We start from the raw sequence: 56154 nt of genomic DNA on the forward strand, positions 1-56154 counted from the left end.
TTGAAGGTATGGATATCAAGGACACGGCCTGGCCGCTCGATGGCACGGGCGTCTCGGAGTTCCTCCGGTCGCTTCCCGCCAAGCCCCTGCTGCTCGGCCTGGGCGAGGCCAGGCACTTCGTGGGGGAGCTGGGCGAGTTGCGCAACGAGATCTTCCGGCATTTGGTCGAGCATGAGGGCTACCGGTCGTTCGCCATCGAGAGCGACTGTCTCATGGGCCTCGTGGTCGACGACTACATCACGACGGGCGCGGACACGCTCGATGACGTAATGGAACGCGGCTTCAGCCACGGCTTCGGCGCGTCCCCGGCCAACCGCGAGCTCGTGCGCTGGATGCGCGCGTACAACGAGGAGCATGACGAAAAGCTCCGGTTCTTCGGCTTCGACGGCCCGCTGGAGTATTGGGCCGAGAGCCCGCGCCAGGCGCTCACCGCCCTCTACGCCCTCCTCGACGGCCCGCTCCCCTGCACCATGGAAACCCTCGACGCGCTGCTCGGCCCGGACGACCGGTGGACGAACGAGGCCACGGTCATGGACCCGTCCCAGTCGATCGGCCAGTCCGCCGACGCCCAGCGGCTGCGGCTGCTTGCCGACGACCTGGTGGCGCTGCTCGACACGCAGGCGCCGCGGCTGAGCGCGAAAGGCAGGGAGCGGGCGGCACTGTACGGGCGCACCGCCGTCGGCCTGCTCCGCTACCACTCCTGGATGGCCGACACGTCCCCGGCGCGGATAATGCGGCTGTCGGCCCTGCGGGACGCGATGATGGCCGCCAATCTGCGCGCCGTCGCCGAGCACGGCCCCGCCCTGGTCTTCGCCCACAACCTCCACCTGCAGCGGGACAAGAGCTTCATGCGGCTCGGCGACCTGCCGGTGGAGTGGTGGAGCGCGGGGGCGATCACCGAAGCGCACCTGGGCGACCGGTACGCCTTCCTGGCCTCCGCCTTCGGCACGGTCGGCGACAACACCCCGCCCCCGGACACCGTCGAGGGCATCCTGTCCACGCTCCCGTGGGACCACTCTCTCATCGACGCCCGCCGCCTGGCCGAGGCCGTCAGGAAGCCGGCCCCGCGCATCTCCCACGATTTCGCCTATTTCCCGCTGGACCCGGCCCAGCTCGACAGGATCGACGGCGTCGTCTTCCTCAAGCAGGCTGTCAGGCTAGGTTGACAGGCAAGGTGTGCGGCGGGCGGACGAACGGCGGGCGGCGGATGCATCGGGGAATTCACGGGGAGGCGGGATGCCGGCAGGGGCGGTTTCCCGGACCTGGCGGGCCCGTCTGGGGCCGCTGGTCCTGGCCACGGCGCTGACGGCGGCGACGGGCGCCACCAACGCGATCAGCTTCATCGGGCTCGGCGGGGTCTTCACCAGCGTCATGACGGGCAACCTCGTCCTGCTCGGACTGTCGGCCGGGCGTCCCGACGCCGCGCTCGCGGCCAACGCCGCGGGCGCGATCGCCGGTTTCGCCGCAGGCGTGCTCGCGGGCGGCCGGATCGTCGGGCCGTCGGCGCGCGGCCACCCGGGGTGGACGGTGCGGGTGGCCGCCGTCCTGGGGTGCGAGCTGGTGCTGTTCGGACTGTTCCTCGGGACCTGGGCGGCTGCCGGGGGCCGGCCTGCGGGGGCCGAGCGTCTCGTGCTGGCGGTCGTCGCCGCCTTCGCGATGGGCGTGCAGAGCGCGGCGGTCCGGACGTTCGGCATTCCCGGGCTCTCCACGACCTTCTTCACGGGCACGCTGACCGGGGTGCTGGCGGGCCTGGTGACCGGGGGGCGGGTGTTCTGGGACAGCGTCGTCCTGCTCGCGGCCCTGGTCGCGGGCGCCGCGGGAGGAGGATGGCTGGTCCTCCACGCGCTTCCCGCCGCGCCCGCGTTGCCCATGGCTCTGCTCGCGTTCACGCTCGCCGCCCTGCGCCCGCTCGCCGTATGGCCGGACCGCTCTCATTGAACCGCGAGGCGGCGTGTTACTGGACCTGACTGGTGAGGGTGGTCTGCTGCAGCAGCTCACCAAGCGGGTCCTGGAGTCGGCGCTCGAAGGCGAAACTGGTACTGCAACGTGTTCAAGAGTGAGTAGGCAGCGGCTTCACGTCGAACTCACTATCAGCGGCAGTAGCGGCGTTTGGCTCTAGGTGGTCGAATGTCGTCGCGCATCCTGATCCGCCGCCTGGCGGAGGTTCGGTCAGACAGGCGCGGCGATGGTTGCCAGAGCATCCGTTAGCCGCTGGAGGTGAGGCGGCGGCGGCTCGAGCAGCGGGAGGCGCACCGTCGCGTGGGGGATGATCCCGAGCTCGGCCAGAGCGGCCTTGGCCATTATGGCCCCTTGGGATGTGCGCATGATGGCGTCCACCAGGGGAATCAGCGAACCTTGGATCGCCTTCGCCGAGTCGAGGTCGCCGCTGCGGACCGCTCGTATGAGCTCGGCGTTGCGGTCGGCGACGACATTGCCCACGACGCTGAGCACACCGGTGGCGCCGCACGCGAGGTAGGGCAAGTTGAGTTCAAAATGCCATCGCACCCTGTGGTCAGCAGGTGGTCGACGAGGTTGGCGAGCCCAGGTTCGCTGATCGTGCCGTCGGGGTGCATCGGGGTCACCATGGCGACGAGGTTGGAGCCGAAGAGTAGGTCAGCAGGGTGCTGCGGGGTGGTCATGGTTCGATCCTGCGTCGGCCCGATAAGTGTGGTCCAGCGATGCTTTCTTGCCAATATTGCGTAGTTTGTCTTCATGATTGATGTCGGGGCCTTGCGGGCGTTGCGGTCGATGGCTGCTCTCGGGACGCTGGCGCGGGCGGCCGATGAGCTCGGGTTCACGGCCTCGGCGGTTTCGCAGCAGATCAAGAGGCTGGAACGCCAGGTCGGTGTGCCCGTGCTCGCGCCGGCGGGACGCGGGGTCGTGCTCACTCCGGCCGGGCAGGCCATCATCGACTCAGCGCCCGAAGTGTTCCAGGCGCTGGAGCGCTGCGCCGAAGCGGCCCGGTCAGTCTCGGAGGGCGCGCCGCGCGGCATACTCCGCGTGGTCGCCTTCTCGACTGCTATCCGCGGGCTGCTCGCGCCCACCATTCTGCGACTGTCGACGCGCTGCCCGGACCTACGCGTGCACATCACCGAGCAGGACCCCGACCAAGCCCTCCACAGCGTCGATGCCGGTACAGCCGACCTCGCCCTCGTGCACGACGCCGACGGGCTGCCAGCCCCTCTGCCATCGTCCCTGACCCAGCGCCATATGCACACCGACGTCGGCGACGTGGTCATGAATCGGACGCATCCGCTCGCGCGGCTCGATCCGCCACTCGCCGGCGCCGACCTTGCCTGCTACTCGTGGGTGACCAGCCCGCCTGGCTCGGTGTGCCACCAGTGGTTCCGACGACTGTTCGCAGACGTGCCCGAAGACCCCGACGTGCGCCATCTGGTTGACGATTTCGCCACCCAGCTGTCGCTGGTCGCCTCAGGCGACGTTATCGCCCTGATCCCTCGCCTTGCTCGCCCGCCCTTGGAAGAAGGGCTCGTCTCCCGGCCGCTGCGGCGGCAACCGAAGCGCGAGATACACGCGGCGTGGCGGCGCAGCGCCAATGCCAGCCCAGCGATCCAAGCGGTGCTCGCGGAGCTAGGCTCCGCAATCGCCGGCGGCCCCCCTGAAGTCACAACGCCACATCCAGTGAGTGCACATGAGCACCTCCCGGCCAGGACCGACAGATCCCGTTGAGGACCCAAGGTCAGTCAGCTGCTGGGTCAAACCCTGGCGGGAGGGGCTCATCTACATCATCACTGTCAGCTGCCGGCCTGGTGGGTGCGGGCTGCGGGAGCGATCGCATCTCGGTGGCTGAGGGCGGTGAGCAGTGAGCGGCGTTGCCGGTCGCTGAGGTCGGCGACCTGCTCTTTGGCGCCGACGCCGGTTGCGGTGATGAGGGCCCGCACGGTGTGCGGGGTGGAGCCCGGCAGAGCGCGCAGGATGCGCCGGATCGGGGTGTGCTCGGTGACCGGATCGGTGCGCTGGAAGACCTCGACCAGGCTGAGCCGGCCGGAGCTGACCGCCTGGCTCAGCTCCGCTCGGCTGAGCTGCGGGACCGCCGCGGTTCGGACTGCTGGCCGGTCCGATGGCCGGTCCGCTGTCCGGTCCGGGCGGGGGCCGACGCCCGGCGCGCGCCCGGATGAGGTGGGGTGGGGGCTCGAGGAGGGCCCGGTTGCGATGCGGTCCAGCCGCTGGTGGGGCAGAGACGCGGTCGCCACAGCACCCGGGACGAGCGGCGCCGCCTCCAGCGCCGCATCTAGTACGGCAGGCAGGGCCCCGCCGGCGGCGCCCGCGGCGGCTTTCGGGGGGCTTTCCTCGCCGCCGAGGGTGTGGGCGGTGGCGAGCAGGATGCCGGCGCCGGCCGCTGCGCTCGCGGCGATGGCAATCTGTCGGCGCGACAGCCGTCCGCCTTGCTGCTTGCTCGCGGCGAGTTTCATTCCGACGATCGCGGTCCGGCACAGCACGCCCATGACCATGGCGAGAAGGATCGGGACGAGCCGAACGGGGAGAGGGCTGAGGGTGGCGGTCACCACGCCCACGGTCGGGCTGAGGCAGGCCACGACCAGCCAGGGGGTCAGGCGTTGCTTGGCGATGTCGAGCAGCACGGCCAGGGCCAGGCCCTCGCTGGCCGAGTGGACGATCAGCGCGATGATGACCACGACGGACGCGGTCAGGGCCAGGGCGGCGCCTTCGATGGCGCGGTGCAGGGTGAGCGCGGCGGCGGTGCCCATGCCGCCGAACACCGCAGCGTCCATGCCTTGTTTCAGGCGGCGGTGCAGGCCGGGGGCGTGCAGGGCGGCGCGGGGCGGCTCGTCCTCAGGGCAGGCGCAGCCGCGGCGGGTGAAGTAGGTGATGACCAGGAAGCCGAAACCGGCCGACAGCGCCAGCGCCCAGGGCGGGACGCCGGCCTCGGCCGCCTCGCCCCAGGCGTCGGGCGCCAGGTCGACCAGGGCAGTGACCAGGATCATCGCCGAGGCGATGGCCAGCCACAGGCTCATCCGCTTGGAGTTGCGACGGGCGAGGAAAGCTCCGACGAGGGTCGAGATGCAGACCAGCAGCACCGCGCCCATTGCCTCCTGGCGGGGCGGCTGGATGTCCAGCACCGGCCATGCGGCCAAGACGACAGCCGATGGTGGCATGCGTGAGTACCTCCTATTGATCTGGTGGGAGGGCGGAAGCCGAGAGCCACGCCCACATGGGCCAGGCGCCGAATCCGCTTGCTCAGGAGAACAGACGGGGCCTCCAATACGGCCACGCTGTCCGCAGCCGTCAGCCCGATACGGGATGAGGCGCCTGAGCGGGCTGGCCGACTGGGTCGTGGGAATCCTGGCCGGGGTCCTGAGAGTCGTGGGAGTCGTCGCCGGGGTCGTGGAGTTCGTCGAGCAGGGTGTGGAGCCGGTTGATCTGCCCGTCGAGGGTGTCCTTGAGCCCGCTCCCGAAGGTGGCGATGAAGGAGTGCAGGACCTGAATCCGGCTCTCCAGCTCCTGGTGGGGGATGCCGGCAGCCTCCCGCCGCAGGCCCGCGGCCTTGTCCAGGGCGGCCTGCTCCACCTGCTCGGCCTTGCCGCGTGCCTGCGCCAGCACGACTTGGGCTTCCTGATGAGCCAGGGCGAGTGTCCGCTCCGCGGCCGCTCTGGCGACATCGACGAGCTGAACGGCGCTTTCTCCCTCCACGGCCGGCGACAGCTGCCTGCCGCAGCCGACGCTGTGCTGGGCCGCGGCGGCGCGCGCCCGCAGTTCCTCGTTGTCCCGCAGCAGCCTGATCAAGGCGGCCTCGACCCTGCCGAGAAACCGGTCGACCTCGGCCAGGTCGTAGCCCTCCCGTAGGCGCACCACCGTGAACACCTGATTGCGGATGTCCGCGGGGGACAGCACGCCGCCCGCGCTGGGCGGATCCCGGTGCGCCGGGCCCGTGGACGCCCCATCGAAGTGGCCGGGATGATCGAGATTGTCGAGGTCGTCGAGCACGCCGACGGCGCCATGCCCTTGACTGTTCGCCTGCCCCTGACCGTGCGGATGCCCATGGCCGTCGTCGTGGCCGTGGCTCCCGTGGTCGTGGCCCTCGTGGTGGCCGTTTGTGTGACCGTGTCCGTCGCCCATCGCGTTCCTCGTCCCTTGTCGTCCGGCACCTAGGCGTGGTGGGAGTGGCAGGAACTGTCGCCGTTCGCGTGAACGTGCGCGTGGCCGGGGGAGTGACCGTGCCCGTGGTCGGAGCAACCACAGCGATCGACCTGATCGGGTGCGTGGCCGGCGTGCTGGCCGGCCTGCGGGGCGGTGCTCTCGCTGGGGCAGCAGGCGTCGGCGCGGGACGGCGCGGCGTGGCCGTGATCGGGGCCGGGATCGGATGCCATGGGGAACCTCCGGGACGTGGATCGACGATTCTTACGCTCCGTAGTTATCCAGTTACCCTCAGGCTTACACATGTGAGCAACCGGGCAAGTATTGATTGCCAATCCATGGGCTCACTGGCGGACGAGTGGCGACGAACCTGCCGGGAGTGCCTCACAGAGGCGGAAAGCGAGGTCAAAATCCTTCCACGTATGAACGAATTCTCAGATGTCGCGCCGTGGGCACCGGATGACTGCGCGGTACGGATGGTGGACGCCGAACGGGTAGCCAGTGTCCGTCAGGCACTGCCGGACGAGGACGCGGTGGAGGATCTCGCACGGATCTTCGGATTGCTTGCCGATCCGGGGCGGCTGCGGTTGATCGCGGCACTGCTGGAGGGGGGAGAGATGTGCGTGTGCGACCTGGCGGCGGCGAGCAGGCACAGCATGTCGGCCGCCTCGCACGCGCTACGGCTCCTGCGCACCAATCGGGTGGTGAAGGTACGCCGCAGCGGCCGGATGTCGTACTACCGACTCGCCGACTCTCACGTGCGGATGCTGTTCGACCTGGCCATCGTCCACATCAGGCACGAGCGAGGAGACCGTGATGACTGATCAGCCCGCCGCCCACACCCACACCCACATCCCTGTCCACGAGCACGGCGAGCACGAGCACGAACCTGGACAGGACAAGGCCCACGGACATGGGAATGGTCCAGGTCATGGTCACGGTCATGGGCATGTGATCAGCGCGGAGGCCAACCGTCGCTGCCTCGCCGGTGCGCTGGCGCTGATCGCTGGTTTCATGGCGGCCGAGGTGGTGGTGGGTCTCATCGCCCGCTCTCTGGCACTGATCTCCGATGCCGGACACATGCTGACCGACGCCTGTGCGATCGTGTTCGCCCTGGTGGCGATGCGAATCGCCGCCCGGCCGCCCCAAGGGGGGTTCACCTACGGGCTCAAACGAGCTGAGATCGTCTCCGCCCAGGCCAACGGCCTCACGCTGCTGCTACTGGCCGTCTGCTTCCTCTACGAAGGCGTACATCGCCTCGTCGCGCCCCCGCCCGTGCAGGGCGGATATCTGGTGGCCACCGGGCTGGCCGGAGTCGTGGTCAATCTCGCCGCCAGCTGGCTGCTCAGCCGGGCCAACCGGACAAGCCTCAACGTCGAAGGCGCCTTCCAGCACATCCTCAACGACCTGTACGCCTTCATCGCCACCACCGCGGCCGGTGTGGTCATCGTGCTGACCGGCTGGGTCCGCGCCGACGCCATCGCCGCCCTGGTGGTAGCGGTGTTGATGCTCAAAGCCGGGTGGGGCCTGGTCCGCGAGGCCGGCCGCGTCTTCATGGAAGCCGCCCCCGTGGGGGTCAACCCCGCCGAGCTCGGCCGCAAAGCCGCCGCCCTGGCGGATGTCGCCGAGGTGCACGACCTGCACATCTGGGAGGTCACCTCCGGCTACCCCGCAATGTCCGCCCACGTCCTGGTCACCCCTGGAGCCGACTGCCACGCCGTACGGCAGGCCGTGGAACACCTGGTTCACCACGACTACGGCATCCAGCACACCACCTTGCAGGTCGATCACGCCCCCGCCGAGCTGCTCACCCTCGCGCCAGTAACAGCGACACTCACGACAGCCGCCAGCGGCGCCCACTGCGCCGACCCCCACGGCCCCGCGCATCGTCCCGAACCCCCGCTCCCGCGCCGCCGCCAACCGGCATGACGAGCTACCGAGGGTCCCCGGCGACGCCCTCGGGCCGTCCGTCCCGCCATGGGCCGCCCTGACGACAACGAGGCGACGGACGCACCACGACGAAAGCCCGAGGACAAGAGCCCGAGGACGAGAGCGAGACGCCGTGATGAGCGAGCGACAACCTGCCCTGCACCACACCCCCGCCGACACCCCCAGAACCGACACCCCCAGAACCGGGGCCAAAACTGACGACTGTGCGGACACCTGCTGCGCCGCCGTACCGGCCGCCATTCCCAGGGCGGCCCCGCGGGACACATGGGGGACCTCACCTGGGGCTCCAGCGGAACGCGATGAGGACTGGCTGCGAGCCGCCCGCTGGGCCAGAACCCTGTCCTGGATCAGCCTGGTCTGGATGACCATCGAAGGTGCCGCGGGCATCGCCGCCGGCGTGGCGGCCGCCTCCATCGCCCTGATCGGCTGGGCGCTGTCGTCAGCGGTCGAAGGGTTGGCCAGCGTAATAGTCATCTGGCGTTTCACCGGCTCGCGCACCCTGTCGCACACCGCCGAAGGCCGGGCGCAAAAGGCTGTGGCGGTCTCGTTCTGGCTGCTGGCGCCGTATGTGGCGATCGAGGCCGTGCACAAGCTGGTCACCGGTCAGGAGGCCGCCTCCAGCGTGCTCGGCATCGTGCTGACCGGGCTCAGCCTGGCGCTAATGCCGCTGCTCGGCGTCGCCAAGCGGCGCCTCGGCGCGCGCCTGGGCTCCGGCGCCACCGCTGGGGAAGGCGCCCAGAACCTGCTGTGCGCCTACCTCGCCGGGGCTGTCCTGGCCGGACTGGCCGCCAACGCCGCGATCGGGTGGTGGTGGCTGGATCCGCTGATCGGAATGGCCGTCGCCGCCGTCGCCGTCAAAGAAGGCCGCCAGGCCTGGCTCGGCCAGGAATGCTGCTGACCACACGCCAGACCGCGCCAGACCGCACGGTGCGCAGCTCTAAAGTCCTCGCACTGCCGTCCAGGATGACCATCGGCATCCCCGGCGCAGAGCACGATCAGCGCGGTCAGCGGCCGATGGACGATGAGGCGCAGGCAAGCACTTTCAGGACCCAGCGGCGCGCCCGCTGCAGGTCCCAGGGAATCGAGCTCGTGAACTCTCTTGAAGTCCGGCGTGCTCGGGAGGATCTTCGGTGGACGGATCCGGGCAGGAGGAGACCCATGGGCAAGGTCATTTTCTCGATCTCGATGTCGCTGGACGGTTTCGTCGCGGGGCCAGAGGACCGGCCCGGGCAGGGACTGGGCGTGGGAGGCGAGATCCTGCACTACTGGGTGCATGGCGGCGGCGCGGACGGGTTCGCGGCAACCGGGCCCGACCGCGCGGTGCTCGACGAGCTGTTCGTGGACACCGGAGCGTTCGTGGTGGGCCGGCGGATGTTCGACGTCTCCGAGGCGTGGGGCGGCGACCCCCCGGGCGGGCTCCCGTGTTTCGTGGTCACCCACCACGTCCCGTCCGAGTGGGCGAAGCCCGCGGGGCCGTTCAAGTTCGTGACCGACGGCGTCGAAAGCGCGGTGACACTGGCCCGGAAGGCCGCCGGAGACGGGAACGTCGCCCTCGGCGGCGGCGCGGACATCGGCCGGCAGGCCATCGAGGCCGGGGTCGTCGACGAGATCCAGATCCACCTCGTCCCCGTGTTGCTGGGGGGCGGCGTCCGGCTGTTCGAGCACCTGGAGGTCGCGCCGATCCGGCTGGAGCGGACCCGGGTGATCGAGTCTCCCTATGCCACCCACCTGCGCTTCACCGTGCTGGATCGCCCGTCACGGCCATAGCCGCTTCGGCAGCACCCAAGACGGGGGGCAGACCAAAGTACGAGAGAAAGGGACAGAGTCGTGCTTCGCGCTGGTGCTGGCGTTGAAGTGCTTTCAGAAGATGGCGCGTTTCCCGTCCCCGGACGAGATCCCTGACGTGGTGATCGACCACGTTCGGCGCTGCCTGGAGTTGGCCACCGGCTCAAGAAGCCCGCCCAGCGGGCCACCTGGTCGCGATTCCGCGAGCAGGTGAAATGGCTGGACCAGGTGGACGCGCTCGGCGACACCGACGCCTGGCTGGACGGCATCGCACCGTCGAAGATCGCCGACTTCGCGGGTGAGGCCGACGCCCAGGACGCCGACACCTTGTCGCGCTATTGCTGTAGGCGCTCGTGGTGCAGGCCCACAGCGTGCAGGCGGTGCGGGCGGCGGTGGACCAGGCCGGCGGGTTCGCCGCGCAGCTGGCCGACATCGAGGAGGTGGCCGCCTTCCACGGTGACGCGCACGAGCTGCTGGTGTACCGGTTCTTCAAGGCCGGCTTCGTCGCCCACCTCAAGGACGCCCACTTGAGCGCGGCCGCGCACCTGGACGCCGGCTACCTCGACAACGCCGACCTGGTCATCGACGAAGGCCGTGCGCCCACCCTCAAACGCCGCCGCGGTAAGGGCACGAGCTTTGTCCGCACTGGGCGCGCTTGAGGAGGTGGAGCGCGGTCGCCGCGACACTGTCGTGCTGTCGGATCGCTGACGACCGGCGTCCCGGAAAGTTCTTCAAAGAAGTCCGGGAGGCGGTGTCGGATCGGGGCGGTGGTGTTCGTAGCAGGGGTGAGGCCGCCCGCAAGGGGGCGGCGCCGAGGTAAAGGAATCGCGATCATGAAGCTGACGACCGTGACTCAGGTCACCATCGATGGAGTGATGCAGGGAAACGGCGGTGCGTCGGATGAGGACCGCAGGGACGGATTCGAGCGCGGCGGATGGGCCCGGGGGGCGGGTGACGACGAGACCAGGACGTTCATCACCCAGACCTACCAGCGCGCAGAGGCGTTCCTGTTCGGCCGGCGCACCTACGAGTTGTTCACCTCCTGGGGATCAATCGACCAGATGCGCGCACATCCCATCGGCGTGGCCTTGAACGAGGCCCCCAAGTACGTTGCCTCGACCACGCTCACCGCGCCGCGTTGGGAGGACACGACCGTTCTCCGCGGTGACCTCGCGGCGGCCATCAGTGAGCTGAAGGCCAAGCCCGGGGGTGAGCTGCAGGTGCACGGCAGTGGCATCCTGACCCGGTGGCTGCTGGAGAACGACCTGGTCGACGAGATGATTCTGATCGTGATCCCGGTGATCCTCGGCCAGGGCGCGAGACTGTTCCCGGAGACCGGTCCAGATCTTGCGCTCGACCTGGTCGAGTCGCGGGTCGACTCGAAGGGCGTGACGATCCAGGTCTACCGGCCGGCCGGGCGCCCGCGGTATGCAACGGCCTGAAGTCCCTACCACCGAACCACGCTGTCTTGACACCACAGGAGATGATCTTTAGATGCGGTACCTGGTTTCCGTGATCGATGACAAGAGCAATCCCGGCAGCACGGACAGGCGGCCTGCTATCAGCGCGTTCAACGAACGACTGATCGCCGAGGGCTACTGGGTTTTCTCGGGCGGACTCGCGGACACCGACGCGGCCACGGTCATCGACAACCGGGGCGAGCAGGCGGTGTTCAGCGACGGGCCTTTCGTGGAGTCGAAGGAGTACCTCGCCGGCGTCTGGGTGTGGGAGGCCCCCGATCTGGATGTGGCGCTCAAGCTCGCCGCCGAGGCGTCGAAGGTCTGCGATCGGAAGATCGAGGTGCGGCCGTTCCTGTGAGCGATGTCGAGGAGGCGATCACCCGGGCCCACCACGACGAGTGGGCGCGGGTGGTGGCCGCCCTGACCAGGCGTTTCGGTGACCTCGACATCGCCGAGGAGGCGGCTGCCGAGGCGTTCGCGACCGCCGTGGAGCGGTGGCCGGCCGACGGCGTACCGCCCAATCCCGGCGCCTGGCTGACTACCACCGCCAACCGCAAGGCCATCGACCGGATCCGGCGTGAGAACAAGCGCGACGACAAGCACAGGGAGGCTCAGATGACGTACGACGACCCGCCCGAGCCTGTTGGCGCGATCGATGACGACCGGCTCCGGCTGATCTTCACCTGCTGTCACCCGGCGCTGGCGGTGGAAGCGCGCGTGGCGCTGACGCTGCGCATGGTCGGCGGTCTGACCGTGCCCGAGATCGCCCGTGCCTTCCTGGTGCAGGGGACCACCATGGAGCGGCGCATCACCCGCGCGAAGGCCAAGATCAAGGCGGCTCGCATCCCCTATCGGATGCCGTCCGCCGAGGATCTGCCGGCTCGTGTCTCCGGCGTCCTGGCCGTCCTGTTCCTCGTCTTCAACGAGGGCTACCTGGCCAGCGGCCCCGACACCGATCCCGTACGACACGACCTGACCACCGAGGCGATCCGGCTCACCCGCCTGATCCGCGCGCTCCTGCCGCAGGACGGAGAAGTGGCTGGGCTGCTGGCGCTGATGCTGCTCACCGAGGCCCGCCGCCCCGCCCGGATCTCGGCGAACGGCGAACTGGTCGCGCTCGACGAGCAGGACCGTGGGGCCTGGGACGTGGAACTGATCGCCGAAGGTCATCGGCTGGTGCGTGAGCGCCTGGCCGCTGCCGGGGTGGCTCCGGGTCGCTATCAGATCCTCGCCGCGATCAACGCCGTGCACACCTCCGCCCGCGACATCCGCGACACCGACTGGTCGCAGGTCCTGGCCCTCTACGACCAGCTCGTCCGCCTCGACCCCTCGCCGATCATCGCCCTCAACCGGGCCATCGCCGTGGCCGAGCTCGACGGGCCGGAGGTGGCACTGGCCATCGTTGACCGCCTCGCCGAGGCGTTGGCCGGCTATCACGCCTACCACGCCACCCGCGCCGACCTGCTGCGCCGGCTGGGCCACAGTCAGCAGTCACGCGCGGCCTACGATCGGGCCATCGAGCTGGCCGGCAACACCGGCGAGACCGCCTACCTCACCCGCCGCCGCGACCAACTGCAGTAGCGCCCGCGTTTGAAGAGCGCACTTGATACAGCGATGAAAGGCGACGCGGAACGCTGCACTATTGACATGTTCAGACGCCAACCCTTCTCGCCGAGCAACGGCGCAGGATTCGGGGGCGCCGGGTTGCGGCGGCCGTAGAGATGCGGCCTGTTGTCGACCGGCCGCGACTCGCGCGGTACCTCCGCCGCCTGGTTCCCGACCAGCACGGCGTGTCCTCACCGACCATGACCGCGTTCCAGGTGCGGGCCGGGTTCTTCATGGCGTCGCACCCCCTCGTGAACCGCGGTCAGAATGTGGCGATCGGGTTGACCGGGCTGCCGGACGTACCGGCGAAGCGGACCGGCGCGACTGCGAGGTGGAAGTCCCACTGGCCGAGCTCGGCAGCCGTCGTCGCGCACGCCTCCAGGTCGCAGTTGTCGAGCATCCACAGACCCATTGCGACGAGGCTCACGGCGTGAACCGGCATCAACACGTCTTCGTACCCCGATGGCTGAACGTCCTGGGGGGTGTCAGCGCCGATCAGCGCGACCTCCCGTTCATGCAGCCACGGCAGGCAGGACGCGTGCCAGCCGGCCTGCGTGAAACCGCTGGCCTCACCGGCCTCGTGCCGGACGCGACCATAGCCGGTCCGCAGGAGTACCGCATCGCCGGGTCGCACCCGCACACCCTGGCGACGCTCGGCCTCCTCGAGATCGTCGGGAAACACACCCTGCCCTGGTTCCAACCACGGCACATCGCGGACCCTCGCAATGTCCAGCAGGACACCACGCGTGATGATCCCGTTCGCCGCCGCCGTGACGGCCGCCCACGCCGATCCCGTTGCGGCGTCGACCAACGAGTGCGACCGCCCGTTGTACATCGTGCCGTCCCAGAAGATGTGGCACGGCGAGTCGACGTGGGTGAGGGTGTTGCCGTGGAACGTGACGCCGAGTCGCTCAGACGAAAAGCCCCAGCGCCGGTCGTCGCGGAATCCGGGCACCGGCATGTCCTCGGCACCCGGCATGTCGGCGGCGCACGGGCACGTCGTCGTCGACCGCTCCATGTCTTCCGGTACGGCAACCTCCCACGCGCACGACACGCTCCTGCCGTGGCGCACGGCCCGCGCCGCCGCCAGCCGGACGTCGTCGGTGATGTGGTTCAGAGTGCCGAGCTCGTCGTCGTCGCCCCACCGTCCCCAGTTCGACAGCGTGTTGAAGTACCCGAGCACGTCGTCCTGTGTGGGCATCGGTCGCCCTGCCGTCATCCCAGCATCGGCTCCTCCGGTCACGCGGTTCGAGGCACCGAAGGCAGGGTATCCCGCCCTCTCCTTTGACATGCCAAGGTCCGCTGAGCTGGCAGGGTACTAGATCAGCGGGCCGGTTGCGTCCACGGAGGTGGTGCATGAGTTGAGCGACGTGGATGTAAAGAGCATCGCGCGGTACGCCTCACGAGTCTCGCCTCCTGGGTAGAGGCGAGGCTCGCCCGGGCCGGCCTGGGTGACGTCCCGGTTCGCCCGGGGGCCGGCGTCGATCGAACGGCTTTCCTAGCCGCTAGTCCCGCAGCCCGGCGAACAGGTCGTCCTCGTGGTCGGGCGCGGCGACCCGGGAGAAGTGGCGCACGAACGCCTCGAACGAGAAGGCCCGCTGCTGGATGTCGTCGGGCATGCGCAGCAGGAAGATGTTCTCGCCCTGGCTCTCGTGCGCCTTGAGGGCCTTGATCTTGCGCTCGACGTACGGCGAGACGTCCACGACGCTGGTGATGAGCTCGTCGGGGGTGCCGAAGTCCTCAGGTAGGTCCACGCCCACGTCCATCCCGGACGAGCGCATCAGCTCGAACATCTCCCTGATGGCGGCCCGGGGAACGGCGGTGTAGTACAGCTTGTCCGGGATGCCGGTCGCCTCGGTCGCCGCCACGGCGATCCGATGCGCCTGGATGTGGTCCGGGTGGCCGTATCCGCCGTTCTCGTCGTAGGTCACCACCACCTGGGGCCGGTAGCGTTCGATCAGCTCGCCCAGCCGGGCGGCGGCCTTCTCCACGGGAACGTTGGCGAAGGCGTCGGGGTGGCCGTTGCCGTCCCAGCCGTCCATGCCGGAGTCGCGGTATCCGAGCAGTTCCAGATGGGCCACCCCCAGATGGTCCGCGGACTCACGCAGCTCGGCGAGCCTCCGCTCGGCCACCGCGCTGTCGTCATGCCCCGGCTCGCCCGGCTTCACCCCGCCAGGGCCGTCGCCCTGCTCGCCGTTCGTGCAGGTGACGAGGACGGTACGGATGCCCTCCTCCACGTAGCGGGCCAGGATGCCGCCGGTGCCGAGCACTTCGTCGTCAGGGTGGGCGTGCACGGCCATCACAGTGAGTTCTCGATTCATGGGATCACGCTATCTCGCGATATGAGGGCACGAGTGGCGACAGCCGTGGCGGATCAGCCATGTCCGGCCGGATCGTGCTGGGCCTTCGGGCGCAGCTAACCAAACTTGATAGGCAAGTCGAGACTTGCCTATGGTGGGGGTTATGGCGGAGGATGTCTTCAAGGCCCTGGCTGACCCCACCCGCCGGCGCATCCTCGATGAGCTGGTGGAACGGGACGGCCAGACCCTGTTCGAGATTTGCACACGGCTGGTGACCAAGCACGGTCTGGGACTGTCCCGCCAGGCGATCAGTCAGCATTTGGCTGTACTGGAATCCGCAGGTCTGGTCCGTTCGCGGCGCCAGGGCCGCTACAAGTTTCACGATCTGAACACCGAACCCCTTGAGCGCATCCTCACCAGGTGGCTCAAGCCCGATACACCGGAGGCACCCCCATGAAGATCCACCTGTCCAGCGTCTTCGTCGATGACCAGGACAAGGCCCTGCGCTTCTATACCGACGTGCTCGGCTTCGTGAAGAAGACCGAGGTCCCGCTGGGCGAGCACCGTTGGCTCACAGTTGTCTCGCCGGAAGACCCCGACGGGACCGAACTGCTGCTGGAGCCCGACGGCCATCCCGCCGTGAAGCCGTACAAGGAGGCGCTGGTCCAGGACGGCATCCCGGCCGCCTCTTTCGCCGTGCAGGACGTAGCTGCGGAGTTCAACCGGCTGCGCGAGCTCGGGGTCCGCTTCACCCAAGAGCCGCTGGAGATGGGCCCGGTCACCACAGCGGTCCTGGACGACACCTGCGGCAACCTGATCCAAATCGTGCACAGCAAGTAAGGACCCCTGCGCCGATGCCAGCCACGACCGCGCCACAATGGTCACCGCGGGCGGGGCCGCGCGGGGTCACGAAGGGAAAATAGGCTGGTAGTGAGTGGCCCCGGGTGCAGGGGCGTGGACTTGGGTGCGGGAAAGCTCCCTTGGAGTAGCCGGGGTGCACCGAGGAGTAGTGGGTGCTGTTCAGCCGTCGGATGAGACGACGGAGGTTCGGATGGTTGGAAGCGGTGGACGGCCGGTATGAAGGCCGTCGTCTTCGCCGGCACCCGCTCGGTCGCGGTCGAGGACGTCCCGGACGCGGTGCTGGAGGCGCCGGAAGACGTCGTCGTCCGGATCAGCTCGAGCGCGATCTGCGGGACCGACCTGCACATGTACGACGGGCGTACGGGAGCCACGCCGGGGCTGGTCCTGGGGCACGAGCCTCTGGGCGTCGTCGAGCAGGCCGGGCCCGCGGTCGAGATGGTCAAGCCCGGGGATCGGGTGGTGATCCCGACCCATGTGTATTGCGGGGTGTGCGTCAATTGCGCGCGGGGCCTGTCGGCGGCCTGTCTGCGGGTGCGCCCGGGGGGCTTCGGAGCCGCGTACGGCTACGCGGGCATGGGGCCTTACCGCGGCGCGCAGGCCGAACTGCTGAGAGTGCCCTTCGCCGACGCCAACTGCGTCGCCGTACCCGGAGAACCCGGCGACGATCGTGAAGACGATCTGGTGTTGCTGGCTGACGCGTTCGTGACCGGCTGGCACGCGACCGTGCTGGGGGAGGTGACCGCGGGCGCGACCGTCGCGGTCTTCGGCGCGGGAACCATCGGCCTGCTGGCGGCCTACAGCTCGCTGCTGAAGGGGGCGGCCGAAGTCTACGTCGTCGACGCGGTACCCGAACGACTGGACAAGGCCGGCGAAATCGGTGCCGTGCCCGTCGACTACCGGAAGGGGGATCCGGTCGACCAGATCCGCGAGCTGCGCCGGGCACTCGGCCTGGCGCCCGGAGAGGCGGCGATCAGCGGGGTCCAGGTGGGCATCGACGCGGTGGGGTTCCAGGCTCACGACCGCCTGGTGCCCGGGCTGGAGAACCCGACGCAGGTCGTCAGCGATCTCGCCCGGCTGGTAAACCCGACGGGGCATCTGGGCATCATCGGCGTATACGCCGAAAAGGACCTGCATCCGGCCCCCGAGGGGCGCGCCGACGGCCGTCTCACGGTGCCGTGGGCGATGTTCTTCTCCAAGGGTGTCTCAGTGAGGTTCGGCCGTACGCACGACCGGCGCTACACGGTGTTGCTGCGTGACCTCGTGCTGTCCGGCCGGGCCCGTCCCAGCGTGGTGGTCACCCATCATGGCCGGCTCGATGACGCGCCCGGGTTTTACCAGGCGTTCGACAAGCGCGCCGACGGAGTGATCACGGCCGTCCTGCGGCCCGGCTGACCGCCGCGCTTCCCATCCAGGTCCTGTCCGACGGTCGCTACGTCCTGGTGTTCCGGCAGTCGGTCGCCACCGGCGAGCCGGCTCGGTGTACGCGACGACCGGCGGCGGCCTGTCGGGCGAGCCGGCCGCAGGAACTACGTCCTGACCGGCGGGGCCAAGGTCGCCCAGGTCGACGGCTCGCTGCTGTGCGACCGGTTCGTGCTCAAAGGGTGGGGTGGAGCGCAGGTCATAGGCACCGTTCCTTCGGGCGCGCTGGAGCGGCCCCTTCATTCCTTTGCCGGGGATTTGGGGCAGTTGTGAGGTGTGGCTCAGTGTCCATACCCCCGGCCGGGGCAGCCTCTGTGAGGGGCTGTTTCGCCCTGACCGGGCGCCGGGTGCTGGGCGGGGTGCTCGAAAGGGGGATGACCACGATGTCACCGGGGAAGAGGAAGCCGGATCTGGTGAGCTTCACGTTCGCCGAGCAGCCGGACGGGAGTTACGTGACGTCCCTGCATGGCCAGGCGGTGCTGCACGAGCCGCTGCTGAACAAGGGCACGGCGTTCTCGCCGCAGGAACGGGCCGAGTTGGGCCTGGACGGGCTGCTGCCGCCGGCGGTCGAGTCACTGGATGAGCAGGCGAGGCGGATGTACGTGCAGTACCGGGCGCAGCCGACCGACCTGCTCAAGAACGTCTACCTGGAGGCGCTGCGGGACCGCAACGAGGTGCTCTACTACCGGCTGCTGAGTGATCATCTGCGCGAGATGCTGCCGATCGTGTACGACCCGACCATCGGCGAGGCGATCAAGACCTACAGCCATGAGTACCGGCGTCCCAGGGGGGTGTACCTGTCCATCGACGATCCGGGCGGGATCGAGCAGGCGTTCAAGAACGTCGGGCTGGGCCCGGACGACGTCGACCTCATCGTAGCCTCCGACGCCGAGGAGATCCTGGGTATCGGCGACTGGGGGGTGGGCGGCGGCGTCGGCATCGCGACCGGCAAGCTGGCCGTCTACACGGCCGCCGCGGGTATCGACCCTGGCCGGGTCATCCCGGTCGCTCTGGACGTGGGCACCGACAACGAGGCGCTGCTGAACGACCCGGCCTACGTCGGCAACCGGCACGCAAGGGTACGGGGGCAGCGGTACGACGACTTCATCGACGCCTACGTGACCACGGCCACCCGGATGTTCCCCGGTGCCCTGCTGCACTGGGAGGACTTCGGACCGTCCAACGCCCAGCGGATCCTGGAGAAGTACACCGGCCAGATCTGCACCTTCAATGACGACATGCAGGGCACCGGGGCGATCGTGCTGGCCGCCATGCTCGGCGCCGTCAAAGTGTCCGCGACCCCGATGCGTGAGCAGCGGATCGTCATCTTCGGCGCGGGTACCGCCGGCATCGGCATCGCCGACCAACTGCGCGATGCGATGATCCGCGACGGCCTGGACCACGACAGCGCGACCCGGCGGATCTGGCCGATCGACAAGCAGGGCCTGCTCACCGACGACATGACGGACCTGCGGGACTTCCAGCAGCCATATGCCCGCCCGCGGGACGAGGTCGCCGACTGGCCGCGAGACGAGCACGGCATCTCGCTGGCCGAGGTCGTCGAGCGGGTCAAGCCGACCATGCTGCTGGGCACCTCCACCGCGCACGGCGCGTTCACCGAGAAGATCGTGCGCACGATGGCGGCGGGCGTGGACCGTCCGATCATCTTCCCGATCTCCAACCCGACCGAGCGGATCGAGGCGATGCCCCCCGACCTGATCCGCTGGAGCGACGGCAGGGCCCTGATCGCCACCGGAATCCCGATCGAGCCGATCACGTACAGCGGCGTCACCTACGCCATCGCCCAGGCCAACAACGCCCTGCTCTACCCCGGCCTCGGGCTAGGCGTGGTGGTTGCGCGAGCCCGCCGGGTAAGTCCCGGCATGTTCCAGGCCGCTGCCGAGGCCGTGGGCGGCATGGTCGACGTCTCCGCCCCGGGTGCATCCCTGCTGCCCCAGGTGGAAAACCTGCGAGAGGTCTCCGCCACGGTCGCCGTCGCCGTCGCCAACCAGGCCGCCGAGGAGCACTTGGCCCGTACCACGCTGCACAACACCGTCCAGCAGGTGCAGGAGACCATGTGGCAGCCCGCGTACCGCCCGATCCACGGGAACGGGCAATGAGCGCGCCCCACGTCCGCGACGTGCCGATCGGGCTGCAGGCCACCGGCACCCGGACCGAAAGCGACTCGCTCGGCGAGGTGGAGGTGCCCGCCGAGCACTACTGGGGTGCGCAGACCCAGCGGTCACTGATCCACTTCGACATCGGCGACGACCTTATGCCCAAGGCCGTCTACCACGCCTACGGCTACATCAAGAAGGCCGCCGCGATCGTCAACGCCCGCGCCGGACGGCTGCCCCAATGGCAGGCCGATCTGATCAGCCGGGTCGCCGACGAGGTCATCCGCGGGGAGTTGGACAGCGAGTTCCCGCTGTACGTCTGGCAGACCGGCTCCGGCACCCAGTCCAACATGAACGTCAACGAGGTGATCTCCAACCGGGCGATCCAACTCGTCGGCGGACGGCTGGGCAGCAAGGACCCCATCCACCCGAACGACCACGTGAACATGGGCCAGTCGTCCAACGACACCTTCATCACCGCCATGCACATCGCCACCGTAGAGGCCATCGACGACCATGTGCTGCCCGCCGCCTCCCGGCTGCGCGAGGCCGCCGAGGCCAAAAGCCGGGAGTGGGAGCACGTCGTCAAGATCGGGCGTACGCACCTGGAGGACGCGACCCCGCTGACCGTCGGCCAGGAGTGGTCCGGCTACGCCGCCCAGCTCGGCGACGCCATCGATCACCTCCAGCGCGTCCGTACCGGGCTGTACCGGCTCGCCATCGGGGGCACCGCGGTCGGCACCGGGCTGAACGCGCCGCCGGGGTTCGGCGAGGAGATGGCCAAGCAGATCGCCGAGCTCACCGGGCGGCCCTTCATCAGCGCGCCTAACAAGTTCGCCGCCCAGGCATCCTGTGACCACCTGGTGCGGGCCTCGGCGGCGCTGCGCGCCCTCGCCGTGCCGCTGTTCAAGTTCGCCAACGACCTGCGCTGGCTCGGCTCCGGGCCGCGCATCGGGCTGCACGAGCTGATCCTCCCGGCCAACGAGCCGGGCTCGTCCATCATGCCGGGCAAGGTCAACCCGACCCAGGCTGAGGCCATGCTGATGGTCGCCATCCAGGTGGTCGGCAACGACACCGCCGTCTCGATGGCCGGCGCCGAAGGCAACTTCGAGCTGAACGCCTTCCGCCCGGTCATCATAAAAAACGCGCTGCATTCAGCGCGGATCCTGTCCGACATGATGGACCACTTCCGCAGGTTCCTCGTCGAAGGGGCCAAGCTCAACGCCGAAAGGCTGCGCTACAACATCGAGCATTCGATCATGATGGTGACCGCGCTCAGCCCCGTCGTCGGCTACGACGAGGCCGCCCGCATCGCCCACCACGCCCTGGACAAGGGCCTTGCGCTCAAGGACGCCGCACTCCAGTGCGGCGTCGAAGAGGGCACCTACGACAGGATCGTCAAGCCGGAAAGCCTTACCAAGCCCGGGGTGCCCAGCCCGGATGGCGGCACCCGCGCTGAGTGGTAAGGATTGATCTTAGGTGCGCTTTGCCACCGCGGCGGGCGGCCCGCATAGTGGCCGTGGAGATGGTCAAAAGTGACCGATCAGCTGGTCTCCTCCCACTACGTGCACGCGGCGGCATCGCGCGAGACGCTGTTCCGCCGGCTGGCGGAATCGGTCGCGCCGGGCGGCACCCTGCTCATCGTCGGCCATCACCCATCGGATCTGGGGACCACTATCTCGCACGCCTCAGCGCCAGAGGTGTACTTCACGGCCGAGGAGGTCGCGGCCGGCCTCGACCCCGGGGTTGAGTATCCGCGCTACAGCGGTTAACGATGAGAATGATCATGGTGCTCTGTGAGGGGAGTCGGCCGAGATGCGCAGCTCGGCGCCGAGGGTCACCAGGTGCAGTACGGAGCGGGAGAGCCGGTCGAGCCGGGTGACCTTCAACGTGTCGCCCTCGCGCATCAGCTGCATGACGAGATCGAGCTTGGGGCGGGAGGCTTTCGCGCCGCTGGCGACGTCGACGTGGATGTTGTCGCGGTCGACGCCGTTGCGGAGAAGCGCGTCGATCTGGTGGTCGGGGTTCTGGTCGGCCGTCGAAGTGCGGCAGTAGCCAAGAAGCATTGTCGGAACTACCCCGACGACCGTTCACCGACGTTGATTTCCGACGCGCGTTGTCGACAGTTCCCACCTGCGGGTTCGTGGTCACGCGCGTGAGTGTCGGCAGACGGTCGTTTGCCGACACTTTCGGGCCCGGCCTCGACTGCTGATCCGGGGCGTCCCATATCGCGTTTCCGTCGGACCCGTGCATCCGGCAGCGGCAGACGTCCAGCGCTGAGCAGTCAGCGCCAGCCCACCAAGATCATCGCTTGGCGGACTGGCGCATCTGCGCCGTGCCCCCGCTTCAGATGCAGATCACGATCTTTCCGCGTGTGCGTCCGCGCTCGGCGTGCGCGTGGGCGTCGGCGATCCGCTCCAGGGGGTAGGTCTGTTCGATACGGGGTGTGTAGCGGCCTTGCCGGCCCAGTTCCGCGGCCGCGGACAGGAGGGTGGAGTCGTTCTCCGCGTTGACCACATGCGTGCCCAGGCGCTGCCCGCCTGCGTGGTCGGCGACCGTCGCGACGCGTATCGGGTCGCCCGTGATCGCGACGAGGTCGTCCAGGGATCCGGAGGCCGCGGTGTCGAGCGCGATGTCGACGCCGTGCGGAGCAAGAGCGGAGAGGCGCCCCGCGAGGCCGGGGCCGTAGGTGGTGGGAACGGCGCCGAGAGAGGTGAGGAACTCGTGGTTGCGTTCGCTGGCTGTCCCGATCACGGTGGCACCTTGTGCCACAGCTATCTCGACTGCCGCGCCGCCCACGCCTCCGGCGGCGCCCTCGACGAGAAGGGTGCGCCCCGCCAGGGAGCCGAGCGCGTTCAGGCCACGCATCGCGGTCACGGATGCGAGGCCGGCGCCCGCGGCCTGCTCATCGTTCCACGTGTCGGGGGCGTGGGCCCAGGCTGAGAGGATGACCAGCTCTGCGGTTGCGCCGGTGACACCGCCCAGCCCGAAGACGCGGTCGCCGATGCTCACCCCCTGCACTCCGTCACCGATTTCGTCGACCACGCCGGCGGCGTCGCGCCCGGGGATGGCGGGTAGCTCCAGGGGAATCAGCTGGTGCAGGGTGCCGGCGCGCAGCTTCCAGTCGATGGGATTGACGCTGGCCGCCGCGACGCGGACACGGATCTCACCAAGTCCGGGGTGGGGGTCGGGGGCCTGCTCGATCACCAGGCTCTCCGCTCCGCCGTATTCATGGAAGCGGGCTGCACGCATAATGCCCTTCCTTACCTTTATAGGTCGAAATGACGGTGTTCATTCGACGCCCGTTACTGCAAATCTGACGTTGACTTGAGGTGCGGCAAGCCGACTGCCTCCCGGCCAGAGGAGGACGGGTGCGGATCGGTGAGGTTGTCGAGCAGTCGGGCAGCCACCCGCCCCGACAACCACGATCCTGCCCATCGTCGGAATACCTCCCGTTGAGTCGATGCTCCAGAAGATATCCAGAAGGTCGGTCACCAGCTGGATACCAAGACCTGAGACGGGAGACCCTCAATGACGCAACGGCCACCGCTGCCACCCGACTTGTTCGACGAGCTGTGCCCGTCCTCGCTGATGCCTTTCCGCTTCGGTGACAAATGGGCATCCATGGTCCTCCGCTGCCTGGACGACGGCCCGCGCAGATACTCCGAACTCCGCGTACCACTGAGTCGCGTCACCCCGAAGGCGCTCACCCAGTCGCTCCGCGGCTTGGAGCGGAACGGGTTCGTGTCACGCACCGTGCACGCCGACCCGAAACTGCGGGTGGAGTACGCGCTGACACCGCTAGGCCGCAGCACGCTGGAGCCGCTGGCCGCCGCGTGCCAATGGGCGGCCGAGCACTGGGACGAGCTACTCGACGCCCGCGAGGGCGGCATCTCCTCCATCGGCTGACTCGAATCTGCGTTGACGCGTGCCGCACCGGACGAGCCGCACCTCTGTGTTGACTCGGGGAATCGCCGACAGCGGTGTCCGCGGCACCGGGGAGCTGCTGTCCACCGTGAAGTTCATGGTGCAGACCCTCGCCGCCGCCGGGGAGCTCCAGCGTGACCTCCAGCGCGAGCTGACTTACGCCGGGCTGAGGGCGGCCGAGGCCAAGGGCAACAAGGGCGGCCGCCGCCCGGCCGTAGTGGCGGGGAAGGTGGACGCCGTGCGCACCGCGTATCTGGAAGGCCGCTCCATCGCCGCCCTCGCCCGCGACCACGACGTCAGCCGCGGCGCCATCCGAACCGCCGTCGCCGACCTCCTGCCCAGTACACGGCCGCTGCTCCGGACGCCCCGGCCCCGGAGTTGCCGGTCGCCCTCGACATGCCCGGCAAGGTCGCCGACTTCCTCCGCGCGGCCGACCCGCAGCCCGCCGAGCGTGCCACGCTCGACCAGGGCGTCACCGCCGTGCCCGCGATCCACTGCCGGCTCCTCGACGGCAGCCCAGGAACCTCGGCGGTCCCGGCACAGCGCAAGGCCCGCCGCGAGTACGAGAACCGCGTCAGCACCCTCGCGGTCGACACCCCGTAGCGGGCCATCCGGGCTCCAAGATCATCCCGTGGCGGGTTTCTGGCGTATCTGGGTCACACCCCCTTGACGCGCTGCCGCCCGGCGCGCCGGCCCCGGACCTGCTGGGCATCTATCGCGCCGCCGGCTGGACCGCCGTCGTCATCGGCGGGCTCCATGTCCCACAGCGGACGGCCAAACCAGGCGCGGACCTGCTCCAGATGCATCACATCCGAGCTGATCGTCGCGTCCGAGAGTCCGGCGGCGGCTCGGGCGAGCACGAACCCGGCCAGCGCGTCGGTCTCGAACGCCTTCAACTCCTCGCACGTCACCGGCGCCCGCGCCACCCGCAGGTCCTTGACGACCGCCAGTCCCAACTCGGTCCTCCTCGCCTTCACCGATCCAGCAAGACGAACAGCAAGGACGATAGGTCTTCAGAATCTCTGAGGGTTCGTCATCGGCCAGACTTCCTGGGATGCCAGTAAGAACGCCCAGGTCCTGGGGTTGGGCAGGCCGAAGGAGGCTCCGGGAACTGAAGGGTTATTTCTTAGTCAGTGCGGATCAGCAAGGTCCAGGCCGCGATCGGCGCTCTGCCCGCCCACGCGTGGACACCCGCCTACGACGCCGGGGGGGCAGGTACGCACCGGCGCCTGGGTCGCCGAACTGACCGGCCTGGTGAAGCTGGACGGATGGCCCAAGGGCATGCGCCTATCGTGCGCAAGGAACGCCCGCACCCGGGCGCACAACTGCGCTTCACCGACATCGACGGGCACCGCTTCACCTGCTTCGTCACCAACACCCGCCGCGGTCAGCTCGCCGACCTGGAGCTACGCCACCGCCGCCGCGCCCGCTGCGAGGACCGCATCCGCGCCGCCAAGGACACCGGGTTGCGCAACCTGCCCTGCACGACTTCGCCCAAAACCAGATCTGGATGGAGATCGTCGCCCTGGCCTGCGAGCTCATCGCCTGGATGCAGATGCGCGCCCTGGACGGGCCCGCCCGCCGGTATGAGCCTAAACGGCTGCGGCTGCGCCTGTTCGCCGTCGCCGCCCGCCTGGTCCGCGGCGGACGGCGCCTCCGCCTGCGCATCGCCGCATCCTGGCCCTGGGCTGGCCAACTGGTCACCGACATCACCCGGCTCCAAGCGCTCCCGGCCCCGACCTGACCAGCATCAACCCGCCCCGACGACTCAGAAAGGACCCCCGCGGGCCCGTGGAACCCCGCCCACTCGGCGCGACAGCCGGGCCACCAGGCTGACCACGGCCGCGATTTCACACTCCAGCCGAACCGCTCAGCCAGCCACCGGATGGGCGCGAAAGATCGAGGTTAGGCGTAGATGTTCCAGCGCTGGTTCCAGCCTCCGTTGCACTGGTAGACGACAAGCGGCCGGCCGTTGGTGTAGCTGGCGCCCGAGACATCGAGGCAGAGCCCGCTCCGAAGATTGACGAGCTGGACCCAGCTGCTCCCCAAATCGGCCGGTGCCGGCACGGCTGTCCAGCGCTGATTGCTGGCGCCGCTGCAATCCCATTGCTGTACGCGGGTGTTGTTGCCGATCGGCCCATCGGTCGCCATGTCGAGGCACTTTTGGGAGAGCTGGTTCTTCAACTCGTAGACGACGTGGTTGCTCGAATCGATGTCTTTCCAAGTGATGATCCACCGCTGATTCCTGACTTCGACGCCCGGGCTGGCGGTGCGCAGCTGCCACAGCTGAGCCGGGGCACCGTTCGCCATCCCATTCGCCGTGGATGAGTCCATTTTTGTGTCGAGCACCATCTTGGTGCTGCTTTGCGGAAGCACGCTGATGTATGTGGTGATCGAGGCGTTCGCGGGGGCTTGACTGATGAACACGGTTACTAACGCGATGAGTGCGGCAGCCGCAGCCGCGAAGAACTTCCTTGTGCGACGCGTCATGATCGCCTTTCTTCCGTATCGGTCTTCATCTGTTCATCCTTGATGCTTGTGGTATTGGCGTGCGAGCATGCGCCGCGACCTCTCGTTGCTGGAGGCCCTCGCGGGCCAGTTCCACCACCTCGTGCTTGCGGGCGGCACTCGGCCAGCACTTGGGGGGCCTCGGCGACCTTCTGCCGCCGGTAGGTCAGTACCAAGGCGACCAGACCTCCCACCCCGGCCACCACCGCGAACGGGATCTTCAACAGCTCGAACAGAGTGCCCGCGCTCACCTGCGCCTCGGGCTTCAGGCCCTGCACGCCGAACAGCGCCAGTCCCCCGACGATCATCACGCCGAGAAGCGCCACCGCGCCGGTCGACACCAGCACCAGCGCCCGGCCGATCCGCATCAACCGCAACCCTGGCAACTGCTCCTGAGCCCGTGGCGTCGCCCGTTCCGGCGGCGCGGTCGAGCTGGATTTCTCTACCTCGCCCATATGGGGCCATACCGGCAGATCATGGCCGTGTTAAACCCCCCTGGTCTCGTTGCTGCTGAGATGTGGTTGCGGCCTAGATCCACGAGCGCAGCTGGTAGGCCGGGTTGCCGCCATCCACGGCCGCAAAGGCGAGTGCCGGATGGCCGGTGAGCGTCGATTCGGCCGATGCCGAAGTTCTTGACGATCTCGGGGGTCGTCTCCCCGTGCTTCCCTGAAGCTACCGGCTTGCGGTCAGGCCTCGGGGCCGAAGATGCTGAAGGTCACCATCAACTTGATGGTGACCTTCAGCTCGGATGTCCTGGCGGGCGGGTACCGGGGACACAACCGGTAGAAGAACCCGAACCCGTCACCACGCCTCGTGAAACCTCTTCCCAAAGGACGACCGACGGTATGGCTCCCATGTCCGGGCCAGGTAACCCGTAACTCCTTGCCTCGTGGCCGGCCGTCTTCCCGGGGAGCACCGCCAGCAAGATGGCCCACAGCCCCATGCGTCCCAGGCCGCCGTGGCCGTTACGACGAGGCGGCTACCACCAGGCCCCGCATACCGACGGCCCTCCCACTCTCCTGCCGCAGGCGCGGAACCAGTAGCCGGCCGCCGGGCTTGTGTTCTTGGCCGCGCTCGTGTTGGTCAAGCTGTCGCCTTGCACGGTGAACGGGCCGCACTGCACCCAACCGTTGGCGTAGGTCGAGGTCCAGTCCATCCAGACCAGGTCGCCGGCCCGGGTGGCGCCCATGATGATGGCCCATCCATGCTCGACGCCGTTGATGATCCCCTTGTGCAACTCCACGCGCCTGCCGCCACCGAGATCGGCGGTCTTCCCGTCCACGCGCGTGCCGGTCTTGTTGTAGGGGATGTTGGTGAACCCGTTCGCGCCGTTGGTGCAGTTGGCCGCGTCGGCGCTCGCGGGAGAGGACAGGGCGGTCAGGCCGCCGGTGACCAGCGCCGCGGCCAGGGAAACGGAGACGAGCCTACGGATGGATTTCATCGTTCTCCTTCGGGAGGGGTGAATTCACGTGCTTGGCAAGCCTCTCCTCCGCGTATCTGACTTTCGCCGGAGGATGGCGCCGCAGAGATTTTCAGGACGCATTTCCCGGCTGTCATGCCGGGGCATAGGCAGGATGCTCGCATCCGATATCGGCCTCTAGCAAGAGAAGGCCGCGGGATGGGATGCTGGAACGTCTCCATCCACCATGAGCTGCGAACGTGCTGTCCTGCCGGGACGCGGGCGGGACACGCGCCGTTCGGCGGGATGGCCGGTCCGCGGCCTGTCCTCGCACGGGAGGAAACGCGATGACGACCCCAGCCGAGACCGAGCGTTTGACCGCCAGGCTCCGCGCGCTCAAGGACCGTTCGGGAAGCAGTTTCGAAGCGCTCGCACGGCGCAGCGGAATAAGCCGGTCCAGCCTGCACCGGTACTATTCAGGGGCCAGTTTCCCAGCGAGTTATGAAACGGTCCACGCTTTTGCCCGCGCGTGCGGGGCGAGCGACGAGGAGTTACGCGAGCTACGCAAACTCTGGGCGGTCGCCGACATCACCCGTTCCACGCCCCTGCCAGCACCGACTAAGGGCGACGAGGAGGCGTCCGTGTCCCGGCCGCCGCGCACGCGGGTCATCGCCGTCGTGGCGGTCGCGGCCGTGCTGCTGCTCGTGGCGGCCAGCGTCGCCGGAGTTCTCGCGCTGCGAAGCAAGCCGGACGAGACCCCTCACACGGCCGTCCCGATCCGGGTCTTCAACGTCGAAGGAGACTGCCGCACCCGGCCCGGGCGGGTGCCCGCGTGCAGCCTGGGGCTGGCCGTCGATCCCCGACTACCGTACGAGTTCAGCAACGTGGTGTCCCATCGCGTGTGGCACGGCGATGTCCTCAGCGCCGACTGCGTCCTCTACGACGGGGAGCGGGTCGAGGACGAGATGGGCGTCGGCACGACCCGCTGGTTCCGGGTCCGGCTCGACGATGTGCCGAACAGTCACGCCTGGCTCCCCGGCGTGCGCACCAACGACAACCCGAAGCTGCCGGTGTGCACTCCATGAGACGTCCTGCCAGGTCTTCACGCTTCCGCGAACCCGCTCTCCGGCGGATCGAGCCCCGGTTCCGCCAGCGCGAAAAGGTGCCCTTTCCTACCAACTTGCTCCGCACAGAACGGCCATTGCCGAGGGTGCCAGCGAGCAGACCTCGGAGTCGCCCTGAAGCAAAACCCCAGTGCCGTGGTGGCCCGGGGTCGCATTCTTGGACACTATGCAGCGTGCGCAGGCCGCCCCGTATCGTCGCGAAGTGACGACACCTTAGCACTGTGACCCGCCCGAGCCGGAACGCCAGAGATCTCGTTCACCCGGTCCAGCGCCCGCGCCAACGCGGTGCCCGACGTCCGTGTCGGCGGCCTGCGCAACGCCTCCAGATGCGAGATCCGGGCACCCTCGGGCACCTCCAGCAGCGCGGCCAGTTCCGCCGGCAGCGCGGGATCGGCCCGCATCGCGGCCCTGGCCACCGCCATGTGCAGCCGCTTCTCCGCCACTGCCCGGATCTCCGAGACCTCCCGGGCCAGCACGCTCACCCCCGGCAGCAGCACCCGGTTCCCCCGCAGCCACGCCACCGCGTGGTTGAACAGCGCCACCGGCCCCTCCGCGTGCGTCCAGGCCCGGCCGTGCAGGAAGGCCCGAAACTTCCGCCCCCACTGCGGATCGTCGTACTCGTGATATCCGTACCGCTCCCGAATCTCCCACGAGTGCTCGTACGCCGTCGGCTTCCGCTCGGTGTACCGCTTCACCACCGAGGCGTCCTCGATGCCCAACTGCCCGGCCAGGTAGTCGACCACCTCCCACGGGACCGCCAGCGGGTCATCGGTGAGGAATCGTCCGACGTAGCGCACCGTGCACAGTTGCAGGGCTATCCCGAGGCGGTGGCTGTCCGCACGCCGCAGCGCGATCAGATCCCGGTCATCGTCATCGAGGAAAAAGAATCGTTCCAGCTCAGGGCGCGTCGGGACCCCTTGAAAGGCTCCATAGGACGCGGCCTGTTCGTCAGTTAAGAACTCTACGGGCATGAAGCGTGACCGTATGCGATCAAGGGCGGTTTGATCAGGCGTTTCACCGAATCGCGATCAAGAAAACCGACCATGATCATTCTCATCGTTAACCGCTGTACCGCGGATACTCAACCCCGGACCCCGGGCGGTGGGACATCGCGGTCGCCGAGGCCAGGACCCGGCCGGTCACCGGGCACGACGGCCACAAGATCACCGTGCACGACGCCGTCCTTCGCGCCCGCAAGCGTGCATGACCTGCGGGATGTCGCACTGCACAGCGAGGAACGGGCGCGGCGGGGGAAGATCAGGACAGCGACTCTACGCCAATGCCGTTGCGTTTAGTGCTGGGAGCGTGAGGCAAGCCCCTTCTCGAAGATCGTGACATCGGCGTGGAAGCTGTAGGTCTGCGTAGTAGAGGGATGCTGCCCGGCGTTCGGGCCGTACTTGCTGGTCGGGTTCTTACGGGTACGGGCCTTGACGCGGGACCTGCGCCAGGCGGGCAGGAGCGCGCCTAAAACGGCCCGGCCGATCGTGCCGATCAGATCGACCGGGCCGGTCGCAAAGATCCGGGTAGCGGTGGTCACCGTGTCGCCGGCGGACTGGAGCAGGACGGTGAAGCTGATCCGGTCCATGTCCAGGCCCGGTCTCATGGTCACGGCGTCGGCGGCGGCGCGGATGAGCGCCTGGTAGGCCACCAGCAGGGCGTAGACCTCCTGCTCGATGCCGCAGGTGGTGCGTGAGCGCAGGACGCGGCCGTCCAGCATCGTCGCCTTGATCGAAAAGTAGGTGGTCTCGGCCTCCCACCGCTCGTGGTAGAGCTCCACCAGCTCGGCCGCGGGGTAACGATCATGGTCGATCAGGGAGGTGACCAGCCGCCACTGCTCGCGGCGGACGGTCCCATCGGCCAGCGTGACGGTGATGCGCGCCTCGATGATCCGGACCGTCAGCGGCGTGACCAGCACCCCGTAGCCGATCTTCGCCAGGTAGGAGCCGTCGGGCAGGCGCCGGGCGATGAGGGGGCAGCGGCGGGCCGAAGAGCGCACCAGGAACTGCGCCCCGGTCGAGGCCAGGCCGCTCAGAAAGTCGGCGGCGTCGAATCCAGCGTCGGCCAGCACGAGCACACTACGGTCCAGTACGCCCAAAAGCTCGCGCGCGTAGGTAAGCTCACCGTCGCGCTCGGGGCCAAAGGCGGCCGCCAGCAGCGCGCGGGTGCCACATTCGATCACCACCAGCAGACGCAGCAGCGGGTAGCCGAACTCCAGCTTCTCACCCACCCGCTTGGAGTAGCGCCAGGTGACCGCCTCGGTGTCGGGGACATGCAGGTGCGTGCCGTCGATCGCCACCGTGCGCAGGCCCCGGTAGAACACGCCCGGCACAGCCCGCCCGGCGACCGGCCCGGCCACAATCTCAAAGAGCCGGCGCAGCGGCGCGACGCCGATCCGGCGCCGACCCCGCGACAGCGACGACAAGCTCGGCGCGACGAGGGGCAAGCTTGCCAAAGCGGCGGTGAGCTTGCCCCAGACCGCCCGGTAGGAGCAGTGCTCGAACAAGGCCAGCGCGAGGACGAAGTACACCACGACCCGTGAGGGCAGCAGGCGTAGCCTGCGCTCGCGGGTCCCGGTCTCCTCCAGTACCGCGTCCACCAGCTGAAAGTCGACGATCTGGGTGAGTTCGCCGAGGTGGCCCGGCGCGTGGACGCCGGGGGCTACCTCGATCGTGCGATGGATGACAGACTTCTCCCGCAACGGGACTCCTGATGATCTTCTGGCTTGGTCGCAAGATGATCTATCAGAAGTCCCGTTGCTTCGTCATCAGGGCTTGACGGACGGCCGATCAGTCAAACGCAACGGCGTTGGACTCTACGCGCGTCGATCCTCAACGGCACGAGGCAGGGCCGCCACGGGTGGCGGCCCTGGCGACGTTGCCGGGCATGCGGCCGAAGATCAGCCCATGGAGCGGGGAGATGCCCCACCAGTAGAGATGGCCGAGCAGGCCACGCGGATGGAAGATCGCCCGCTGGCCGTACACCGTCCTGCCGTTCTCCTTCCGGCAGGTGAGCTCCAGCCACGCCAGGCCGGGCAGCCGCATCTCGGCGCGCAGCCGCAGCAGGCTGCCCGGGACGATCTCCTCCACCCGCCAGAAGTCGAGCGCGTCGCCGACTCGGAGCCGGTGGGGGTCGCGACGGCCGCGGCGCAGGCCGACGCCGCCCATGAGCCGGTCGAGCAGGCCGCGGATCCGCCAGGCGACGGGCAGCGAATACCACCCGTTGTCGCCGCCGATGCCCTCGATCACCCGCCACAGCTCCTCCGGCGGCGCGTCGACGGGCCTGCTCCGCTCGTCGACGTAGAGGCTGCCGCCCGCCCAGTCCGGGTCGGTGGGCAGGGGGTCGCTCGGAGCGCCGGGGGTGGAGGCCGACGACCACCGGGTCGCGACGTCCGCCCCCTTGATCCGGCGCAGGGCCAGGTCGACCGCCTGGCGGAACCCGACGAGGCCCTCGGGCGGGTCGGGGACGTACCGGGCGATGTCATGCTCGCGGCAGACCGCCTCGTTGCGGAGCGACTCCACCAGCGGCCGCGCGACACCGGCCGGCACGGGCGTCACCAGCCCGACCCAATAGCTCGACAGCCGGGGAGTGAGCAGCGGAACGGGAATGATGACGCGAGGAGGCAGGCCCGCGACATCGGCGTATCCCCGCATCATGTCCCCATAGGACAGGACGTCGGGACCGCCGATGTCGAACCCGCGGCTCACCTCGGGCGGCAGCTCGGCGCAGGCGACGAGGTAGCGCAGCACGTCCCGGATCGCGATCGGCTGGGTCCGCGTGCGCACCCATCGGGGCGTGGTCATGACCGGCAGCCGCTCGGTGAGATAGCGCAGCATCTCGAACGACACCGATCCCGACCCTATGATCATCGCGGCGCGCAGCACGGCCGTCGGGACGCCCGAGTCGAGGAGGATCCGCGCCACCTCGCCCCGAGACCGCATGTGCGGGGACGGCTTGTCGGCCGGGGTCAGGCCGCCGAGGTAGACGATGCGGCGCACACCCGCGTCCTGCGCAGCGGAGGCGAAGATGGTGGCCGCCGCGCGGTCCTTCCCGGCGAAGTCGCGTCCCGAACCCATCGTGTGGATCAGGTAGTAGGCGACGTCCACGCCCTCAAGGGCGGCCCCGGTCTGCTCGGGGACCAGGGCGTCCGCCTGGCCGATCTCCACCTGGTCCTGCCAGGCGTGGTCGCGCAGCCTGCCGGGGGAGCGGGCCATGCACCGCACGCCATACCCCGCGCGCAGCAGCTCAGGCACGAGCCGCCCGCCGATGTAGCCCGTGGCCCCCGTCACCATACACCGGGTCATCTCGCCCCCCGTTCGTCCTGAGTACGGCAGGCCATACCCCGCATGCCGTACGGCCCACGCGCCAAAGAGACCTGCCGTACCGGTGGACGGGGGTTCGGCGCGGCCGGAGATGAATGCGCCGGAGCGATGTCTCTCGCCATGGGCTCCGGCCTACCTGTGAAGGGCGTCGCAGGGACGCCCGAGCCGTACAGGAGAGCCTTCGCCGGATGAGCCGGGGGACGCCGGGGCCGCCCTCGTCGGCGACGCCGAGCCAGACCTGATCCGCCGCCCTCCCGCTCAACCCGTGACCCGCCGACGACCGGAGAACGAGACGATCTTGGCTGTCGCCCGCCCGAGCCGCTGGAGCGGGACTCGTACGGGCTGGTCAACCCGGCTGGATGAGGTGGGACTCGTAGGCGAAGACCACGGCCTGCACCCGGTCGCGTAGCTGGAGTTTGTCCAGGATTCTGCCCAGGTGGGTCTTCACGGTCGCTTCGGCCAGGTGCAGGGCCGCAGCGATCTCCGCGTTGGACAGGCCGCGGCCTACCTGGATGAGCACTTGGCGTTCGCGGGTGGTCAGGCGGGCGAGTCGCTCGTCCTGACCGGGGCCGCTGCCGTTGAGTAGTTGCGGCGCGAAGTTCTCCAGCAGGCGACGGGTGATCCTCGGGGACACCACCGCGTCGCCGCTGGCGATGCTACGGATGGCGGCCAGCAGATCGTCCGGGCGGGAGTTCTTCAGCAGGAAGCCGGACGCGCCTGCCTTGAGGCCCGCGAAGGCGTATTCGTCCAGGTCGAAGGTGGTCAGAATGAGCACTCGGGTCTGCGGGCAGTCGCGGACGATCCGGCGGGTGGCGTCGATGCCGTCGGTGCCCGGCATGCGAATGTCCATGAGGACGACGTCGGGGTGGAGCTGACGTGCCAGGCGTTCGGCCTGGGCGCCGTCGGCGGCCTCACCTACCACCGACATGTCGGGCTGGGTCTCGAGAACCATGGTGAAGGCCATGCGCAGCAACGACTCGTCATCAGCGAGGAGGATTCGAATCGTCACGCCGAGCTCCCGCCTCGCGAGTCTTCCTGTGGCATCCCATGGTCGGTTGCGGTGAGATCCAGCCGGGCCGATACCCGCCAGCCTCCTGCCGGGAGTGGACCTGCCCGGAAGGTTCCGCCGTAGGCGGCTACCCGGTCGCGCATGCCTTTGATCCCGCGCCCGCCGCCGATGGTTGCCGGGGTGGTGCCGTTGTTGGTGACCTCCAGGGTGACGGCCTCGGGCGAGACCTCGACCCAGACCTCGGCGCGGGTTCCGGGCGGGGTGTGTTTGAGCGCGTTGGTCAGGGCTTCCTGGGTCAGGCGGTAGACGGTGAGCTGGGCGGCGGCCGGGATCTGGGCGGCGTCGCCGTACACCTGGAGGCCGGTTGCGAGCCCGGCAGCTCGCAGCCGGTCAACCAGGGCCGGGAGCTGGGCGAGACCGGGCGCTGGGTGCCGCCGCAGGTCGTCAGCCGCCCGCAATCCCGTCCCATCAGCAGCATCTGGCTCGCAGTCATTGGCGTGCAGGGCGAGGCTACGGCGCATGTCGGCCAGGGCCTGGCGGCCGGTTTCCGCTATCTGCCCGATGGCGGCGGCCGCCTTGTCCGGGGCGCTGGCGCGGACGTAGTGGGCGCTGTCAGCGAGGGCGATCATGACGGAGAGGTTATGGGTGACGATGTCGTGCATGTCGCGTGCCATCCGGGCCCGGTCCTCGGCGACCGCGAGCCGGGCCCGCTGGTCGCGGTCGCGTTCCAGCGCGGCGAGGTAGGCACGCCTGGTCCGCATGTTCGTGCCGGTGACGGCCGCGGCGGCAGTCATCGCCGTCAACGCCACGACCGACAGGAGGAACCGGCCCTCTGGCGCCCACCGTGCCGAGGCCAGCACCGCCCCGGCCTGGACCACCGCCGCTGCCGCGACCGTGCGCCGCCACGTCGCGTGCGTGCCGACTGTGTACAGGGCCACCAGCAGCGCCACGTCGGCGGGCAGTTGCACACCAGCCAGCCACTGAAGGCCTGCCACCGCCGCGATCAACACGAACACCGTCAGCGGGGCGCGCCGCCGCCACACCAGGGGCAGCGCAAGGCCGGCCTGGAGGAGCACAACCTCAAGACCGCCCCGCAGAACCTGGCCGGGGCCGAGGGTGACGAGGAAGATCGCGGCGGCCAGCAGGGCGTCGAGCACCCAGGGCCGGCCGTTCATACCGCCACACTAGGCGACCTACCAGGCCGGATTCTCTCCTCCTGCGGGAGGAGGGTCAGTCCGAAGTCGTATGGCCGGATCAGCTCCCTGCCGCTCGTGCGGGCCAGAAGATCGCTGGAAGGCTCCTGAACCACAATCACGCATCGAAGAACGGAGCCGACCACATGCCGACCACAGCGTTCACGCGCCGCCGCGTGGCCACCACCGCGCTCGCCCTCGCGGCCACCACCGCCATCCCGCTGACAGCCCATCCCGCCAACGCCGCCTCCGTCACGGCCGCGATCACCGGCAGCGGGGCGACGATCGCCGTTTCTTCCGCCCCTGCCATCAGGTTGACGTTGCCCGCCCCCACGGGGCGGTATTCGATCGGCACTCGTGCGTTGCGGCTGGTGGACTCGTCGCGGCGGGATCCGCTGGTGAAGGCGCGGCCGTATCGGGAGCTGATGGTGAGCCTCTGGTATCCGGCCGGACCCTCCAATCGTCCTTTGGCACCGCACATGTCACGGATGGCGGCGGCCGACTGGGACCGGCATTCGGCACCCGCGATGGGAATCAAGCCGGGCAGCATGGACTGGGCTGCCACGACCACCCACGCCCGGGAAGGGGCGCCGGTCGACCGGAAGGCCGGGTCGCTGCCGGTGGTGCTGTTCGAACCGGGGGACGGTGGACCGCGGACCCTCGGCACGGTGCTCGTGGAGGAGCTGGCCAGCCGTGGCTACCTGGTGGTCACCGTGGATCACACCTACGAGGCCGAGCAGGTCGAGTTCCCCGGGGGGAGGGTCGAGCGGGCCGTCCCGCTGCCGTCGAAGCTGACGCCGAACGTCATCGCGAAGCTGCTCAGAAAGCATGCCAAGATTCGCCTGGCGGACATGAGGTTCGTACTCGACCGCCTCGACAAGATCGCCGGACTGCGCGGTGTCATGAACCTCTCGAAGATCGGGATACTCGGCCAGTCCATCGGCGGATCCGTGGCCGCCCAACTCGCCCACGACGACCCTCGCGTCGACGCGGTCGTCAACCTCGACGGCTCCTACGTGGGTCCCGTAGCACGGACAGGGGTGGGCAGGCCGTTCCTGCAGTTCGCAGCCCAGGCGCACACCCGGGCAGGCGACCGTACCTGGAAGTCCTTCTGGAACGCCTCCAGCGGGTGGAAGCGCGAGCTGAGACTGGCCGGCGCGGCGCATGGATCGTTCACCGACCTGCAGGTCATGCTGCCCCAGGTCGAAGATCTCGTCGGCACGATCGATCCGGCACGGTCGGTGGCGGCGCAGCGTGCCTACATCACCGCCTTCTTCAACCTGCATCTCAAGGGGCAGGCCACACACCTGTTCGACATGCCGGACCAGCGCTATCCCGAGATCACGCTGGTTTCCTGACCGCCGGCAGTCGGTGAGGTCGGTGATGAATGCGGTGTCCTTGTGGGGGAGAGCGAGGCGGTTGTCCAGCCCGTGGGGCGACTCGCACGCTTCGGCCGCCGCCGTAGTTTGGGTGGCGCATCCTGGAACCATGCCACGCTCCGATCACGCCGGTCATCGCCTCGCCGCTCTCGCCGGTCTTCTCGCCGACGAGACCAGAGCCCAGGTCTGCCTGGCCCTTCTCGACGGCCGTGCCTGGACCGCGAGCGAGCTCGCGCGGTTCGCCGGGGTGGCGGCCTCCACCGCCAGTGAGCACCTCACCAAGCTCGTCGAGGGCGGCTTGCTCGCCGAGGAGCGGCAGGGCCGGCACCGGTACGTACGGCTGGCCGGCTCCCAGGTCGCCCACCTCATCGAAGATCTCGCCGCGCAGGCCGCTCCGCCACAGAGCCGGCCGCGCACGCTCCGGGCGACGATCGCGAACAGCGCCATGGCGCGTGGACGCACCTGCTACGACCACCTCGCCGGCCGTCTCGGCATCGCGCTCACCGAGGCGATGACGGCGCGCGGCCTGCTGCGACAGCACTCCGGGCTCGCGCTCACGGAGGCCGGAACGCGATGGTTCGCGGACCTCGGCATTCCCCTGGAGCCACGAGGCAGGCGCCCCATCGTGCGCGGATGCCTGGACTGGACAGAGCGAAAGGTGCACCTCGCGGGGGTCGCCGGGGCCGTGCTGTGCCGCCATGTGCTCGGCGCCGGCTGGTGTGTGCGGATAGGCAGCGAGCGGGCAGTGAAGGTCACCCCCGAGGGCGAGCGCGCGCTGAGCGACCTGCTCGGCATCGAGGCAGCGAAACTTCGGTGAGCGCCGAAGCCTGCCGGGTCTAGGGTCAGTTCGTGATAAACCCGTCGAACGCACCTCAGAAGGACTGGGCAGCCCTGGCCGCAGCAGGCGTCACCGTCGTGGTGTGGGCCTCGGCCTTCGTCTCCATCCGGAGCGCGGGCTCGTCCTACTCACCCGGCGCCCTGGCCCTCGGACGGCTCCTCGCCGGAGCCCTCGTGCTGGGAGCGATCTGCGTCATCCGCCGAACGGGGTGGCCGCCGCGCGCCGCGTGGCCGGGCATCGCCTGCTCGGGTGTTCTGTGGTTCGGCGTCTACATGGTCGTACTGAACTGGGGCGAGCGGGAGCTCGACGCGGGCACGGCGGCCATGGTGGTCAACATCGGCCCACTGCTCATCGCGTTGCTGAGCAGCAGGCTGCTGGGGGAAGGGCTGCCGCGTCCGCTGCTGGCGGGAATGGCGGTGTCCTTCATCGGCGCGGTCGTCGTGGGGATCTCGATGTCCGGCGCCGCCCACGCGTCCGTGCTGGGGGTGCTGCTCTGCCTGCTGGCCGCGGTGTCGTATGCCGGTGGCGCCGTCGCACAGAAGCCCGCGCTCCGGCACGCCGGGGCACTGCAGGTGACCCTGTTCGGCTGCCTCACCGGGGCCGTCGCCTGCCTGCCCTTCGCCGGCACCCTTGTGTCCGAGGCCGCGCACGCCCCGCTGTCCGCGACGCTCAACATGCTCTATCTGGGCGTCTTCCCCACTGCCCTGGCGTTCACCACCTGGGCGTTCGCCCTGGCCCGCACGACTGCGGGCCGGATGGGGGCCACGACCTACGTCGTTCCGACGCTGGTCGTGCTGATGTCCTGGCTTCTGCTGGACGAGGTTCCCAGCCTCCTCGCCGCCGCCGGTGGCGCCTTGTGCCTGGCCGGAGTGGCCGTGTCCCGCCGCCTGTCCCACGGGAGGAGGCCGGTCCTGGACGTGGCCGCCGGAGATGGCGCGGGTGCCAGGGAGGCGCCGACCGGGTGACCGGCGCCTTCGGAGAACCTCTCATCGTGAGGTGGAGGCCGCCTGGATGTGCCTGGCTGTGACGCTCCTGTGCGGCGAGGCATTGTGGTGATCGCTTTGCCGCACAGGAGCCTTGGTCAGCCCGCCTTCGCCGCGTTCGTGGTCGCGTTCAGGCAGGGCGGTGTTTGGAACACCACGCCGTCCAGGAAGTTGCCGGCCGTCGGGCTACCACCCGCGGCCGACACCGATTCGAAGGCGAATCGGGTGACGGTCTGTCCCGGAGGCACGATGTACACCCCGGTGTAGTAGCCCCAGGCGGTGTTGCCGTCGGAGATGTCCGGAGAGGAGGCCCCTGTAGGTATTTGGGCCACGGTCGCGCCCGGTGCGCCGATGAGGACCCGCATCACGTCGGTCCCGAGGCGCCCCCGGTGGTACAGCGACCAGGTCATCGGTGTGCCCGGAACGGTGGGCAGGTCCTGGTAGAGCGTGGAGACCTGGTTGGCGTTGAGTTCGGCGAACTGCTGGCCGTCGGCTGCCGGGATTCCGCTCGCGCCGCTGCGCCAGAACTCCAGCAAGTGGTCGGAGGCGGTGGTGTGCCAGCCGGCGCCGGGGTTGGTGGAGGCGTCGGGGATGGTGTAGTCGACCGTGGCCACGGGCGGCGTCTCGAAGCTGCCGTTGACCAGGTTGACCGGTTTCCAGGGACAGGGCACGGTGACGGTCACCGTGGCGGTGCTGGTTCCGCAGGCGGTGGTGATGGTGTAGGTGAAGGTGTCGGTGCCGTCGAAGCCCGCGGCGGGTGTGTAGATCACGTTGCTGCCGGAGATCGTCGCGGTGCCGTTGCCGGGCTTGGTGACGCTGCTGATCGCCGGTGCGGTCGCGGTGTCGTTGGCCAGGACGGGCACACTGACCGCTGTGCCCTGCGTGGTGGTGGCGGTGTCGTCGGCGGCCCTGGTGGGCGAGATGGACTGCCCGCCCACGATCTGGATCGGGGGGGCCGGTGTGTTGTTCCCGAGCTGGCCCGGAGCGGCGATGACGCTGCTGATCCCCGTCGGCCGGATGGTCATGCTTCCCCCGATGGTGCCTTGCCTGACCTGGAAGGTGATGACCTTCGGGGATGGGTCGGTCTTGGTGCCCAGCGAAGTGATCGACAAGGTGTTGCCGCTGATGGTGCCGGTCCCCGACTGGCCGACGACATCGGCGTTGGCCAGCAGTGACGACAGGTCCCACGTGGTGGTGTACCTGCTGACCAGCAGCGGCCACTGGGCCGTGCGGTGCGTCAGCGTGACGGTGAACACGCTCCCCGGTGCGATCTGCCCGCCCCACAGGGACGGGGAGGTGTCGACCGAGACCGACCCACTGCCCAGCCGCATGCCGAGTGCGTTCTTCCAGTAGTACTCGACGGGGTAGGTCGCCTGTCCCTGCCGGACACAGGGCGCGGCGGCGGCTCGCGTGACAGCCTGCCGTACAGTGGTCGCGGCGTGCGCACCGGTATCGGCGGCAGCCACCTGCGTTCCCGATGCGGCCAGCAGCGCCAGCAGGGCGCAGGCCGGCCCGGATCTGAACCGTTGTGACATCAACACTGAACTCCCGCTCCGTCGTGAGGGATGTCCTCGTAGATCGACTTCACGGCGACGCTACTCTATGCATATATAGAATTACGCTATGTGATGAAGTCCGTGATCTCCGTGTCGCCGGCCGGCCGCTTTATCGGCCCAGGTCACGAGGTGCCGATGCAGATGATGACGTCGCGGAAGGCGTGGCGGCCGGGCTGACCGCCGTTACGGTCGATCTCGTCGATCGCCATATGGATGTCCCGCAGCTGGTCCACGGTCATCTGCAGCTGCGGCTCGTCCGGCTGGTAGGTCGTGCGGATGGGATAGTCGACGCCGGGCTCGGTCGTCATCTCGATGTGGCAGCCCAGGACATGGGTGACCGGCCGGGTGCCGGCGAAGGCGATCAGCCGCTCGATGGTGCGGCGGAAGGCCGGCCAGTCCTCGATGTACAGGCGGCCGGGGTAGACCGTGTCGCCGGTGAGCAGCAGCCCGGTGCGGGGGTCGTAGAAGGTGACGGCCGCCTCGTGGTGCCCGGGTGTGGCGAGGCATTCGAGCATCCGGCCGCCAAGGTCCACGCGGGCCACCCGGTCAGGGTCGCCCACGAAGCCGAAGTAGTCCCACGCGCTGCCAAGCGCCGCGTCGATCACCACGGTGCCGGGGCGGCCGGCGAACTGGGCGTCGCCCGCGACATGGTCGCCGTGCGGGTGAGTGTGCAGGACGAGAAGGTCGTATCCGTCCCGGGGGTGCTCGGCGAGCCAGTGCTCGATCAACTGGTCGACGACCTGGCGCAGCGGGAAGAACTCGGCCGATTCGGTCGCGCCGGTGTCGATGAGGACTGCTTTGTCGTTCCCGAACAGCAGGAACATGAAGGGCGCCTCGTAGTCGACCGCCTTGTTCTGCCGCAGGATCACCGTGTGCTCGTCGTAGTGATGCACCTGGATGTCGGGGTCGGCGTTGTGCTTGGCCGACGGGGACCCGTGGATCCACCGCACGTTCAGCGGGCGGGGCACCGGAGCCCCCGAGATGACGTCCCCGTGCATGCCCCCTCCGAAAGCGCGTCGTCTTCGCCGGCCGGGTACGGCGCACATCTCGTCCGGGGGAAGGCACTGGACCGAGCCTCCACCCGGAATTTACCGCACCGGCCCGAGCGGTCGCCGGTCCGCTCCCCCCATAAGCCGCTCTTCCCATAAGCCGGTCTCACCACAAGCCGGTCTCACCGCGCAGGACCGTGTCACGCGGAGGCGGCGGAGGGTGCACGACGGACGGTGGGGGACGGACTACGCCGGGGTCTCCTGGATGTATTCGCTCAGGTGCCGGGCGGTGAGCGAGTCACCGGACGCCACAAGGTCGGCGGGTGTGCCGGTGAAGACGACGCGGCCTCCGTCGTGCCCGGCTCCCGGGCCGAGGTCGATGAGCCAGTCGGCGTGGGCCATCACGGCCTGGTGGTGCTCGATGACGATGACCGTGTTGCCGTCGTCGACGAGCCGGTCCAGCAGCGCCAGGAGCTTGTCCACGTCGGCCAGGTGCAGGCCGGTGGTCGGCTCGTCCAGCACGTACGTCGTGGCCTTGTCCGCCATGTGGATGGCCAGCTTGAGCCGCTGCCGCTCGCCTCCCGACAGCGTGGTGAGCGGCTGGCCCAGACCGAGGTAGCCCAGGCCGACGTCGGCGAGCCGGTCGAGGATGGCGCGGGCCTGGCCGGAGGTGAAGAACGCGCGGGCCTCGGTCACCGGCATCGCCAGGACCTCGCTGACGTCCTTGCCGCGCAGCTTGTAGGTGAGCACTTCGGGGGTGAAGCGCTTGCCCTCGCACTGCTCACAGACGGACGCGACCCCCGCCATCATGGCCAGGTCGGTGTAGACCAGCCCGATTCCCTTGCAGTTGGGGCAGGCGCCCTCGGAGTTCGCGCTGAACAGGGCCGCTTTGACCCCGTTGGCCTTGGCGAAGGCCGCCCGGATCGGGTCCAGCAGCCCGGTGTAGGTCGCCGGGTTGCTGCGGCGAGACCCGCGGATCGCGGACTGGTCCACCACGACCACGCCCTCCCGGCGGGGGAGCGAGCCATGAATCAGCGAGCTCTTGCCCGATCCCGCGACGCCGGTGACCACGGTCAGCACGCCCAGTGGGATGTCGACGCTCACGTCCTTGAGGTTGTGCAGCGCGGCGCCCCTGATCGGCAGGTGTCCGAACGGCTGCCGCACCTGGTCGCGCAACCGCGCCCGGTAGCCGAGGTGCCGCCCGGTGAGGGTGCCGGAGGTCCGCAGGCCGGCGACGTCGCCTGTGTAGCACACCTGGCCCCCGGACGGGCCGGCGCCGGGGCCGAGATCCACGACATGGTCGGCGATCTCGATGACCTCGGGCTTGTGCTCGACGACCAGGACCGTGTTCCCCTTGTCGCGCAGGCGCAGCAGCAGGTCGTTCATCCTCTGGATGTCGTGCGGGTGCAGCCCGACCGTGGGTTCGTCGAACACGTAGGTGACGTCACTCAGGCTGGACCCGAGATGCCGCACCATCTTGACCCGCTGGGCCTCGCCTCCGGACAGCGTCCCGGACTCACGGTCGAGGCTCAGGTAGCCCAGGCCGATCTCGACGAGCGAGTCCAGGGTGTTGCTCAGGGTGGCGAGGAGTGGCGCGACCGACGGGTCGCCGATGCCGCGGACGAAGCCGGCCAGGTCGCTGATCTGCATGGCCGAACACTGGGCGATGTTCCGGCCGTCGATCGTCGAGGACAGCGCGGCGGGGTTGAGCCTGGCGCCGCCGCACGCGGGGCAGGCGGTGAACGTCACGGCCCGCTCCACGAACGCCCGGATGTGGGGCTGCATCGACTCCCTGTCCTTGGACAGGTAGACCCGCTGCACCTTGATCACGAGCCCCTCGTACGTGGTGTTCATGGTGCCCAGTTTGATCTTGGTGGCGGGTTTGTGGAGGAAGTCCTCCCACTGGGCGGGAGTGAAGTCCTTCAGCTTCACGTCGGGGTCGACGAAGCCGGAGTACGCCAGGTTCTGCCAGTACCACGAGCCCACGGTGAACCCGGGGACGGTGATCGCCCCGTCGTTGAGCGAGCGCTCGACGTCCACGAGCTCGTCGACGTCGATGGCCGAGACCCGGCCGAGCCCCTCGCACTCCGGGCACATGCCTTCGGGGCTGTTGAAGCTGAACGCCGACGACGTCCCGACGTGGGGACTGCCCAGCCGGCTGAAGATGATCCGCAGCATCGTGTGGGCGTCGGTCGCCGTGCCGACCGTGGATCGCGAGTTGGCGCCCATCCGTTCCTGGTCGACGACGATGGCCGCGCTCAGATTGCGCAGGGAGTCGACGTCGGGCCGGCCGAGGCTCGGCATGAACGACTGGATGAACGCCGTGTAGGTCTCGTTGATCAGACGCTGTGACTCGGCGGCGATGGTCCCGAAGACGAGGGAGGACTTCCCGGACCCGGAGACCCCGGTGAAGACGGTCAGCCGGCGCTTGGGGATGTCCAGCGAGATGTCGGCCAGGTTGTTCTCCCTGGCGCCGCGGACCTCGATGACGTCGTGTCTGTCCGCTGCGGCCCGCTGCCCGGCCGTCGCGCGCTCAGCCTCATCAGATCGCGTACGGCTCGCGGAAGGGGGGCACTCAGCACTGGTCACCGGCGTCTCTCCCGATATCTTTAGACTGTAAAGAGATAGCCGGACCACGTTAGTTTATGCCCTAAGGAGTTTCAACTTGGTTGTTTACGCCGGACAGGGCGACGCACGCCGTTCGATGGCTCTGCTCTGGCGGACCGCGGGGTCGGCGGATGTGCGGACCGGACCGGGGCCCAAGCCGGGCCTCAGCGTGGACATGATCATCGGGGCGGCCGTCGCCATCGCCGACGCGGAGGGGATGGCGGCCTTGTCGATGCGGGCGGTGGGGGAGCGGCTGGGCCGTACGGCCATGGCGCTCTACACCTACGTTCCCAGCAAGAGTGAGCTGGTCGACCTGATGCACGACCGGGTCCTCGCGGAGCTGCCCGCAGACTACGACCTCGAAGAGGGCTGGCGGGCTGCCCTGACATCCTGGGCCAGGGACACATGGGCGTTCTACCTGCGGCACCCGTGGGTGCTCCAGGTGTCGCAGGCGCGGCCGGTCCTCGGGCCCAACGAGTACGGCATGCTCGAGACGGTGGTCCGGATCCTCCACGAGACCGGGCTGGAAGCCGGGGTGCTGCGGCGCGTCGTCGGAGCTCTGATCCACTTCGTCCGGGGGGCGGCCCAGACGATCGCGGAGACACGGCAGGCCCCGAAGGCGACGGGGGTGTCGGACGAGGACTGGTGGTATGCCCGTTCGGCCGTGCTGACGGAGGTCGCGTCGGACTTCGCCGAACGGTTCCCGATGGTGACCTGGCTGGAACGGCAAGGCGCCTTCCGGGTCCAGGACGAGACCGTCCCCTATCTGGAGCAGGAGGCGAGGGAGGTCTTCGAGGTGGGTCTCACCGTCCTCCTCGACGGGATCGAGGCGGCCATGGCCAGAGCCGCCCTCTAGCCGTATCGACCACGAGCGGGCTCAGGCCACGCCGCAGAGCCGGAGCAGCGCCGTGGTGGCCACGGCCGCGATGACGACCAGCGGGAACGGCGGCCGGCGGAGCGCGAGGACGCCTCCGACCACGACACCGGACGGCCTGGCCCAGCCGGCGATGCCAACTCCGGCGCGACGTACGATTCGCGTGTGACCAGCAGACCCGCCTCGGAGCAACACCTGCGCGACCTCGTGCGGCTGCGCCGCGTCCGCGACCGGATCGACCGGGAGTACGCGCAGCCGCTGGACGTCGAGGCGCTCGCCCGCGGCGTGAACATGTCGGCCGGGCACCTCAGCCGCCAGTTCCGGCTCGCCTACGGCGAGTCGCCGTACGCCTATCTGATGACGCGGCGCATCGAGCGCGCGATGGCGCTGCTGCGTCGTGGCGACCTCAGTGTCACCGAGGTCTGTTTCGCGGTCGGCTGCTCGTCGCTGGGCACTTTCAGCACTCGCTTCACCGAACTGGTCGGTATGCCGCCCAGCGTCTACCGGCGCCACGCGGCGCGCGCGACGGCGGAGATGCCGTCGTGCGTCGCGAAACAGGTGACCCGACCGATCAGGAATCGAGAAGCGCGGGTCACCGAGCCGCAACTAGCCTGACCGCCATGGACATCACCATTCACTGGACCTTCCTCCCGCATGACGACCCGGACGCCTCCCTGGCCTTCTATCGCGACACCCTCGGCTTCGAGGTCCGCAACGACGTCGGATACGGCGGGATGCGCTGGATCACGGTCGGCCCCGCCGACCAGCCGGGCACGTCCATCGTCCTGGAGCCGCCGGCCGCCGACCCCGGCGTCACCGACGACGAGCGCCGCACCATCGCCGAGATGATGGCCAAGGGCACCTACGCTCGCATCACCCTGGCCACCGCCGACCTCGACGGCGTCTTCGCACGGCTGCAGGCCGGCGGCGCCGAGGTCGTCCAGGAGCCGATCGAGCAGCCGTACGGCGTTCGCGACTGCGCCTTCCGCGATCCCTCGGGCAACCTGATCCGCATCAACGAGCTCCGCTGAGCCGTCCGGCGACCGTTGCCGCGACCGCGCCGACGGAGGAGAACCAGACGTTACGCTCGAAGCTGGTCATACCGAGCCAGGCGACGCCAAACCGCGAAGGCGGCCCCGCCCCACAGATGGAGACACGATGAGCAAGGCCGCGAGGACGGACACGCAGTCGCCTGCGCCGCACGATGCCGACAGCCACGATCTGATCCGCGTGCACGGCGCGCGCGTGAACAACCTCAAGGACGTCAGCATCGAGATCCCGAAGCGCCGGCTGACGGTGTTCACCGGCGTCTCCGGCTCGGGCAAGAGCTCGCTGGTGTTCAACACGATCGCCGCGGAGTCGCAACGGCTGATCAACGAGACCTACAGCGCCTTCGTGCAGGGCTTCATGCCGACGCTGGCGCGTCCCGAGGTCGACGTCCTCGAAGGGCTGACGACCGCGATCATCGTTGACCAGCAGCGGATGGGTGCCGACCCCCGCTCCACGGTCGGCACCGCCACCGACGCCAACGCGATGCTGCGCATCCTCTTCAGCCGGCTCGGGCAGCCGCACATCGGCTCGCCCCAGGCGTTCTCCTTCAACGTCGCCTCGATCAGTGGAGCGGGCGCGGTCACGCTGGAGCGCGGCGGGAAGACCGTGAAGGAGCGGCGCAGCTTCAGCATCACCGGCGGCATGTGTCCGCGGTGCGAGGGCCGGGGCTCGGTCAACGACATCGACCTGTCCGCGCTGTACGACGACAGCAAGTCGCTCAACGAGGGTGCCCTCACGATCCCCGGCTACAGCATGGACGGCTGGTTCGGCCGCATCTTCAGCGGCTGTGGCTTCTTCGATCCGGACAAGCCGATCAGCAAGTTCACCAAGAAGGAGCTCCACGACCTGCTCCACAAGGAGCCCACCAAGATCAAGGTCGACGGCATCAACCTGACGTACGAGGGCGTGATCCCGAAGATCCAGAAGTCGATGCTCTCCAAGGACGTCGACTCGCTGCAGCCGCACATCCGCGCCTTCGTGGAGCGGGCGGTCACCTTCACCACCTGCCCCGAGTGCGACGGCACCCGGCTCAGCGAGGCGGCCCGCTCGTCGAAGATCAAGGGGATCAGCATCGCCGACGCCTGCGCGATGCAGATCAGCGACCTCGCCGCGTGGGTGCGCGACCTCGACGAGCCGTCGGTGGCGCCATTGCTCACGACCCTGCGCCACACCCTCGACTCGTTCGTGCAGATCGGGCTGGGCTACCTCTCGCTCGACCGGCCGTCGGGCACGCTGTCGGGCGGCGAGGCGCAGCGCACCAAGATGATCCGCCACCTCGGCTCCTCCCTCACCGACGTCACCTACGTCTTCGACGAGCCCACCATCGGGCTGCACCCCCATGACATCCAGCGGATGAACGGCCTGCTGCTGCGGCTGCGGGACAAGGGCAACACGGTCCTCGTCGTGGAGCACAAGCCGGAGACGATCGCGATCGCCGACCACGTCGTCGACCTCGGCCCCGGCGCCGGTACGGCGGGCGGCACCGTCTGGTTCGAGGGCACCGTCGAGGGGCTGCGGGCCAGCGGCACCATCACCGGCCGCCATTTCGACGACCGGGCCGCCCTCAAGGAGACGGTGCGGAAGCCCACCGGCACGCTGGAGATCCGCGGCGCGACGGCGCACAACCTGCGCGACGTCGACGTCGACGTCCCGCTCGGGGTGCTTGTCGTCGTCACCGGCGTCGCCGGCTCCGGCAAGAGCTCGCTCGTGCACGGGTCGATCCCCGCCGGCGCGGGTGTGGTGTCGGTCGACCAGGGCGCGATCCGCGGCTCGCGACGGAGCAACCCGGCGACCTACACCGGACTGCTCGACCCGATCCGCAAGGCGTTCGCGAAGGCCAACGGCGTGAAGCCGGCGCTGTTCAGCGCCAACTCCGAGGGCGCCTGCCCCAACTGCAACGGCGCCGGCGTCATCTACACCGACCTGGCGGTGATGGCCGGCGTCGCCATCACCTGCGAGGAGTGCGAGGGGAAGCGGTTCCAGGCGTCGGTGCTGGAGTACCACCTCGGCGGCCGCGACATCAGCGAGGTGCTCGCGATGTCGGTGATCGAGGCCGAGGAGTTCTTCGGCTCCGGCGAGGCGCGCACGCCGGCCGCGCACGCCATCCTCGAGCGGCTCGCCGACGTCGGGCTCGGCTACCTGAGCCTCGGCCAGCCGCTCACCACGCTGTCCGGCGGCGAGCGGCAGCGGCTCAAGCTGGCCACCCACATGGCCGACAAGGGCAGCGTCTACGTCCTCGACGAGCCGACCACCGGCCTCCACCTCGCCGACGTCGAGCAGCTGCTCGGCCTGCTCGACCGGCTCGTCGACTCCGGCAAGTCGGTCATCGTCATCGAGCACCACCAGGCGGTCATGGCGCACGCCGACTGGATCATCGACCTCGGCCCCGGCGCCGGCCACGACGGCGGCCGGATCGTCTTCGAGGGCACACCCGCCGACCTCGTCGCCGCCCGCTCCACCCTCACCGGCGAGCACCTCGCGGCCTACGTCGGCACCTGACCGCGGCCCAGGTGGCGAAGGAGCGGCACCCTCCGTGAGGGCGTAATGTGACGACGTTCACGTGGGGAAGCGGCGCATGAGGAGACAGGCACGTTGTCCGAGGAGCACGACCAGGCGGAGCCCGGCCCCGAGAGCGGAGACCGGCTCGGCCTGCGAGCCGACTGCGCGAGCTGCTTCGGGCTGTGCTGCGTCGCGCTGCCCTTCGCGGCCTCGGCGGACTTCGCGGTCGACAAGGCCGCCGGGGAGCCGTGCGCCAATCTCCGATCGGATTTCCGCTGCGGCATTCACCAGCACCTGAGGCAGCGGGGGTTCACCGGCTGCACCGTCTACGACTGCTTCGGCGCGGGGCAGAAGGTCTCCCAGGTCACCTTCGGCGGACGGGACTGGCGGCGGAACCCGGAAACCGCGAAGCCGATGTTTGAGGTGTTCCCGGTCATGCGGCAGCTCCATGAGCTGCTCTGGTACCTCGACCAGGCACTGACGCTGGAGCCCGCGCGGGCGATACACGGCGACATCCACCTCGCTCTCCAGGAGACCGAACGGCTGACGCGCCTCGGCCCCGACCTGCTTATGGAGCTCGACGTGGCGGCGCACCGAGGACAGGTCAACGTCCTGCTGCTGCGCGCGAGCGAACTCGTACGACAGGGTGTACGGCGCGAGCCCGTCGACCGCAGAGGAGCCGACCTGATCGGCGCCAAGCTCAGGGGCGCGGATCTGAGAGGCGCCGACTTGAGAGGGGCCTATCTCATCGGCACCGACCTCCGAGGGGCCGATCTGAGGGTGGCGGACCTCATCGGCGCCGACCTCAGGGGAGCCGACCTCTCGGGCGCCGACCTCACCGGCGGCATCTTTCTCACCCAGCTCCAGGTCAACGCGGCGAAGGGCGATCGCACCACGAAGCTGCCGCCGTCGCTCACTCGTCCGGCGCACTGGTCCGCGCCGAGCAGCCCCCCACCGCTCGTACCTTCCCGGCCGCGGAGGAGGGTCCCACGCCGGAGGTGATGCCCGTTCCGATGGTCCCCGGAGCGGGGCACGCGCAAGAGGGTGGGCTATCCGCCAGGGGTGACGGTCTCAACGGACTCGCCCGGTGAGACGAGTCCCGTCTCGTAGGCGAGCACGACGGCCTGGGCCCGATCGCGGAGGGAGAGCTTGGCGAAGATGCGGGCGACATGGGTCTTCACCGTCGCCTCGCTGAGCGTCAGCGCCCGCGCGAGTTCGCGGTTGGACAGCCCCCGGCCCATCAGCGTCAGCACCTGGTGCTCGCGCGGCGTGAGCACGGCCAGGTCGCGGTGGACGGCCGGGGTTTCGAGGCCCGCGCCGAGCTTGTGGTCGCCGGATGCGAAGCGCTCGACCAGGCGGCGGGTGATCGAGGGGGCGAGCAGCGCGTCACCGGTGTCAACCAGGCGTACGGCGGCGGCCAGGTGGGCGGGGGTGACGTCCTTGAGCAGGAAGCCGCTGGCGCCCGCGGCGAGGGAGGCGTAGACGTACTCGTCGAGGTCGAAGGTGGTCAGCATGATCACCCGGCACTCCGGGGCCTGCGCGAGTATGCGGCGGGCGGCTTCCAGGCCGTCCATGGTCGGCATGCGGATGTCCATCAGCACGACGTCGGGCCGCAGCTCAAGGACCGCCGCCACAGCCTCGGCCCCGTCGGCGGCCTCGCCCACGACGTCGATGCCGCGGGCGGTCAGGATCAGGCGGAAGCCGGTGCGGACCAGCTCCTGGTCGTCAGCGACCACGACCCGGGGGACGGGCTCGGCGGTCATGGCCGGTCCAGCGGTATCCGGGCGCGGACGCGGTAGCCGCCGCCCAGGCGGCGGCGGGCGTCCAGGTCGCCGCCGTAGAGGGCGACCCGCTCCCGTAGGCCCAGCAGCCCGCGTCCCGATCCGCCCGCCTGGCCTGAATCCGGCTCTTCCGGCGCGGGCCGGTCTCCGGACAGCACGCCTGACCCGCTGTTCAGCATGCTCGACCTGCCGGACAGCACGCTCGGCCCGCTGTTCAGCACCTCCACTCGCACGTAGTGGTCCGCATACCGCACCGTCACCTCGGCTTTCGCCCCGTCTCCGTGTTTGAGGGCGTTGGTCAGCGCCTCCTGGATGATCCGGTAGGCCGTGACATCGATCCCGGCCGGCAGCGGGCGCGGCTCCCCGGAGATCCGTACCTCCACGGGCAGGCCGGCGAAGGCGATCCTGTCGATCAGCGGGCTGAGCCGGCTCAGGCTCGGCTGCGGCGACAGGTGTGGCGACAGGTGTGGTGACAGGTCCGCGCCGTAGGGCTCGTCGTCGCCGTTCTGCGCGGGCGCGAGCACCCCGAGCAGATGCCGCAGCTCGGTCATCGCGTTCCGCCCGGCGGCCTCGACGGCGCTCATCGCGGCCGCGGCCTCGTCCGGCATGGTGGCCAGCACCTCGCGGGCGGCCCCGGCCTGGACGAGCATGAGGCTCACGTTGTGGCTGACGATGTCGTGGAGCTCCGCGGCGATTCTGGCCCGTTCGGCGTCGACCGCGGTCCGCGCCGCGCTCTCGCGCTCCCGTTCCAGCAGCCAGCCGCGCTCCTCGATGGCCGCTCGGCGCAGCCGCCGTTCCCGGATGAGCGCCACCGCCAGCCAGCCGGCGGCGGCGCAGGCCGAGGCCAGGGCGATGATCAGCCAGCTCACCGGTGAAGCCCACACGCCGCCAGCTTGGCAGCCGGCACCACGATCCGCATCATCCTCCAGGGCCAGGCCCGTACATCTCCGAGATGACGGGCCCGGACGGATTGCCACCGTGGAGGGACGCGGGACCCGTCCCGCCGCTTCTAGGTTCATGGCATGACCACTGATCAGGACGACTCCCGGCAGGTCGTCGTGCGGCTGGACGACGTCCACAAGGAGTACGGCGAGGCGAAGGCACTGGACGGCATGTCGCTGACTGTTCACGCCGGGGACGCGGTCGCGGTGATGGGACCTTCCGGTTGCGGCAAGTCCACCCTGCTCAACATGGTGGCCGGGCTGGACCGCCCGGCCTCCGGCACCGTCCAGGTGCACGGCCAGGACCTGGGGAAGCTCAACGAGACCGGGCTGGCCCTGTTCCGGCGGCGGCACATCGGCATGATCTTCCAGTTCTTCAACCTCATCGACGACCTGCCGGCCCTGGACAACGTGGCGCTGGCCGCGCAGCTCACCGGGACCCCGGCCCGGCAGGCCCGCCGGCGCGCGCTGGAGCTGCTCGACGAACTCGGCGTGGCGGACCGCAGGGACGTCTATCCGGCCGCGCTGAGTGGAGGGGAGCGTCAGCGGGTCGCCGTGGCGAGGGCGCTGATGAACCGTCCGGCGCTGCTGCTGGCCGACGAACCGACCGGCGCCCTGGACAGCCGCTCGGGCGAGCAGGTCATGGACCTGCTGATCGACCTCAACCAGATCGGCCAGACCCTCTTGATCGTCACCCATGACCAGCATCTGGCCACCAGGTGCGCCGACCGCCTGGTCGAGATGGCCGACGGCCACGTGGTCCGCGAGAGCTCCCTGGAGCCGGCCCCGTGAGCGCCGTCTGGCTGGCCTCGCGCGCGGCGGTGAAGCGGCGCCGGCTGCAGACGTTCGTCATCGGCCTCGTCGTCCTCACCTCCACCGTCGCGTTCGTGGTCGCCCTCGGCCTGCTCGACGCCACCTCGGCCCCTTTCGACCGCACCTTCGACCAGCAGCGTGGCGCCCACCTCGTCGCCGCCTTCGACCCAGCCAAGGCCACGGATGCGCGGCTCGCCCAGAGCGCCCACCAGCCGGGGGTCGAGGCGGTCGCCGGGCCGTTCGCCGAGGCCGTCCTCACCGCCCCGCCCACCACGTCCCCGCCTACCGAGGGCGCGTACAGCCCGCCGCCAGGACCGATCACGGTTGTGGGCCGCGCCGATCCGGGCGGTCCGGTGGACCGCGTCGACCTCTGGGGCGGCCGCTGGGTCACCGGACCTGGCGAGATTGTCCTGATGCGGCCGCCGAGTCAGCACTACGGACCGAACGAGGCGGTCGGCAGCAGGCTCATCGTCCCCGGCGCTCCGCCGCTCACCATCGTCGGCTTCGCCTCCAGCCTGAGCCAGACCGCGGGCGCCTGGGTCTGGCCCGGCCAGATGGGCGCCCTGCACCCGACGGCCACCCAGATGCTCTACCGGTTCGGCCATGCCGGCACGGACCGCCAGGTCAAGGCGGGCCTGGCGGGGGTGACATCCGGACTGCCGCGGGGCTCACTGCTCGCCTCACTGTCGTACCTCACCGTCAAGCGGGACATGACCAGCACGGCCTCCGCCTACGTCCCATTTCTGATGGGCTTCGGCATCCTCGGGGTGGTGGTGGCGGTGCTGATCGTCGGCAACGTGGTCAGCGGCGCCGTCGTCTCGGGGTTCCGGCACATCGGGGTGCTCAAGTCACTGGGATTCACGCCGAACCAGGTCGCCTCGGTGTACTTGGTGATGGTCCTGGTCCCCGGGGGCGTCGGCTGCGTGATCGGCGCCGTTGCCGGCTATCTGGCCGCACAACCCCTGCTGGACATGGTGTTCGCGGGATTCGACTCCGGATACTTCACTCCCACTCTCAGCCCCTGGGTCGGCGTGACAACCATGCTGGGCATGCTGACCGTCATCCTGCTCGCCGCGCTCGTCCCCGCGCTGCACGCACACCGGCTCTCGGCGGCCCGGGCCATCAGCGCAGGCACCGCCCCGAGCGCCGGGCGCGGTCTGCGCGTCCAGCGCCGGCTCAGCGGCACCCGGCTGCCCCGCGCCGTCAGCCTGGGCCTGGGCCTGCTGTTCGCCCGCCCCGGCCGTACGGCGATGACGCTGATATCCCTGGTCCTGGGCGTGACCACGGTGACGCTCGCGACCGGCCTGTCCTCCTCGGTGACCGCGTTCATGGACGCTCAGCGTGGACGCGTCCAGACCGTGATCTACATGGGCGCCCAGGTGGACGGCGGGACCGCGCCGAAGCTGACGGACCATCAGATCGAGGCGAAGCTGCGGTCCCTGCCCGGCGCGGCGCAGGTGACCGCCATGACGCCGGTCGGACTCCACATGGTGGGGGACGCTCAGCGCATCTGGTGCTGGTTCATGCGCGGGGACTCGGCGGCCACGGGTGACGCGCTGGTGAAAGGCCGCTGGGTGAGCGGTCCCGGGGAGGTCGTCGCCCCGACGCCGTTCCTGCGCAAGCGCGGCATGGCGGTCGGCGGCCTCCTCACGCTGGAACTGAACGGCCGGCGGCAGGCCGTGACCATCGTCGGCGAGACGATGGGCGGCAACGCGGACTCGCTGAACGCCACCGAGGAAACGCTGACCGCGCTCGCCTCCGAACAGGCGCCCAACCAGTACTGGGTCCAGCTAGCCCCCGGTACGGATGTCAACGCCTACGACGCCGCGGTCAAGGCGGCCGACCCCGGGCTCAACCCGTCGGCCTCCGGGGGCGTGAACGCCGTCACCGTCAGCATCGTCGGCTCCTCCTCGGTCCTCACCCTGCTGCTGGGCGCCGTCGCGGCCCTCGGGGTCTTCAACACCGTCGTCCTCAACACCCGGGAGCGCCGCCGCGACCTGGGGATGCTCAAATCGATCGGGATGACGCCACGTCAGGTGAAGGTGATGATGACGACCTCGATGGCCGCCCTGGGCGTGGCCGGCGGACTGCTCGGCGTCCCCTTCGGGATCGGCGCGCACCGCCTGATCATCCCAGCCATGACCGAGGCGATCGGCTCCGGCCTCCCGGCCTCCATGATGGACGTCTGGCATGCGCCGGCGCTCGCCTTTCTGGTTCTGGCCGGTGTGGCGATCGCGGTCCTCGGCGCCTTCGTCCCGGCCCGCTCGGCGGCCCGGCTCACGATCTCGGAGACGCTGCGCAACGAGTAGGCCGCTGCTCGGCACCGGCCTCCCGAGCCGATCCGGTCCCGGACTCGATCGAAAATGCCTCCTCTATCGTTGAACTCTCACAAAGCGGGAGACCAGGCTGATGATCACGCGGGTTCGGCTGAGTGGCCGGCATGCGACGGGTACGGCGAAGCCAGGGCCGCCGAACGAACCCCCGCCCCCGTCGGCGCCTCCGCCTCCTCCCGCCTGGCGACGCTGGCTGATCCCGATCGGCATCATGATCGTCGCGCTGTGGCTGCTGGCGCCGCAGTTATTCGGCGGATCGTCGGCCAAGCCGTACCCGTACAGCGACTTCGTGGCGAAGGTGAGCGCCGGACAGGTGAAGGCGGTGACGATCGACGACCAGGGCGGCGTGACCGGCAGCCTGAAGGACGGCACGAAGTTCGTCACCCAGATCCCCACCGCGCTCGGCGCCGGCCAGTTGGAGACGCAGTTGCGGGCCGGCGGCGCCCAGATCACCGCCGTCCAGGCGGGAAGCTCCTTCCTATCGATCATCCTCAGCTTCCTGCCGCTGCTGCTGCTCATCGGCCTGTTCGTCTGGACGGGGAGGCGGGCGCAACAGTCCCTCGCCGGCGGCATCGGAGGGTTCGGCCGGTCCGCAGCGAAGATCATCGAGGCGGAGCGGCCGACGACCCGTCTCGGCGACGTCGCCGGCTACGACGGGGTCAAGCAGGAGATCAGCGAGGTGGTCGACTTCCTGCGTGACCCCGGCCGCTACGCCGCGGTGGGCGCCAAGCCGCCCCGAGGCGTGATCATGGTGGGTCCGCCCGGAACCGGTAAGACCCTTCTCGCCCGCGCGGTCGCAGGCGAGGCCGCGGTGCCGTTCCTGTCCGTCACCGGATCGGCCTTCGTGGAGATGTTCGTCGGCGTGGGCGCCTCACGAGTGCGCGACCTGTTCGCCGACGCCCGCAAGCGCGCGCCCTCGATCATCTTCATCGACGAGATCGACGCCATCGGCGGCCGCCGCAGCGGGGGAGTGGTCGCCGGCGGCAACGACGAGCGCGAGCAGACGCTCAACCAGCTGCTGTCGGAGATGGACGGCTTCGACCAGAGCAGCGGGATCGTCGTGCTGGCCGCGACCAACCGGCCGGAGACCCTCGACCCGGCGCTGCTGCGCCCCGGCCGATTCGACCGGCAGGTCACCGTGCCGCTGCCCAACCAGTCCGAACGGGCGGCGATCCTCGCGGTGCACGCCGAGGGCAAGAATCTGGATCCGGAGGTCGACCTCGACGTCCTCGCCCGTGCGACGCCGGGGTTCTCCGGCGCCGACCTGGCGAACCTGGTCAACGAGGCCGCCATCAACGCGGTCCGGGCCGGCCGTACGACCAGCAGCGCGCACGACTTCGACACGGCCCGCGACCGGGTGCTGCTCGGCAGGCGCGAGACGTCCAATGCCCTGCTCCCGCAGGAGCGGCAGTCGGTGGCGGTGCACGAGTCGGGGCACGCCCTGCTCGCGACGCTGTCCGAGCACGCCGACCCGGTGGCGAAGGTCACCATCCTGCCCGCGGGCATGACCTTGGGCGTCACCGAGCAACTGCCCGAGGCCGAGCGGCACCTCTACAGCGAGAGCTACCTGACCGATCTGCTCGCCGTACGGCTCGGCGGCCGGGCGGCGGAGCTCGTCGTCTTCGGCGAAGGCTCGACCGGCGCCGCCAACGACCTCGCCTCGGCCACCCAACTCGCCACTCGGATGGTCCGCGACTTCGGACTGTCACCGGCGCTCGGCCCGGTCGGCTACTCCTCCACCAGCCTTTCATTTCTGGGCGAGGACGCGGATGACTTCCGGCGCAAGCCGTACTCCGAACGGACCCAGCAGATCATCGACGAGGAGGTGGCCCGCCTGCTGGGCGAGGCCGAGAAGCGCGCGGTCGACCTGCTGCGCACCCACCGCGGCGCCCTCGACCGGCTCGCCGCGCTCCTCATCGAGCACGAGACGGTCGACGGCGACGCCGTCAGCGGCGTGCTCCGGGCGCCGTGTGATCGAGACGTGTGATCCGGTAGCTTCGGAGACCGTGACGACGGTTGACCCTTCCTATGACCTGGAACTCCTGCTCACGTCCACCGGCGGCGCCCGCCTGGTCGCCGGTGTCGACGAGGTGGGAAGGGGAGCCTGGGCCGGTCCCGTAGCGGTCTGCGCCGTGGTGACCGACCTCTCCGCGCCCCCACAGGGCCTCACCGACTCCAAGTTGCTCTCCCCTTCGCGGCGTACGGCTCTCGCGGGGGAGATCCTGTCCTGGGCCACCGGCATCGGGTACGGCGAGGCGTCGGTGGAGGAAATCGACACCCTCGGCATGACCGAGGCGCTGCGCCGGGCGGCGCGGCGGGCGCTGGCGGAGCTTCCCGAGAGGCCCGACGCCGTGATCCTGGACGGCAAGCACGACTACCTGGGCGCCCCCTGGGCGGTCCGCTGCCAGACGAAGGCCGACC

General features: G+C 69.5%; 54 protein-coding genes, 1 pseudogene and 1 riboswitch (1 of these 56 only partly in view). Of the genes and pseudogenes, 34 read left to right on the forward strand and 21 right to left on the reverse strand.

Annotated elements, in window-relative coordinates; translation table 11 throughout:
* Positions 1-8: 8 nt before the first annotated feature.
* Together ABH927_RS00830 and ABH927_RS00835 are read left to right on the forward strand one after the other, a co-directional pair.
* Positions 9-1166, forward strand: coding sequence for an erythromycin esterase family protein (locus ABH927_RS00830; protein WP_370017453.1), 1158 nt, complete (start codon positions 9-11; stop codon positions 1164-1166).
* A gap of 70 nt (positions 1167-1236) precedes the next feature.
* Complete coding sequence (locus ABH927_RS00835) at positions 1237-1938, forward strand: DUF1275 family protein (RefSeq protein ID WP_370017454.1); 702 nt, start codon at positions 1237-1239, stop codon at positions 1936-1938.
* Between the two features lie 231 nt (positions 1939-2169).
* Here the strand turns inward: ABH927_RS00835 and ABH927_RS00840 are convergent, their stop codons facing one another.
* On the reverse strand, positions 2170-2481 hold the full coding sequence (locus tag ABH927_RS00840) for a dihydrodipicolinate synthase family protein (protein WP_370017455.1): 312 nt from the start codon (positions 2479-2481) through the stop codon (positions 2170-2172).
* 231 nt (positions 2482-2712) lie between these two features.
* Between ABH927_RS00840 and ABH927_RS00845 the strand changes: the two genes are divergently transcribed.
* The gene (locus ABH927_RS00845; protein ID WP_370017456.1) at positions 2713-3690 is read left to right on the forward strand and encodes a LysR family transcriptional regulator; all 978 of its coding nucleotides are present in this window, start codon (positions 2713-2715) and stop codon (positions 3688-3690) included.
* A gap of 65 nt (positions 3691-3755) precedes the next feature.
* Here the strand turns inward: ABH927_RS00845 and ABH927_RS00850 are convergent, their stop codons facing one another.
* A complete protein-coding gene (locus ABH927_RS00850; protein ID WP_370017457.1) occupies positions 3756-5135 on the reverse strand; it encodes a hypothetical protein in 1380 nt (459 codons plus the stop codon).
* A 130-nt stretch (positions 5136-5265) separates the two neighbouring features.
* Positions 5266-5964, reverse strand: a complete 699-nt coding sequence (locus tag ABH927_RS00855) for a DivIVA domain-containing protein (protein ID WP_370017458.1) — start codon at positions 5962-5964, stop codon at positions 5266-5268.
* Between ABH927_RS00855 and ABH927_RS00860 the strand changes: the two genes are divergently transcribed.
* The 9 genes from ABH927_RS00860 to ABH927_RS00900 all read left to right on the forward strand — a co-directional run bounded on the left by ABH927_RS00860 (position 5935) and on the right by ABH927_RS00900 (position 12890).
* Entirely contained in the window at positions 5935-6129 is a 195-nt protein-coding gene (locus ABH927_RS00860; RefSeq protein ID WP_370017459.1) for a hypothetical protein, read from the forward strand. The genes ABH927_RS00855 and ABH927_RS00860 overlap by 30 nt on opposite strands.
* A 407-nt stretch (positions 6130-6536) precedes the next feature.
* Positions 6537-6938, forward strand: coding sequence for an ArsR/SmtB family transcription factor (locus tag ABH927_RS00865; RefSeq protein WP_370017460.1), 402 nt, complete (start codon positions 6537-6539; stop codon positions 6936-6938).
* Positions 6931-8043 (forward strand): cation diffusion facilitator family transporter, encoded by a 1113-nt coding sequence (locus ABH927_RS00870; protein ID WP_370017461.1) that lies wholly within the window; start codon positions 6931-6933, stop codon positions 8041-8043. The genes ABH927_RS00865 and ABH927_RS00870 overlap by 8 nt, the downstream gene beginning before the upstream one ends.
* Before the next feature lie 382 nt (positions 8044-8425).
* Entirely contained in the window at positions 8426-8962 is a 537-nt protein-coding gene (locus ABH927_RS00875) for a hypothetical protein (RefSeq protein WP_370017462.1), read from the forward strand.
* A gap of 260 nt (positions 8963-9222) precedes the next feature.
* The gene (locus tag ABH927_RS00880) at positions 9223-9831 is read left to right on the forward strand and encodes a dihydrofolate reductase family protein (RefSeq protein ID WP_370017463.1); all 609 of its coding nucleotides are present in this window, start codon (positions 9223-9225) and stop codon (positions 9829-9831) included.
* A gap of 374 nt (positions 9832-10205) precedes the next feature.
* Positions 10206-10508, forward strand: a complete 303-nt coding sequence (locus ABH927_RS00885; RefSeq protein WP_370017464.1) for a hypothetical protein — start codon at positions 10206-10208, stop codon at positions 10506-10508.
* Between the two features lie 174 nt (positions 10509-10682).
* Positions 10683-11291, forward strand: coding sequence for a dihydrofolate reductase family protein (locus tag ABH927_RS00890; protein ID WP_370017465.1), 609 nt, complete (start codon positions 10683-10685; stop codon positions 11289-11291).
* 52 nt (positions 11292-11343) lie between these two features.
* The gene (locus tag ABH927_RS00895; protein ID WP_370017466.1) at positions 11344-11667 is read left to right on the forward strand and encodes a YciI family protein; all 324 of its coding nucleotides are present in this window, start codon (positions 11344-11346) and stop codon (positions 11665-11667) included.
* Complete coding sequence (locus ABH927_RS00900; RefSeq protein ID WP_370017467.1) at positions 11664-12890, forward strand: RNA polymerase sigma factor; 1227 nt, start codon at positions 11664-11666, stop codon at positions 12888-12890. The genes ABH927_RS00895 and ABH927_RS00900 overlap by 4 nt, the downstream gene beginning before the upstream one ends.
* 286 nt (positions 12891-13176) lie before the next feature.
* Here the strand turns inward: ABH927_RS00900 and ABH927_RS00905 are convergent, their stop codons facing one another.
* Together ABH927_RS00905 and ABH927_RS00910 are read right to left on the reverse strand one after the other, a co-directional pair.
* On the reverse strand, positions 13177-14115 hold the full coding sequence (locus ABH927_RS00905) for a cyclase family protein (RefSeq protein ID WP_370017468.1): 939 nt from the start codon (positions 14113-14115) through the stop codon (positions 13177-13179).
* 304 nt (positions 14116-14419) lie between these two features.
* Complete coding sequence (locus tag ABH927_RS00910) at positions 14420-15235, reverse strand: PIG-L family deacetylase (RefSeq protein ID WP_370017469.1); 816 nt, start codon at positions 15233-15235, stop codon at positions 14420-14422.
* Between the two features lie 142 nt (positions 15236-15377).
* On the opposite strand from ABH927_RS00910, the gene ABH927_RS00915 reads away from it, so the two are divergent.
* The 6 genes from ABH927_RS00915 (at position 15378) to ABH927_RS00940 (ending at position 21383) form a co-directional block, all read left to right on the forward strand.
* Entirely contained in the window at positions 15378-15671 is a 294-nt protein-coding gene (locus ABH927_RS00915; RefSeq protein WP_370017470.1) for an ArsR/SmtB family transcription factor, read from the forward strand.
* Positions 15668-16054 (forward strand): VOC family protein, encoded by a 387-nt coding sequence (locus ABH927_RS00920; RefSeq protein ID WP_370017832.1) that lies wholly within the window; start codon positions 15668-15670, stop codon positions 16052-16054. Before ABH927_RS00915 ends, ABH927_RS00920 begins: the two co-directional genes overlap by 4 nt.
* A gap of 237 nt (positions 16055-16291) precedes the next feature.
* Positions 16292-17467, forward strand: coding sequence for a glutathione-independent formaldehyde dehydrogenase (locus tag ABH927_RS00925; RefSeq protein WP_370017471.1), 1176 nt, complete (start codon positions 16292-16294; stop codon positions 17465-17467).
* A 341-nt stretch (positions 17468-17808) separates the two neighbouring features.
* Complete coding sequence (locus tag ABH927_RS00930; RefSeq protein WP_370017472.1) at positions 17809-19614, forward strand: NAD-dependent malic enzyme; 1806 nt, start codon at positions 17809-17811, stop codon at positions 19612-19614.
* Positions 19611-21077: a class II fumarate hydratase gene (gene fumC / locus ABH927_RS00935; RefSeq protein ID WP_370017473.1), complete on the forward strand. Its 1467-nt coding sequence runs from the start codon at positions 19611-19613 to the stop codon at positions 21075-21077. The genes ABH927_RS00930 and fumC overlap by 4 nt, the downstream gene beginning before the upstream one ends.
* 69 nt (positions 21078-21146) lie before the next feature.
* Positions 21147-21383, forward strand: a complete 237-nt coding sequence (locus ABH927_RS00940; protein ID WP_370017474.1) for a hypothetical protein — start codon at positions 21147-21149, stop codon at positions 21381-21383.
* Between the two features lie 12 nt (positions 21384-21395).
* Here ABH927_RS00940 and ABH927_RS00945 read toward each other — a convergent pair whose 3' ends face one another.
* Positions 21396-21677: a recombinase family protein gene (locus ABH927_RS00945; RefSeq protein WP_370017475.1), complete on the reverse strand. Its 282-nt coding sequence runs from the start codon at positions 21675-21677 to the stop codon at positions 21396-21398.
* Positions 21678-21957: 280 nt separating this feature from the next.
* On the reverse strand, positions 21958-22863 hold the full coding sequence (locus tag ABH927_RS00950) for an NADP-dependent oxidoreductase (RefSeq protein ID WP_370017476.1): 906 nt from the start codon (positions 22861-22863) through the stop codon (positions 21958-21960).
* Between the two features lie 279 nt (positions 22864-23142).
* On the opposite strand from ABH927_RS00950, the gene ABH927_RS00955 reads away from it, so the two are divergent.
* Positions 23143-23520 carry a winged helix-turn-helix transcriptional regulator gene (locus ABH927_RS00955; RefSeq protein ID WP_370017477.1) on the forward strand — a complete coding sequence of 126 codons (378 nt, stop codon included), beginning with the start codon at positions 23143-23145 and terminating at the stop codon, positions 23518-23520.
* A 396-nt stretch (positions 23521-23916) separates the two neighbouring features.
* Complete coding sequence (locus tag ABH927_RS00960) at positions 23917-24141, forward strand: hypothetical protein (RefSeq protein WP_370017478.1); 225 nt, start codon at positions 23917-23919, stop codon at positions 24139-24141.
* Between the two features lie 53 nt (positions 24142-24194).
* On the opposite strand, the gene ABH927_RS00965 is transcribed toward ABH927_RS00960, so the two are convergent.
* A complete protein-coding gene (locus tag ABH927_RS00965) occupies positions 24195-24494 on the reverse strand; it encodes a hypothetical protein (protein WP_370017479.1) in 300 nt (99 codons plus the stop codon).
* Between the two features lie 204 nt (positions 24495-24698).
* Here ABH927_RS00965 and ABH927_RS00970 point away from each other — a divergent pair.
* Positions 24699-25282: pseudogene (locus ABH927_RS00970) on the forward strand (transposase); the annotation flags it as partial.
* A gap of 161 nt (positions 25283-25443) precedes the next feature.
* On the opposite strand, the gene ABH927_RS00975 reads toward ABH927_RS00970, so the two are convergent.
* The 3 genes from ABH927_RS00975 to ABH927_RS00985 form a co-directional block, all read right to left on the reverse strand.
* Positions 25444-26028 (reverse strand): RICIN domain-containing protein, encoded by a 585-nt coding sequence (locus ABH927_RS00975; protein WP_370017480.1) that lies wholly within the window; start codon positions 26026-26028, stop codon positions 25444-25446.
* Positions 26025-26501, reverse strand: a complete 477-nt coding sequence (locus ABH927_RS00980) for a hypothetical protein (protein WP_370017481.1) — start codon at positions 26499-26501, stop codon at positions 26025-26027. Before ABH927_RS00980 ends, ABH927_RS00975 begins: the two co-directional genes overlap by 4 nt.
* A 524-nt stretch (positions 26502-27025) precedes the next feature.
* Entirely contained in the window at positions 27026-27487 is a 462-nt protein-coding gene (locus ABH927_RS00985; protein WP_370017482.1) for a hypothetical protein, read from the reverse strand.
* A 305-nt stretch (positions 27488-27792) separates the two neighbouring features.
* Between ABH927_RS00985 and ABH927_RS00990 the strand changes: the two genes are divergently transcribed.
* Positions 27793-28530, forward strand: coding sequence for a helix-turn-helix domain-containing protein (locus tag ABH927_RS00990; protein WP_370017483.1), 738 nt, complete (start codon positions 27793-27795; stop codon positions 28528-28530).
* 203 nt (positions 28531-28733) lie between these two features.
* On the opposite strand, the gene ABH927_RS00995 is transcribed toward ABH927_RS00990, so the two are convergent.
* The 5 genes from ABH927_RS00995 to ABH927_RS01015 all read right to left on the reverse strand — a co-directional run bounded on the left by ABH927_RS00995 (position 28734) and on the right by ABH927_RS01015 (position 35072).
* Positions 28734-29540: a DUF4158 domain-containing protein gene (locus tag ABH927_RS00995; RefSeq protein WP_370017484.1), complete on the reverse strand. Its 807-nt coding sequence runs from the start codon at positions 29538-29540 to the stop codon at positions 28734-28736.
* Positions 29541-29860: 320 nt separating this feature from the next.
* Complete coding sequence (locus tag ABH927_RS01000; protein ID WP_370017485.1) at positions 29861-31267, reverse strand: IS4 family transposase; 1407 nt, start codon at positions 31265-31267, stop codon at positions 29861-29863.
* 130 nt (positions 31268-31397) lie between these two features.
* On the reverse strand, positions 31398-32870 hold the full coding sequence (locus tag ABH927_RS01005) for an SDR family oxidoreductase (RefSeq protein WP_370017486.1): 1473 nt from the start codon (positions 32868-32870) through the stop codon (positions 31398-31400).
* A gap of 364 nt (positions 32871-33234) precedes the next feature.
* Entirely contained in the window at positions 33235-33897 is a 663-nt protein-coding gene (locus ABH927_RS01010; protein WP_370017487.1) for a response regulator, read from the reverse strand.
* Entirely contained in the window at positions 33894-35072 is a 1179-nt protein-coding gene (locus ABH927_RS01015) for a sensor histidine kinase (RefSeq protein WP_370017488.1), read from the reverse strand. The genes ABH927_RS01010 and ABH927_RS01015 overlap by 4 nt, the downstream gene beginning before the upstream one ends.
* Positions 35073-35236: 164 nt before the next feature.
* Here ABH927_RS01015 and ABH927_RS01020 point away from each other — a divergent pair, with 164 nt between their 5' ends.
* From ABH927_RS01020 to ABH927_RS01030, 3 genes are all read left to right on the forward strand, one after another.
* A complete protein-coding gene (locus ABH927_RS01020; RefSeq protein WP_370017489.1) occupies positions 35237-36448 on the forward strand; it encodes an alpha/beta hydrolase family protein in 1212 nt (403 codons plus the stop codon).
* A gap of 130 nt (positions 36449-36578) precedes the next feature.
* Positions 36579-37286 (forward strand): ArsR/SmtB family transcription factor, encoded by a 708-nt coding sequence (locus ABH927_RS01025; RefSeq protein WP_370017490.1) that lies wholly within the window; start codon positions 36579-36581, stop codon positions 37284-37286.
* 32 nt (positions 37287-37318) lie between these two features.
* Entirely contained in the window at positions 37319-38272 is a 954-nt protein-coding gene (locus ABH927_RS01030) for a DMT family transporter (RefSeq protein WP_370017491.1), read from the forward strand.
* A gap of 116 nt (positions 38273-38388) precedes the next feature.
* On the opposite strand, the gene ABH927_RS01035 is transcribed toward ABH927_RS01030, so the two are convergent.
* The 3 genes from ABH927_RS01035 to ABH927_RS01045 form a co-directional block, all read right to left on the reverse strand.
* Complete coding sequence (locus tag ABH927_RS01035; protein ID WP_370017492.1) at positions 38389-39825, reverse strand: Ig-like domain-containing protein; 1437 nt, start codon at positions 39823-39825, stop codon at positions 38389-38391.
* A 143-nt stretch (positions 39826-39968) separates the two neighbouring features.
* Positions 39969-40844 carry an MBL fold metallo-hydrolase gene (locus tag ABH927_RS01040; RefSeq protein WP_370017493.1) on the reverse strand — a complete coding sequence of 292 codons (876 nt, stop codon included), beginning with the start codon at positions 40842-40844 and terminating at the stop codon, positions 39969-39971.
* Between the two features lie 12 nt (positions 40845-40856).
* A riboswitch (guanidine-III (ykkC-III) riboswitch) is annotated at positions 40857-40927 on the reverse strand.
* Between the two features lie 154 nt (positions 40928-41081).
* Positions 41082-43322 (reverse strand): ATP-binding cassette domain-containing protein, encoded by a 2241-nt coding sequence (locus ABH927_RS01045; protein ID WP_370017833.1) that lies wholly within the window; start codon positions 43320-43322, stop codon positions 41082-41084.
* Between the two features lie 178 nt (positions 43323-43500).
* Here ABH927_RS01045 and ABH927_RS01050 point away from each other — a divergent pair, with 178 nt between their 5' ends.
* The 5 genes from ABH927_RS01050 (at position 43501) to ABH927_RS01070 (ending at position 48867) form a co-directional block, all read left to right on the forward strand.
* Positions 43501-44298 carry a TetR/AcrR family transcriptional regulator gene (locus ABH927_RS01050; RefSeq protein WP_370017494.1) on the forward strand — a complete coding sequence of 266 codons (798 nt, stop codon included), beginning with the start codon at positions 43501-43503 and terminating at the stop codon, positions 44296-44298.
* A 183-nt stretch (positions 44299-44481) separates the two neighbouring features.
* Positions 44482-44931: a helix-turn-helix transcriptional regulator gene (locus ABH927_RS01055; protein WP_370017495.1), complete on the forward strand. Its 450-nt coding sequence runs from the start codon at positions 44482-44484 to the stop codon at positions 44929-44931.
* Between the two features lie 5 nt (positions 44932-44936).
* The gene (locus ABH927_RS01060; RefSeq protein ID WP_370017496.1) at positions 44937-45347 is read left to right on the forward strand and encodes a VOC family protein; all 411 of its coding nucleotides are present in this window, start codon (positions 44937-44939) and stop codon (positions 45345-45347) included.
* Between the two features lie 127 nt (positions 45348-45474).
* A complete protein-coding gene (locus ABH927_RS01065) occupies positions 45475-47865 on the forward strand; it encodes an ATP-binding cassette domain-containing protein (protein WP_370017497.1) in 2391 nt (796 codons plus the stop codon).
* Between the two features lie 93 nt (positions 47866-47958).
* On the forward strand, positions 47959-48867 hold the full coding sequence (locus ABH927_RS01070; RefSeq protein WP_370017498.1) for a pentapeptide repeat-containing protein: 909 nt from the start codon (positions 47959-47961) through the stop codon (positions 48865-48867).
* Between the two features lie 47 nt (positions 48868-48914).
* Here the strand turns inward: ABH927_RS01070 and ABH927_RS01075 are convergent, their stop codons facing one another.
* Both ABH927_RS01075 and ABH927_RS01080 read right to left on the reverse strand, forming a co-directional pair.
* Positions 48915-49628, reverse strand: a complete 714-nt coding sequence (locus ABH927_RS01075) for a response regulator (protein ID WP_370017499.1) — start codon at positions 49626-49628, stop codon at positions 48915-48917.
* Positions 49625-50515: a sensor histidine kinase gene (locus tag ABH927_RS01080; protein ID WP_370017500.1), complete on the reverse strand. Its 891-nt coding sequence runs from the start codon at positions 50513-50515 to the stop codon at positions 49625-49627. The genes ABH927_RS01075 and ABH927_RS01080 overlap by 4 nt, the downstream gene beginning before the upstream one ends.
* 153 nt (positions 50516-50668) lie before the next feature.
* Between ABH927_RS01080 and ABH927_RS01085 the strand changes: the two genes are divergently transcribed.
* The 4 genes from ABH927_RS01085 to ABH927_RS01100 all read left to right on the forward strand — a co-directional run.
* Entirely contained in the window at positions 50669-51379 is a 711-nt protein-coding gene (locus ABH927_RS01085) for an ABC transporter ATP-binding protein (RefSeq protein WP_370017501.1), read from the forward strand.
* On the forward strand, positions 51376-53709 hold the full coding sequence (locus ABH927_RS01090) for an FtsX-like permease family protein (protein WP_370017502.1): 2334 nt from the start codon (positions 51376-51378) through the stop codon (positions 53707-53709). Before ABH927_RS01085 ends, ABH927_RS01090 begins: the two co-directional genes overlap by 4 nt.
* Positions 53710-53809: 100 nt before the next feature.
* Positions 53810-55720 (forward strand): ATP-dependent zinc metalloprotease FtsH, encoded by a 1911-nt coding sequence (gene ftsH / locus ABH927_RS01095; RefSeq protein WP_370017503.1) that lies wholly within the window; start codon positions 53810-53812, stop codon positions 55718-55720.
* Positions 55707-56154, forward strand: the 5' portion of a protein-coding gene (locus tag ABH927_RS01100; protein WP_370017834.1) for a ribonuclease HII. Its footprint extends 266 nt past the window's final position; only the first 448 of its 714 coding nucleotides appear in the window; its start codon is at positions 55707-55709; the stop codon falls past the right edge of the window. Before ftsH ends, ABH927_RS01100 begins: the two co-directional genes overlap by 14 nt.

The sequence above is a fragment of the Planotetraspora sp. GP83 genome (assembly GCF_041262585.1).
GTDB lineage: Bacteria > Actinomycetota > Actinomycetes > Streptosporangiales > Streptosporangiaceae > JAOEGB01.

What these genes read in the sequence shown, in the direction of transcription:
- ABH927_RS00830 (WP_370017453.1), top strand. Translation starts at nt 9, where the DNA reads ATGGATATCAAGGACACGGCCTGGCCGCTCGATGGCACGGGCGTCTCG.
- ABH927_RS00835 (WP_370017454.1), top strand. Translation starts at nt 1,237, where the DNA reads ATGCCGGCAGGGGCGGTTTCCCGGACCTGGCGGGCCCGTCTGGGGCCG.
- ABH927_RS00845 (WP_370017456.1), top strand. Translation starts at nt 2,713, where the DNA reads ATGATTGATGTCGGGGCCTTGCGGGCGTTGCGGTCGATGGCTGCTCTC.
- ABH927_RS00850 (WP_370017457.1), bottom strand. Translation starts at nt 5,135, where the DNA reads ATGCCACCATCGGCTGTCGTCTTGGCCGCATGGCCGGTGCTGGACATC.
- ABH927_RS00860 (WP_370017459.1), top strand. Translation starts at nt 5,935, where the DNA reads ATGATCGAGATTGTCGAGGTCGTCGAGCACGCCGACGGCGCCATGCCC.
- ABH927_RS00865 (WP_370017460.1), top strand. Translation starts at nt 6,537, where the DNA reads ATGAACGAATTCTCAGATGTCGCGCCGTGGGCACCGGATGACTGCGCG.
- ABH927_RS00870 (WP_370017461.1), top strand. Translation starts at nt 6,931, where the DNA reads ATGACTGATCAGCCCGCCGCCCACACCCACACCCACATCCCTGTCCAC.
- ABH927_RS00875 (WP_370017462.1), top strand. Translation starts at nt 8,426, where the DNA reads ATGACCATCGAAGGTGCCGCGGGCATCGCCGCCGGCGTGGCGGCCGCC.
- ABH927_RS00880 (WP_370017463.1), top strand. Translation starts at nt 9,223, where the DNA reads ATGGGCAAGGTCATTTTCTCGATCTCGATGTCGCTGGACGGTTTCGTC.
- ABH927_RS00890 (WP_370017465.1), top strand. Translation starts at nt 10,683, where the DNA reads ATGAAGCTGACGACCGTGACTCAGGTCACCATCGATGGAGTGATGCAG.
- ABH927_RS00895 (WP_370017466.1), top strand. Translation starts at nt 11,344, where the DNA reads ATGCGGTACCTGGTTTCCGTGATCGATGACAAGAGCAATCCCGGCAGC.
- ABH927_RS00905 (WP_370017468.1), bottom strand. Translation starts at nt 14,115, where the DNA reads ATGCCCACACAGGACGACGTGCTCGGGTACTTCAACACGCTGTCGAAC.
- ABH927_RS00910 (WP_370017469.1), bottom strand. Translation starts at nt 15,235, where the DNA reads ATGAATCGAGAACTCACTGTGATGGCCGTGCACGCCCACCCTGACGAC.
- ABH927_RS00915 (WP_370017470.1), top strand. Translation starts at nt 15,378, where the DNA reads ATGGCGGAGGATGTCTTCAAGGCCCTGGCTGACCCCACCCGCCGGCGC.
- ABH927_RS00920 (WP_370017832.1), top strand. Translation starts at nt 15,668, where the DNA reads ATGAAGATCCACCTGTCCAGCGTCTTCGTCGATGACCAGGACAAGGCC.
- ABH927_RS00925 (WP_370017471.1), top strand. Translation starts at nt 16,292, where the DNA reads ATGAAGGCCGTCGTCTTCGCCGGCACCCGCTCGGTCGCGGTCGAGGAC.
- fumC (WP_370017473.1), top strand. Translation starts at nt 19,611, where the DNA reads ATGAGCGCGCCCCACGTCCGCGACGTGCCGATCGGGCTGCAGGCCACC.
- ABH927_RS00945 (WP_370017475.1), bottom strand. Translation starts at nt 21,677, where the DNA reads ATGCTTCTTGGCTACTGCCGCACTTCGACGGCCGACCAGAACCCCGAC.
- ABH927_RS00950 (WP_370017476.1), bottom strand. Translation starts at nt 22,863, where the DNA reads ATGCGTGCAGCCCGCTTCCATGAATACGGCGGAGCGGAGAGCCTGGTG.
- ABH927_RS00955 (WP_370017477.1), top strand. Translation starts at nt 23,143, where the DNA reads ATGACGCAACGGCCACCGCTGCCACCCGACTTGTTCGACGAGCTGTGC.
- ABH927_RS00975 (WP_370017480.1), bottom strand. Translation starts at nt 26,028, where the DNA reads ATGACGCGTCGCACAAGGAAGTTCTTCGCGGCTGCGGCTGCCGCACTC.
- ABH927_RS00980 (WP_370017481.1), bottom strand. Translation starts at nt 26,501, where the DNA reads ATGGGCGAGGTAGAGAAATCCAGCTCGACCGCGCCGCCGGAACGGGCG.
- ABH927_RS00985 (WP_370017482.1), bottom strand. Translation starts at nt 27,487, where the DNA reads ATGAAATCCATCCGTAGGCTCGTCTCCGTTTCCCTGGCCGCGGCGCTG.
- ABH927_RS00990 (WP_370017483.1), top strand. Translation starts at nt 27,793, where the DNA reads ATGACGACCCCAGCCGAGACCGAGCGTTTGACCGCCAGGCTCCGCGCG.
- ABH927_RS00995 (WP_370017484.1), bottom strand. Translation starts at nt 29,540, where the DNA reads ATGCCCGTAGAGTTCTTAACTGACGAACAGGCCGCGTCCTATGGAGCC.
- ABH927_RS01005 (WP_370017486.1), bottom strand. Translation starts at nt 32,870, where the DNA reads ATGACCCGGTGTATGGTGACGGGGGCCACGGGCTACATCGGCGGGCGG.
- ABH927_RS01015 (WP_370017488.1), bottom strand. Translation starts at nt 35,072, where the DNA reads ATGAACGGCCGGCCCTGGGTGCTCGACGCCCTGCTGGCCGCCGCGATC.
- ABH927_RS01020 (WP_370017489.1), top strand. Translation starts at nt 35,237, where the DNA reads ATGCCGACCACAGCGTTCACGCGCCGCCGCGTGGCCACCACCGCGCTC.
- ABH927_RS01025 (WP_370017490.1), top strand. Translation starts at nt 36,579, where the DNA reads ATGCCACGCTCCGATCACGCCGGTCATCGCCTCGCCGCTCTCGCCGGT.
- ABH927_RS01035 (WP_370017492.1), bottom strand. Translation starts at nt 39,825, where the DNA reads ATGTCACAACGGTTCAGATCCGGGCCGGCCTGCGCCCTGCTGGCGCTG.
- ABH927_RS01040 (WP_370017493.1), bottom strand. Translation starts at nt 40,844, where the DNA reads ATGCACGGGGACGTCATCTCGGGGGCTCCGGTGCCCCGCCCGCTGAAC.
- ABH927_RS01060 (WP_370017496.1), top strand. Translation starts at nt 44,937, where the DNA reads ATGGACATCACCATTCACTGGACCTTCCTCCCGCATGACGACCCGGAC.
- ABH927_RS01065 (WP_370017497.1), top strand. Translation starts at nt 45,475, where the DNA reads ATGAGCAAGGCCGCGAGGACGGACACGCAGTCGCCTGCGCCGCACGAT.
- ABH927_RS01075 (WP_370017499.1), bottom strand. Translation starts at nt 49,628, where the DNA reads ATGACCGCCGAGCCCGTCCCCCGGGTCGTGGTCGCTGACGACCAGGAG.
- ABH927_RS01085 (WP_370017501.1), top strand. Translation starts at nt 50,669, where the DNA reads ATGACCACTGATCAGGACGACTCCCGGCAGGTCGTCGTGCGGCTGGAC.
- ftsH (WP_370017503.1), top strand. Translation starts at nt 53,810, where the DNA reads ATGATCACGCGGGTTCGGCTGAGTGGCCGGCATGCGACGGGTACGGCG.